General features: G+C 59.7%; 51 protein-coding genes (1 of these 51 running past the window's edge). 24 read left to right on the top strand and 27 right to left on the bottom strand.

Annotation, left to right across the window (positions count from 1 at the left end):
- Positions 1–102 precede the first annotated feature (102 nt).
- The 4 genes from LC354_RS03950 to LC354_RS03965 are packed head-to-tail and all read left to right on the top strand — an operon-like array spanning position 103 to position 3803.
- Positions 103–1071, top strand: a complete 969-nt coding sequence (locus LC354_RS03950) for an ABC transporter substrate-binding protein (protein WP_223421632.1) — start codon at positions 103–105, stop codon at positions 1069–1071.
- Entirely contained in the window at positions 1068–1877 is an 810-nt protein-coding gene (locus LC354_RS03955; protein WP_223421545.1) for an ABC transporter ATP-binding protein, read from the top strand. Before LC354_RS03950 ends, LC354_RS03955 begins: the two co-directional genes overlap by 4 nt.
- Positions 1874–2737, top strand: coding sequence for an ABC transporter permease (locus LC354_RS03960; RefSeq protein ID WP_223421546.1), 864 nt, complete (start codon positions 1874–1876; stop codon positions 2735–2737). The genes LC354_RS03955 and LC354_RS03960 overlap by 4 nt, the downstream gene beginning before the upstream one ends.
- Complete coding sequence (locus LC354_RS03965) at positions 2730–3803, top strand: Ldh family oxidoreductase (protein ID WP_223421547.1); 1074 nt, start codon at positions 2730–2732, stop codon at positions 3801–3803. Before LC354_RS03960 ends, LC354_RS03965 begins: the two co-directional genes overlap by 8 nt.
- 80 nt (positions 3804–3883) lie before the next feature.
- On the opposite strand, the gene LC354_RS03970 is transcribed toward LC354_RS03965, so the two are convergent.
- From LC354_RS03970 to LC354_RS03980, 3 genes are all read right to left on the bottom strand, one after another.
- Entirely contained in the window at positions 3884–4165 is a 282-nt protein-coding gene (locus LC354_RS03970) for a GlsB/YeaQ/YmgE family stress response membrane protein (RefSeq protein WP_223421548.1), read from the bottom strand.
- A gap of 146 nt (positions 4166–4311) precedes the next feature.
- Positions 4312–5064, bottom strand: a complete 753-nt coding sequence (locus LC354_RS03975; protein WP_223421549.1) for an SDR family NAD(P)-dependent oxidoreductase — start codon at positions 5062–5064, stop codon at positions 4312–4314.
- A gap of 121 nt (positions 5065–5185) precedes the next feature.
- On the bottom strand, positions 5186–5824 hold the full coding sequence (locus tag LC354_RS03980; protein ID WP_223421550.1) for a MarC family protein: 639 nt from the start codon (positions 5822–5824) through the stop codon (positions 5186–5188).
- 413 nt (positions 5825–6237) lie between these two features.
- Here LC354_RS03980 and LC354_RS03985 point away from each other — a divergent pair, with 413 nt between their 5' ends.
- Positions 6238–6684 (top strand): hypothetical protein, encoded by a 447-nt coding sequence (locus LC354_RS03985; protein ID WP_223421551.1) that lies wholly within the window; start codon positions 6238–6240, stop codon positions 6682–6684.
- 259 nt (positions 6685–6943) lie between these two features.
- Here LC354_RS03985 and LC354_RS03990 read toward each other — a convergent pair whose 3' ends face one another.
- From LC354_RS03990 to LC354_RS04020, 7 genes are all read right to left on the bottom strand, one after another.
- A complete protein-coding gene (locus LC354_RS03990) occupies positions 6944–8326 on the bottom strand; it encodes an FGGY-family carbohydrate kinase (protein WP_223421552.1) in 1383 nt (460 codons plus the stop codon).
- On the bottom strand, positions 8323–8640 hold the full coding sequence (gene rhaM / locus LC354_RS03995; RefSeq protein WP_223421553.1) for an L-rhamnose mutarotase: 318 nt from the start codon (positions 8638–8640) through the stop codon (positions 8323–8325). The genes LC354_RS03990 and rhaM overlap by 4 nt, the downstream gene beginning before the upstream one ends.
- The gene (locus tag LC354_RS04000) at positions 8637–9644 is read right to left on the bottom strand and encodes an ABC transporter permease (protein ID WP_223421554.1); all 1008 of its coding nucleotides are present in this window, start codon (positions 9642–9644) and stop codon (positions 8637–8639) included. The genes rhaM and LC354_RS04000 overlap by 4 nt, the downstream gene beginning before the upstream one ends.
- Positions 9641–10624 carry an ABC transporter permease gene (locus LC354_RS04005; protein ID WP_223421555.1) on the bottom strand — a complete coding sequence of 328 codons (984 nt, stop codon included), beginning with the start codon at positions 10622–10624 and terminating at the stop codon, positions 9641–9643. Before LC354_RS04005 ends, LC354_RS04000 begins: the two co-directional genes overlap by 4 nt.
- 3 nt (positions 10625–10627) lie before the next feature.
- The gene (locus LC354_RS04010; RefSeq protein ID WP_223421556.1) at positions 10628–12151 is read right to left on the bottom strand and encodes a sugar ABC transporter ATP-binding protein; all 1524 of its coding nucleotides are present in this window, start codon (positions 12149–12151) and stop codon (positions 10628–10630) included.
- 78 nt (positions 12152–12229) lie between these two features.
- Complete coding sequence (rhaS, locus tag LC354_RS04015) at positions 12230–13222, bottom strand: rhamnose ABC transporter substrate-binding protein (protein ID WP_223421557.1); 993 nt, start codon at positions 13220–13222, stop codon at positions 12230–12232.
- Positions 13223–13260: 38 nt separating this feature from the next.
- Positions 13261–14064: a DeoR/GlpR family DNA-binding transcription regulator gene (locus tag LC354_RS04020; RefSeq protein ID WP_223421558.1), complete on the bottom strand. Its 804-nt coding sequence runs from the start codon at positions 14062–14064 to the stop codon at positions 13261–13263.
- Positions 14065–14255: 191 nt separating this feature from the next.
- Between LC354_RS04020 and LC354_RS04025 the strand changes: the two genes are divergently transcribed.
- Both LC354_RS04025 and rhaI read left to right on the top strand, forming a co-directional pair.
- Positions 14256–16358 carry a bifunctional rhamnulose-1-phosphate aldolase/short-chain dehydrogenase gene (locus LC354_RS04025; RefSeq protein ID WP_223421559.1) on the top strand — a complete coding sequence of 701 codons (2103 nt, stop codon included), beginning with the start codon at positions 14256–14258 and terminating at the stop codon, positions 16356–16358.
- Positions 16359–16371: 13 nt separating this feature from the next.
- Positions 16372–17646 (top strand): L-rhamnose catabolism isomerase, encoded by a 1275-nt coding sequence (gene rhaI, locus LC354_RS04030; RefSeq protein ID WP_223421560.1) that lies wholly within the window; start codon positions 16372–16374, stop codon positions 17644–17646.
- Between the two features lie 68 nt (positions 17647–17714).
- Here the strand turns inward: rhaI and LC354_RS04035 are convergent, their stop codons facing one another.
- Positions 17715–18797 (bottom strand): PLP-dependent cysteine synthase family protein, encoded by a 1083-nt coding sequence (locus tag LC354_RS04035; RefSeq protein ID WP_223421561.1) that lies wholly within the window; start codon positions 18795–18797, stop codon positions 17715–17717.
- 371 nt (positions 18798–19168) lie between these two features.
- The gene (locus tag LC354_RS04040) at positions 19169–19582 is read right to left on the bottom strand and encodes a BLUF domain-containing protein (RefSeq protein ID WP_223421562.1); all 414 of its coding nucleotides are present in this window, start codon (positions 19580–19582) and stop codon (positions 19169–19171) included.
- Positions 19583–19881: 299 nt separating this feature from the next.
- Here LC354_RS04040 and cls point away from each other — a divergent pair, with 299 nt between their 5' ends.
- Complete coding sequence (cls, locus tag LC354_RS04045; RefSeq protein WP_223421563.1) at positions 19882–21312, top strand: cardiolipin synthase; 1431 nt, start codon at positions 19882–19884, stop codon at positions 21310–21312.
- 386 nt (positions 21313–21698) lie between these two features.
- Positions 21699–24002 (top strand): mechanosensitive ion channel family protein, encoded by a 2304-nt coding sequence (locus LC354_RS04050; protein WP_223421564.1) that lies wholly within the window; start codon positions 21699–21701, stop codon positions 24000–24002.
- A gap of 52 nt (positions 24003–24054) precedes the next feature.
- On the opposite strand, the gene nagA is transcribed toward LC354_RS04050, so the two are convergent.
- From nagA to LC354_RS04070, 4 genes are read right to left on the bottom strand one after another with little or no spacing between them, the layout of a single operon-like run.
- The gene (gene nagA / locus LC354_RS04055) at positions 24055–25182 is read right to left on the bottom strand and encodes an N-acetylglucosamine-6-phosphate deacetylase (RefSeq protein ID WP_223421565.1); all 1128 of its coding nucleotides are present in this window, start codon (positions 25180–25182) and stop codon (positions 24055–24057) included.
- On the bottom strand, positions 25179–26207 hold the full coding sequence (locus tag LC354_RS04060) for an SIS domain-containing protein (protein WP_223421566.1): 1029 nt from the start codon (positions 26205–26207) through the stop codon (positions 25179–25181). The genes nagA and LC354_RS04060 overlap by 4 nt, the downstream gene beginning before the upstream one ends.
- Before the next feature lie 2 nt (positions 26208–26209).
- A complete protein-coding gene (locus tag LC354_RS04065; RefSeq protein ID WP_223421567.1) occupies positions 26210–26968 on the bottom strand; it encodes a GntR family transcriptional regulator in 759 nt (252 codons plus the stop codon).
- Positions 26965–27855, bottom strand: a complete 891-nt coding sequence (locus LC354_RS04070) for a BadF/BadG/BcrA/BcrD ATPase family protein (RefSeq protein ID WP_223421568.1) — start codon at positions 27853–27855, stop codon at positions 26965–26967. The genes LC354_RS04065 and LC354_RS04070 overlap by 4 nt, the downstream gene beginning before the upstream one ends.
- 154 nt (positions 27856–28009) lie before the next feature.
- On the opposite strand from LC354_RS04070, the gene LC354_RS04075 reads away from it, so the two are divergent.
- The 7 genes from LC354_RS04075 to LC354_RS04105 all read left to right on the top strand — a co-directional run bounded on the left by LC354_RS04075 (position 28010) and on the right by LC354_RS04105 (position 36578).
- Positions 28010–28900 carry an N-acetylmuramic acid 6-phosphate etherase gene (locus tag LC354_RS04075; RefSeq protein WP_223421569.1) on the top strand — a complete coding sequence of 297 codons (891 nt, stop codon included), beginning with the start codon at positions 28010–28012 and terminating at the stop codon, positions 28898–28900.
- A 26-nt stretch (positions 28901–28926) separates the two neighbouring features.
- Positions 28927–30180: an ABC transporter substrate-binding protein gene (locus tag LC354_RS04080; RefSeq protein ID WP_399202940.1), complete on the top strand. Its 1254-nt coding sequence runs from the start codon at positions 28927–28929 to the stop codon at positions 30178–30180.
- A gap of 72 nt (positions 30181–30252) precedes the next feature.
- Positions 30253–31176, top strand: coding sequence for a carbohydrate ABC transporter permease (locus LC354_RS04085; protein WP_223421571.1), 924 nt, complete (start codon positions 30253–30255; stop codon positions 31174–31176).
- A gap of 11 nt (positions 31177–31187) precedes the next feature.
- Entirely contained in the window at positions 31188–32027 is an 840-nt protein-coding gene (locus tag LC354_RS04090) for a carbohydrate ABC transporter permease (RefSeq protein WP_223421572.1), read from the top strand.
- Positions 32024–33052 carry a Gfo/Idh/MocA family protein gene (locus tag LC354_RS04095; RefSeq protein WP_223421573.1) on the top strand — a complete coding sequence of 343 codons (1029 nt, stop codon included), beginning with the start codon at positions 32024–32026 and terminating at the stop codon, positions 33050–33052. Before LC354_RS04090 ends, LC354_RS04095 begins: the two co-directional genes overlap by 4 nt.
- On the top strand, positions 33049–34059 hold the full coding sequence (locus LC354_RS04100; protein ID WP_223421574.1) for an ABC transporter ATP-binding protein: 1011 nt from the start codon (positions 33049–33051) through the stop codon (positions 34057–34059). The genes LC354_RS04095 and LC354_RS04100 overlap by 4 nt, the downstream gene beginning before the upstream one ends.
- 290 nt (positions 34060–34349) lie before the next feature.
- Complete coding sequence (locus tag LC354_RS04105; protein WP_223421575.1) at positions 34350–36578, top strand: NADP-dependent isocitrate dehydrogenase; 2229 nt, start codon at positions 34350–34352, stop codon at positions 36576–36578.
- Positions 36579–36694: 116 nt separating this feature from the next.
- Here LC354_RS04105 and LC354_RS04110 read toward each other — a convergent pair whose 3' ends face one another.
- The 8 genes from LC354_RS04110 to iolD form a co-directional block, all read right to left on the bottom strand.
- Positions 36695–37237, bottom strand: coding sequence for a lipocalin family protein (locus tag LC354_RS04110; RefSeq protein ID WP_223421576.1), 543 nt, complete (start codon positions 37235–37237; stop codon positions 36695–36697).
- Positions 37238–37384: 147 nt separating this feature from the next.
- Positions 37385–37804, bottom strand: coding sequence for an META domain-containing protein (locus LC354_RS04115; RefSeq protein ID WP_223421577.1), 420 nt, complete (start codon positions 37802–37804; stop codon positions 37385–37387).
- 51 nt (positions 37805–37855) lie between these two features.
- The gene (locus LC354_RS04120) at positions 37856–39490 is read right to left on the bottom strand and encodes a L,D-transpeptidase family protein (RefSeq protein WP_223421578.1); all 1635 of its coding nucleotides are present in this window, start codon (positions 39488–39490) and stop codon (positions 37856–37858) included.
- 173 nt (positions 39491–39663) lie between these two features.
- Entirely contained in the window at positions 39664–40653 is a 990-nt protein-coding gene (gene iolG / locus LC354_RS04125; protein WP_223421579.1) for an inositol 2-dehydrogenase, read from the bottom strand.
- Between the two features lies 1 nt (position 40654).
- Positions 40655–41485, bottom strand: coding sequence for a class II fructose-bisphosphate aldolase (locus LC354_RS04130; protein ID WP_223421580.1), 831 nt, complete (start codon positions 41483–41485; stop codon positions 40655–40657).
- Positions 41482–42324 (bottom strand): 5-deoxy-glucuronate isomerase, encoded by an 843-nt coding sequence (locus tag LC354_RS04135; RefSeq protein WP_223421581.1) that lies wholly within the window; start codon positions 42322–42324, stop codon positions 41482–41484. The genes LC354_RS04130 and LC354_RS04135 overlap by 4 nt, the downstream gene beginning before the upstream one ends.
- 12 nt (positions 42325–42336) lie before the next feature.
- Complete coding sequence (iolC, locus tag LC354_RS04140) at positions 42337–43320, bottom strand: 5-dehydro-2-deoxygluconokinase (RefSeq protein WP_223421582.1); 984 nt, start codon at positions 43318–43320, stop codon at positions 42337–42339.
- On the bottom strand, positions 43320–45191 hold the full coding sequence (gene iolD / locus LC354_RS04145; RefSeq protein WP_223421583.1) for a 3D-(3,5/4)-trihydroxycyclohexane-1,2-dione acylhydrolase (decyclizing): 1872 nt from the start codon (positions 45189–45191) through the stop codon (positions 43320–43322). Before iolD ends, iolC begins: the two co-directional genes overlap by 1 nt.
- Before the next feature lie 122 nt (positions 45192–45313).
- On the opposite strand from iolD, the gene LC354_RS04150 reads away from it, so the two are divergent.
- Genes LC354_RS04150 through LC354_RS04160 form a run of 3 tightly spaced genes read left to right on the top strand, consistent with a single transcriptional unit; the run spans position 45314 to position 48480 of the window.
- Positions 45314–46417, top strand: coding sequence for a Gfo/Idh/MocA family protein (locus LC354_RS04150; protein ID WP_223421584.1), 1104 nt, complete (start codon positions 45314–45316; stop codon positions 46415–46417).
- Between the two features lie 21 nt (positions 46418–46438).
- Positions 46439–47329, top strand: coding sequence for a sugar phosphate isomerase/epimerase family protein (locus LC354_RS04155; protein WP_223421585.1), 891 nt, complete (start codon positions 46439–46441; stop codon positions 47327–47329).
- 11 nt (positions 47330–47340) lie between these two features.
- Positions 47341–48480 (top strand): Gfo/Idh/MocA family protein, encoded by a 1140-nt coding sequence (locus tag LC354_RS04160; RefSeq protein ID WP_223421586.1) that lies wholly within the window; start codon positions 47341–47343, stop codon positions 48478–48480.
- A gap of 142 nt (positions 48481–48622) precedes the next feature.
- On the opposite strand, the gene LC354_RS04165 is transcribed toward LC354_RS04160, so the two are convergent.
- Positions 48623–49648, bottom strand: a complete 1026-nt coding sequence (locus LC354_RS04165) for a LacI family DNA-binding transcriptional regulator (RefSeq protein ID WP_223421587.1) — start codon at positions 49646–49648, stop codon at positions 48623–48625.
- Between the two features lie 198 nt (positions 49649–49846).
- Here LC354_RS04165 and LC354_RS04170 point away from each other — a divergent pair, with 198 nt between their 5' ends.
- The 3 genes from LC354_RS04170 to LC354_RS04180 all read left to right on the top strand — a co-directional run bounded on the left by LC354_RS04170 (position 49847) and on the right by LC354_RS04180 (position 52809).
- Positions 49847–50797: a sugar ABC transporter substrate-binding protein gene (locus tag LC354_RS04170; protein WP_223421588.1), complete on the top strand. Its 951-nt coding sequence runs from the start codon at positions 49847–49849 to the stop codon at positions 50795–50797.
- Positions 50798–50915: 118 nt separating this feature from the next.
- A complete protein-coding gene (locus tag LC354_RS04175; RefSeq protein ID WP_223421589.1) occupies positions 50916–52028 on the top strand; it encodes an ABC transporter permease in 1113 nt (370 codons plus the stop codon).
- Position 52029: 1 nt separating this feature from the next.
- Positions 52030–52809 (top strand): ATP-binding cassette domain-containing protein, encoded by a 780-nt coding sequence (locus tag LC354_RS04180; RefSeq protein ID WP_223421590.1) that lies wholly within the window; start codon positions 52030–52032, stop codon positions 52807–52809.
- 27 nt (positions 52810–52836) lie between these two features.
- Here LC354_RS04180 and LC354_RS04185 read toward each other — a convergent pair whose 3' ends face one another.
- Positions 52837–54006 (bottom strand): phytanoyl-CoA dioxygenase family protein, encoded by a 1170-nt coding sequence (locus LC354_RS04185; protein ID WP_223421591.1) that lies wholly within the window; start codon positions 54004–54006, stop codon positions 52837–52839.
- Between the two features lie 191 nt (positions 54007–54197).
- On the bottom strand, positions 54198–55535 hold the full coding sequence (locus LC354_RS04190) for an MmgE/PrpD family protein (protein ID WP_223421592.1): 1338 nt from the start codon (positions 55533–55535) through the stop codon (positions 54198–54200).
- A gap of 496 nt (positions 55536–56031) precedes the next feature.
- On the opposite strand from LC354_RS04190, the gene LC354_RS04195 reads away from it, so the two are divergent.
- Positions 56032–57156, top strand: coding sequence for an MHYT domain-containing protein (locus LC354_RS04195; RefSeq protein ID WP_223421593.1), 1125 nt, complete (start codon positions 56032–56034; stop codon positions 57154–57156).
- A 164-nt stretch (positions 57157–57320) separates the two neighbouring features.
- A protein-coding gene (locus LC354_RS04200; protein WP_223421594.1) for an FAD binding domain-containing protein crosses the window boundary here: on the top strand, positions 57321–57416 show its 5' end (the start). It continues 759 nt past the right edge of the window; the window shows 96 of its 855 coding nt (coding positions 1–96); the start codon lies at positions 57321–57323; its stop codon lies off the right edge, out of view.

The following is a 57416-nucleotide window of genomic DNA, read 5'->3' on the forward strand; positions in this document are numbered from 1 at the left end:
AGACGATGTCATCAAGCAGTACCTGGAATTACATTCCGACAAATGATGCCTCCGGCGTCAGCCGGTGGTCCTTCACTTTCGGCGGTTCCAGCCGCGAGCTTGATGGGGACTTCGGCTCTCGCGCAAGGTTTGCGGGACATTACGTTCGTGCAGCCCAGCCCGTCGGCGATCAACTCGTTTCCGGTTTTTGTTGCCATTGGCGAAGGCTATTTCGAAGAAGATGGTCTGAACGTCACCGTCGAGGCCATCAACGGCTCCGGTGCGGTCTTGCAGGCACTTTCCGCGGGACAGGCGCATTTCGGGCGTCCGGGCCCCGGTCCGCTGATCGCGGCGCGGTCGCGCGGTGTCGACGCGGTGCATATCTACAATGTCGCGGCGCGCAGCAACTTTGGCATCGCGGTCCAACAAGACTCTGATATCCAGGACATCGAAGGTTTGCGCGGCAAAGTGATCGGCACCGGAACGGCAGACGGCGCGGAAGTGGGCTTTGCCCGCAATGTGATGAGCAGTGCCGGCATGGTCGAAGGAACGGACTACGAGTTCCTGACGGTCGGCGATGGCGGCCCCGCAACGGCGGCTTTCCTGAACGGCGAGATTTCCGCCTATTCAGCATCAACGGCAGATACGGCCATTCTGAACCAGCGTGGCATGCCGGTGCGTGATATCACACCCGCTGAATTCGGACGTTTCTTTGGCAATGGCATTGCGACAATGGCGGAGACGATCGAGAACGATCGCGCATTGGTCGAAGCCTGGAGCCGCGCATTTGCCCGTGGACACGCCTTTGCGCTGGATGATGCCAACCGTGAAGCGGTTCTCAAGCATCTGGCCGATGGCAACCCGCAGGAAGGCGAAGACAAGGAATTCCAGTCAGCCCTGTTTGACGCGGTCCGCTCCAAGACGATCCCGACCGAAATGAGCAATGGCCTCGGCTGGTATCCGGCAGAGGTCTGGGCGGAATGGCAGGACGCCCTTGTGGCCGGGGGCGAAATTCCCGCACCGCTCGACGATCTTGACGCTGTTTGGACGAACGAGTTCGCCGCCATCGGCAATGAGGCTGCCGGAGGATGAACTCAGCGGTCCTCCAAGACTATTCAGGCGCGCCCTTGGGCGCGCCGGTTTACGAGCTGAACCATGTCAGCAAGACCTATGCGCGCAACCGCGTTGTCGCGCTGGAGGACGTGAGTCTGACCCTGCGCAAGGGCAGCTTTACCTCTGTGATCGGGTCCAGCGGATGCGGAAAATCGACGCTGCTCAAGATCATGGCGGGTCTGATCCCACCGTCAAAGGGCCGCGTGGTCCTGCAAGGACAGCCCGTCACGGGCGCGCGCCGGGACATCGGCATGATGTTTCAGCAAGCCACACTGTTTCCATGGAAGACGGCCGTGCAGAATATCGTGCTGCCGATCGAAATCCGGGACGGTCCTGCGGCGGCCAAGAAAGCCATGGACAAGGCCTATGAGTTGCTGGATGTGGTCGGCCTCAAGGGGTTTGAAAACGTCTATCCCAACGAGCTTTCGGGCGGCATGGCGCAACGCGCCTCGATCTGCCGGATGTTGATTACCGAACCCGCCGTCTTGCTGCTGGATGAACCGTTCAGCGCGCTTGATGAGTTGTCACGCGACATGATGAACATGGAGTTGCAGCGGATTTGCCGGGAGCAGGAGGCAACCGCCTTTCTTGTGACCCACTCGATTCAAGAGGCGGTGATCCTCTCGGACGAGATCGTCGTGATGAAACCACGCCCCGGTCGCCTCGCTGAGATCGTCGAGGTTGATCTGCCCCGCCCACGGACCCTTGATATGATGACCACCCCGAAGTTTGGCGAAATCGTCGACTATATTCGCGGGCTTCTGGATAAGGGAGAGGACATGTGACCGACGTGAAAAACAATCCAATATCCTCGGAGCAGTTCGAAGATACCGTCTGGACGCAGGAAGTCGCATTCATCGATTCCGTTCCACGCTGGATCGCGATGACATTTGTGTTTGTCGTCTTCATCGGGGTCTGGCAGTTCGTGACGAGCTTTGGGCTCGTGTCACCGATTATCCTGCCGACCCCGTGGGAAACACTGATGGACATGATCTTCGTCGGCAAGAACCTTGCGACGGGCGGTTACATGCTGACGGCGCTGTGGATCACAATATTGGAGGTGATCTATGGCTTTGCGCTGGCCATCACGATCGGGTTCACGCTGGGCGTTATCGTGGGGGAAACAGCCTTTGGCGAGAAAGCCCTGATGCCTTACCTCGTTGCCATTGACACGATGCCCAAGGTCGCCTTTGCGCCGCTGTTTGTGGCGTGGCTCGGCTTTGGTATCGAATCCAAGGTGGCCCTTGCCGCCTTTATCGCAACCTTTCCCATCGTGGTGGGGACGGCAGCGGGTCTGCATGCAGCGGATGAGAACGCACGGATGCTGTTCAAGACGATGGGTGCGAGCCGGATGCAAACGCTGATCAAGATGAAGCTGCCGACAGGGTTGCCGCAAATCTTTACCGGTCTCAAGATCGGAGCGGTCGGCGTGATGGCGGGTGCGATCACCGGCGAATTCCTCGGCGGCGGCAAAGGCTTTGGCGAATTGATCCGCGTCGCGGCATCCCAGTTGAACACGCCACGCGTCTTCTCGCTGATCCTCTATCTCAGCCTTGTGGGCCTGGCATTGTACATGCTGGTGACATGGACCCAGCGCAAGGTTGTGTTCTGGCACAAGGAACGCGTGGGGGACTACGATGGCTGAAGTGGCGCCGATCGCTGTCGATACGCTTCGCGATTTTGTTGCCAGTGCGCTTGACTCGCGAGGTGTACCGGAAGCGGATGCCATCAAAGTGGCATCCTTGATGGTCGAAGCGGATATTTATGGCTACGGCACCCACGGGGTCTTCCGGTTGCGGCAGTATCTGGCGCGCCTTGCAGGGGGCGGTTGTAACCCGACCCCAACCATCAGGATCGCGCAGGAAACCGTCGCGACGGCCGTTATCGATGGCGATAACGGGTTGGGCCACCTCGCCATGTCTGCTGCGCGCGACCTTGCCATTGAAAAGGCCCGCACCGCCGGGATCGGATGGGTCGGCGTACGACGGGGCAATCACGCGGGCCCACTGGCCCTTTACGTGCGCCCGCAAGCCGAGGCAGGCTTGCTTGGCATGGCCGCAGCCGTCGGCAGCGCAAATCACGTCCCGCCATATGGTGGCTCGGATCTGCTGCTTGGCACCAACCCGATTGCGTTTTCCGCCCCGGCGGACGGGCCGGACCCGTTTGTATTTGACATGGCGACGACGGTCGCCGCCATGGGCAAGATCAAGACGCTCCTGCAGCAAGGGGAACCAATGCCCGAAGGCTGGATGGTCGGGCGCGACGGCAACCCGCTGACCGATCCGGCCCGCAAATCCGAAGGGTTTCTCTTGCCGATTGGCGGACCGAAAGGCTTTGGCCTGTCCGTTGCCATTGGGCTTCTGGCGGGCGTGCTGAACGGTGCGGCTTTCGGTTCGGATGTTGTTGATTTTACCTCTGATACGGCGTCGTCCACGAATACAGGCCAATTCGTCGTGGCGCTTGATCCGACGGCCTTTGGAATGGGAGACGACTTTGCCAGATCCGCGGCCCGGGTCTTTGCCGAAATGCGGGCATCGCCCCCGCTGCCGGGCCACGATCCGGTGCGCCTGCCGGGAGACGGAAAAACCGCTTTCGCGCAAGATCGCCGCCAGAATGGAATCATTCTCAAGCCCGCACTTCGTAGCGATCTGAACACGCTCGCGGCCGATTGCGGTCTGCCTGCGCCGTTTCCGCAAGAGGCGGCAGGCTAGGACCGAAAACGTAGTAAATATGCCGCTGCCGATTTCGTGGTCGGCAACGGCATGCTCTGCCCAGACACTACAGGTGCTCTTCAGACCTTCTTTATCATCCTGATAATCACCAGAACGAGTGCGGCACCGATCATTGCCGAGATAACGGAGCCGAAAAAGCCGCTGCCAAAGCTCAAGCCAATGAGGGGCAAAACCCAGCTGGCCACGATTGCACCGCCAATCCCAAGGATCACGTTGCCAATAAATCCAAAACCGCCGCCACGCACGATTTTGCCGGCAAGCCAGCCCGCAAGACCACCAATAATGATCGCAGCGATCAGGCCGGAAAACAGTGCGGGTCCCGCGTCAACAGATCCTTCCATCAGTCAATTCTCCTCAGAATGATGTTTCAACCATGGTATCCGATGACTGTGTGGAACTGAATGCTTTTTCCATGGCAAATTCCGAACCGATCACGTCAGGCGGATGCTGAGCATGGCAAAGAAATTTCGGTTACGACCGATGCGGCTTACGTCCGTAGGGCAGGGAGGCCGACGCCGGTGCTTTCAAACCCGCCATCTGACGCGATGATCTGGCCTGTGACATAACTTGCCTTCTCCGAGCATAAGAAGGTGATCACCTCGGCAATCTCGCGTTCGGATCCGTACCGGTTCAGCGGGATGGCGTCGTGGTAGCTGGCAATGATGTCGGGCGTATGCACGGCCATGGCCAGTTTGGTGCGCACAGGACCGGGGCAGACGCAATTCGCGCGAATGCCGTATTCACCCAGTTCGGCGGCCTGTTGTTTGGTGAGATGGATGCACGCGGCCTTCGATGTGCCATAGGCGACCCGGAGCGTGGAGGCGCGCAGCCCCGATATGGAGGCGATGTTCACGATGGCCCCTTTCGTCGCCCGAAGCGCCGAAATGCAGGCTTGAGAGACCAAAAACACACCGTCCAGATTGGTTGCCATGACCGCGCGCCAACGGGCAAAACCTGTCTCTTCGATCGGGCCGAAATCGGCGACGCCGGCATTGTTGACCACCGCGTCGATCCGGCCAAAGGCGTTTGTCACGCTGCCGACCATCTCGTCCACCTCGTCTGGGATCGAGACATCATAGACAAATGGACTGGCCTCATTCAGACCACTGGCCGCCGCTTGCAAGGCATCGCCATCCCGATCCACCATCGCCACGCGCCAACCCTGTTCAATAAACAGATGCGTCGTTGCGAGGCCGATGCCACGGGCAGCCCCCGTGACCAAAGCTACTTTTTCAGACATCGCGAACCTTCATGTGATTTCAGGTTTTCGGAATGGCCCGGATTGGCGCGCGCGTCAATTGGCCAAACAGTTCGCTGAATCCGAGGTGCAATATCTGTGGGTGTACGGCGCCACCTGCGCCCTAGAGCGTTCCCGTTTGAACAATTTCGATGATGGACGACAACACCGCATCCGCCGCAACGGACGCAAGGATCATGCCCATGACCCGGCTCACGATCGCCGCGCCCGAATCTCCGATAATGCGGATGATCGGCTCCGAGAGCAGCATGCAGATATAGGCGATGAGCAGGACAAAAACCATCACGACCCCGGTAATCGCCTGATCTGCGATGGAAAAGCGGTTGTTGTCCGTCAGCAGAACGATCGCCAGCATTGCGCCCGGAGAGGCGAGAGACGGAACGGCAAGCGGAAAGACCGCAGGGGAAGGCCGCTCCAGTTCCGGGACGTCTTCGCCGTCCGGCAACAGTTTCTTGTCGGTTTCCTGCTTGGGTTCTCCGAAAATCATCGTCAGGGCAAAGAGGAAGAGAACGATTCCGCCCGCCACCTGAAAAGACAGCAGGCTGATGCCGAGCGCGTCGATCAACAATTGGCCAAAGACAAGGAAGAACAGCAGAACACACATGCTGACCAACGCTGCCGTGCGGGCCGTCGCGCGCCGCGCCTGCGTCGTCATGCCTGCTGTGACCGCGATAAAAACCGGAATTGTGCCTATCGGATCGATGACAACCCAAAGGGTTACGAAGTTTTCCAGCAGATGCATACGATATTTCTACATGTCTTGTGCGCTCTGTCACGCACTTCTTGTTGTAGCGCGTGTTCTTTCGATGTGTTCCGAAGTCTTGCGGGTTATGTATGGATGATCCAGCTTGACCCCCTTTCATTCATAGGTGCGCACATAGTAGTTTCGGCGGCGGCGCGCATGAATCCTGACGCGTGACCGTCAGTAAGCCTGCGGCGCATTCTCTCGGGCTATGGCCTGCGGTGCCTGTGCTGCCAATCGGGGTCATCGCTGAAAGTGATCTCAATCTTGCGGGATATCTGCGAAGGCGGTACTATGGACGCCAACAGATTTGAAACCTTCGCAATCTGTTTGTATGACCGCGTTTCGGGGCATGTCGGTCATAAGCGAACCCTCAAACATGGTGCAAGCATATGCCGATGGATAGGACGAAAATGACAAAGTCTCTGGCGTGCGCCATCGCGGTGCTGTTGCTGACATCGACGGCTGCCCTCGCACGCTGTCCGACGCTGACCGGTTTTGCCGCCTTCCAGCGGTGCTATCTTGAGGCTGATAGCGCAATGGAACTCAACACCCTGCGTACGTTGTACGAGACCATGCTTGCAGAAGACCGCGCGAATGCCCGCGCATGGCAGTATCAGCATTCGCTGGAAGCTTTGGGGGCTGCGGGGCCGCTGGAGCGACGGTCCAGATCGGAGTTGGAGCGCCAACAACACAGCCTGACCCCGCCCGAGCATCGCGACATCGAAGTGGAGATGCAGCGCCAACAAATCCTGCGCCAACAGAGAAGTTTCGATGCGGGGCGTGCGCGCAATCAGTTCCGCGTAGATCAGGGGCGGGTCCGCAGCCAGGACTTTTTTAGCGGCCAAGGCAACTTCTGAGTGCCAGAAGCTTTCCTTCCGGGGCAAGGTGTCTAGGTCCTTGATATGCAAGATGAATATAGCACAGTTTTGTCTGTCCGATCGTGATTTGCGGCAACGCATTGCGGTTGTCGGAGCAGCTGAGGGTTTCGCCACGGTCCAATCATAGGTCGTTCATGGTCAGTGGTCCGGCGGGGTCGGGTGACCGTCCGGAGCGCTGGATCGATACCAAAGGTTGGCGACCTGTGGCTGTCTTTGATGAACATTTCTGTTCAGCCCTTCAGTTCTCCGGCTGGTCAACCAATGCGCGCCACCGCGCCGCATAGGCCCTGAGGCGCGCCACGTGTTGCGGGTTCGGGACAGTCTCAGGCGCCGCGAGACGATGTGCGGAGCCAAACAGAAGTGCCGCACCGATGCTGGTCCCGGTGGCGGATGAGCTTTGTAAAACCGGTCGGTCGGTCGCTGCGGCCAGCATCGCAAGGTATTGGTCGTTTGCCGCAAAGGGACCTTCGACGATGATAGGGCCGGCGGCACCTGTCAGTCGCAGGCACGTGCCTGTCATCAGCGCCAGATAGAAGGACAGGGCGACAGCACGCGCGCCCGACGCGACGGGTGGTTCAGGCCCGCGCCATGTCATATTGCGCCCCTGATAGGGTCCGGTTGACGGGATCACGGCGGGCAGCAACATCACCTCGGAGTTCAGAACCGCTGCGATGTCATCGGGTGTCGTCTGCACGGGACACCCTTGTTGGATGACTTCAAACTCGCGCCCCCCCATGAAGCGGGCGGACGGAACGGCATCGCCCAGGGCATTGACGTTCACCAAGGTGTCGCGCGAGGGGTCCAGTTGCATCCGGGTGTCCCCAACGGACATCACGATCACCCAGGTTCCCGTGGAGACGACCGAAAACGGTGCGTCCTGCATCAGAATATGCGGATAGAGCGACGCATTGGAATCGTGAATGCCGCACAGAACGGGTGTGTCCACGGGCAAACCGGTCTCTGCGGCAATCTGTGGCAGAATGGGTCCCAGAACCTCCGTGGATTTGCGCACAGGTGCCATCTTGTCCGCGATATCCAGCGTTTCGACCAGATCGGAGAACTGCCCGTCTGCAGGCACCCACAAATCAGTATGGCACCCGATCGACGTCACATCGCTGGCGATCACGCCGGTCAACCGGTGACCCCAATATTGCGGATAGGTCAGGATATGGGTGGTACGGACGTGCAGATCGGGATCTGCCTGAAACTGCCAATGCAGTTGCGCGCCGACGTTCAACCCGTTGGACAGGCGCGGCGATCCGGTTTGTGCAAAAGGTGGGCGCAACGCGTCGTATTGCGCGGCCGTTTTCATCGGTCCGTCATGTTCATAGTCAAGGATTGGGGCCGCCAGATCGCCCTTGGCGTCCAGCAGGACGATGCTGGCCCCGTGGGTCGTGGTGGAAATCGCATCTATCCCGTGGCTTTGGTGAAACTGCCGAAGGCCGTCCAACAGGAAAGCCCAGTGCCCTTCGGTATCGAAATGCGGCCAGGGTGGGCCGGGGCATACCGTGTTTGGCCGTGTCAGAACTGCGATCTCGGACAGTGTCTCCAGATCCACCAGCGCCAGCTTGGCGTTGGTTTTGCCGATGTCGATGACGGCGATGTGGCGGGCCTGGGTCATGGCATGTGAAACAGGCGCGGCAATTCGACGGCAACAGGCGCATTGTCGGGATGAGTTTCCATGATGTCACCCATATGCGCCCACCATTTCTGCATGACGGGATGATCGGGCAGGGCATCCATCCCGTGATCCTCCGTGCGGATAAGGATGCCGATCAGCAGCCCCGTTTCTTCATCCAGATGAATGCTGTAGTCGCTGACGCCGGCCGCTTTCAAAAGCTCCACCAATTCAGGCCAGATCGCATCATGGCGCCGCTTGTATTCGTCAGCGGCCCCGTCGTTCAGACGCATGCGAAAGACAAAACGCTCACTCATGGCTTGGCCCGTCTGGCGGCGATCATGGTCCATAGCCGGGGCAGCGCGATGACCCCGATCAGCAGAAGGCCGATGAATATCGACATGACAATGCCCGGCACATTGAGCAGACCGAGGCCAAAGGTGACCAGCCCCATCACGAAGGCCGCAATGACCACACCGGGGATCGACCCGGACCCACCGAGGATGTTGACACCGCCCAGCACAACCATGGTGACGACCTCCAACTCCATCCCCGTCGCGATGCTGGGGCGGGTCGAGCCAAGCCGTGAGGTCAAACAGATGGCGGCCACGCCGGACATCAAACCGGTCAGCAGGAACAGGATAAACTTGACCCGCTGCACCCGGATGCCGCTGAACAGCGCCCCGGTCGGGTTGTTGCCGATGGCATAGACGGCGCGGCCAAAATTGGTTTTGTGCAAGAGCACGCCATAGATCACGGCGATGATCACAAACAGAACCATCTCTACCGTGATGACCCAGAAGACATAGCCCTGACCGAACCACGCGAAATCAGCCGGATAGCCGCGATAGGCGCCATCCCCGAGGATGATAAAGCTGATCCCGCGAAAGAGGCTCATCGTGCCGATGGTCACCACGATCGACGGCAGGCCAAGCACAGTGACGAAGAACGCGTTGAACGCCCCACAGAGCAGGCCCACGGTCAGGCCGATGATCACCAACTCGGGCGTGCCTGCGCCGTATTGCGCGGCGAACCCCATCGCCGTGCTCGCCAGCGCGATGATGGACGCCACCGACAAGTCAATCTCTCCTGCGATGATCAGCAGGGCCATGGCAAAGGCGATCATCGCTTTTTCGGTGAAGTTGAAGGTCGCGTCGCTCAGGTTCCAGGCGTTCAGGAAATAGGGGGAGGTGAAGCTGTTGACGATAAAAATGGCGACCGCCACGGCCAGCAACAGGGCCTCCCAACTGCGCAGGGTGGCATAGAGCCTGCTATGCAGGCGGTCGGGAATGTGGCGGGTCTGGCTTGTGGCGTCGGTCATGTCGAAGCCTCCGCTGATTTGAGGATGATGCGCCCTTTGGCCTTGCCTGCGCGCGCGTTGAACGCCACGGCGATCAGGATGGCACTGCCCGAAATGGCCAGTTGCCAGAACGGCGAGATGTTGACCACCGGCAGCGCGTTCTTGACGACGCCCAAAAACAGCGCGCCCAGCACCGCTCCGCCCACGGACCCGATCCCGCCAGCGATTGAGATGCCCCCGATGACGCAAGCCGCGACGACCTCAAGCTCGAACCCGCCCGCGATGTCCACATAGGCCACCGCGTAGCGCGCTACCCACAAATAGCCGGTGAGCCCCGCAAGTGCCCCCGAGAGTACGAAGGCCAGGAACTGCGTCTTGCCCACGTCGATGCCGGTGTAGACCGCCGCATGCGGGTTGCCGCCCACGGCAAAAATCGACCGGCCCAGCGATGTGCGCGCCATCATGATACCGAATATGATCACGGTCAGAACAGCCACCCAGGACAAGACGGGCAGGCCCAGAACGGCGGCGCGCGGAAACCCGGTGAAGGCGCTGCTCATTTCATGCGCATTGACCCATTTGCCGTCGGAAATCAGAAAAATGATGCCGCGAAAGATCGTCATCGTGCCGAGCGTGACAACAATGGGCGGGATGGCCAGTTTCCAGACCAGCAACCCGTTCACCGCCCCCATGAGCGCGCCGAGCAGGATCGCAATCGCGATGATCACCGGAATGGGAAGGCCCGGCAAAGCAACGTTGATCATCGCAACCACCATGCCTGTCAGGGCGAGGTTGGCCGCAACCGACAGATCAATGCAGCGTGTCAGGATCACGACCATTTGCCCGAGGGCCAGAATGATCAACGGGGCCGTGTCATTGAACACATTGGCGAGGTTCGCAGGCGCGATAAAACCTGAAAACCGGGTGGAGATCAAAAGCAACAGCGCCAGAATGGCAACGCTCAGGATCGTTTCGCGGACCGGGAGAAATCGGGGCAGCATCGTTCAAGCCTCTTCCATCTGCGCAGGTGTGGTTATGCCTGCCGCGTGTCTGACCAATGTTTCAGGCGTCAATGCATCGTCCGCCAGTTCGGCCTCGATCCGCCCGTCGCGCATGACGATCACCCGGTCGGACATGCCGATCACCTCGGGGATTTCCGAGCTGACCATGATGACGGACAGCCCCTGCGCGGCCAGTTCGGCCATGAAGTCATGCACGGCGGCCTTGGAGCCGATGTCGATCCCCTTGGTAGGTTCATCCAGAATGATGACCTGCGGCTGGGTTGCGAGCCATTTGGCGATGACGACCTTTTGCTGATTGCCACCGGACAGGTTGCCGACGTCCTGATCCAAGGACGCCGCCCTGAGATCAAGGCGTTCGGCATAGTCGCGCGCCAGTTTGAATTCCTCTGCCAGTTGCAGAAAACCCGATCTGGACGTCCGCCCCAACGAGGGGAGGGTGATATTCTGGAATATGGGCAAGCCGATGACAGCGCCCTGTTTGCCACGATCTTCGGGCACATAGACGATCCCGTTGGCCACGGCATCGGCGGGCGAGCGGATGACCTTGATCTGTCCGTTGATCTTGCACACACCTTTGGAGGGTTTGGTGATGCCAAAAAGCGATTGCATGAATTCCGAACGGCCCGCACCGACAAGCCCGTAAAACCCAAGAATTTCACCACGCTTGAGGGTAAAGTTGATGTCGGCGAACTCGGTCGGATGTGCGTAGCCCACGACTTGCAACACATCCTCGGCGACATTGGGCTGGCGCTCAGGAAATATGTGATCGACGGTGCGACCGACCATCATCTTGACCAGCGCGTCCTCGTCGATATCGGCAATCATCCCCGCGCCGACAAAGGCCCCGTCACGAAAGACGGCATAGCGGTCGGCAATGTGGAAAATTTCGTCGAATTTGTGGCTGATGAACAGGATCGCCTTGCCTTGCGCCTTGAGCGTCTCGACCAACTCGTAAAGCTCGGCAATCTCCTTGTGGGACAGGGCGGCGGTCGGCTCGTCCATGATGACCACGCGGGCATCGACAGAGAGGGCGCGCGCAATGGCAACAAGGTGTTTGTTGGCAATTCCAAGGTCACGCAGGCGGGTGCGTGGATCGAAGGGCGCGCCGATACTGTCCAGCAATCTGACAGCGGCGCGGTGCATTTCGGCGGTGTCGATCAGCCCTAGCCGGGTGCGCGGCGCGTGGCCGATAAAGATGTTTTCAGCGACGGATAATTCATCGAACAACACGGTTTCCTGATGGATGGCCGTAATGCCTGCAGCGCCAGCGGCGTTCGCGTTGGCAAATTTGATCGGCGCGCCGTCGATCCGGATGGTGCCGCCATCGGGCTGATAGATCCCCGTCAGGATCTTGACGGTCGTGGATTTTCCCGCCCCGTTTTCGCCGACAAGGGCCGTGACCTGACCTGCATAAAGGTCCAGCCGGACCTGATCGAGGGCCTTGACGCCGGGAAACGTCTTGGTGATCGCGTCCATCGACACGACGGGCGGTGCGCGCTCGGTCATATCCGCTCTCTCTTCGGGCTCAGGGGAGGGTAGTGTTAGGCCCGACGCGTTCGGATGCGCCGGGCCAAGTGGGGGAGATCAGAAGATCGACTTGAACGCGTCGATGTTGCTGGCGTCATAGATGAACGGATCGGCCATTGCGCCTTCGGAGTTTTCGTCCAGCGTCAGCGATCCCATGCGCCCCATCGGGATCGTCGCGCCCGCTTCGGTAGAGGCACCGTTCTTGGCGATCTCGTAGGCCAGCATCGTCGCGGAATAGCCCAGATCGATCGGGTTCCAGATCGCAAAGGACTGCGACGCACCGGATTCGATGGCACCTGCCATTTCTGATGGCAGACCCAGACCGGTCACATTGACCTGGCCCACTTTGCCCGCATCCACCACGGCCTGAGCCGCTGCCACGATCCCAACGGAAGTAGGCGCGATGATTGCATCCAGATCGGGGAAGGACTGCATCAGGCCCGTTGCCTCGCGATAGGATTTGTCGGCCAGATCATCTCCATAGACGGTGCTGACGACGTTGATGCCGGGGTAGTTGCCCATCACCTTGTTCATCTCTTCGATCCAGACGTTCTGGTTCGTCGAGGTCGTCGTAGCCGACAGCACAGCAACATCGCCGCCATCGGGCAGATGATCGGCGGCCAGCTTGATGATCATGTTGCCGATCAACGGGTTCGACGACGGGTTCAGGTGCATCTGGCGGCCTTCGGGGGCCACGCCGCTGTCCCAGCTGATCACGGTGATCCCACGCTGCATCGCCTTCTTCAAAGCGGGCACAAGTGCGTCCGTGTCGTTGGCCGAAATGGCGATGGCATCCACATTCTGTGCGATCAGCGCGTTGATGACCTCAATCTGGCCTTCTGCAGTCGTGTCCGTCGGGCCGGTATAGATGATCTCGACATCGCCCAGTTCTGCGGCGGCTTCCTCGGCACCTTTTGCGGCGGCCTCGAAAAAGCCGATGCCAAGGGCTTTGACGACCAGCGCGATGCGCATGTCCTCGGCCAGCGCAGGCGACGCGGCCATCATGGCCACAGCGGCTGCCGATGCCATTATCTTCTTGATTACACTCATGGTTTCCTCCCTTGGAGTGGTTGCAGTTTCGAGGCGGGTTATGACACCGCTCCCGTTTTTTGCGTCGCGCCCGTGGGCACGACGATCAGGTTCACATCCGCCGCATCCAGCATCGCGGCCGAACGGTCATCGATGCCGTCATCGGTGATGATGGTGTCGATGCGGTTGAGTGGACACAGGATCAGGCTGGAGCGATTGGCGAATTTGGTGCTGTCGACCAGCACCACCAGTTCCTCGGCCTGTCCGATCAATTTTTGCTCTGCCTGGATCAGCAGCGGGTCTTGCTCCATCAGGCCCAGCGGACCGATGCCCTGTGCCCCCATGAACATCCGTTTGGCATAAAAATTGCGCGTCACATCATTGTCGAAGGGCGACAGGATGATGTTCTGTTCGCGGTAGATCACACCGCCGGACAACAGCACCGTGTTACGCGTGTTCTTGAGCAGATGTTCGGCGATCGGGAAAGAGTTGGTGAACACCTGCATCTGACGCGAGGCCAGCGGGTGCACCATCTGAAAGGTCGTCGTCCCACCATTGATGATAATCGGCTCGCCGTCGCTGCACAGATCAACAGCGGCGGCCGCGATGGCCTGCTTTTCGACGATGTTGATGGTTTCGTTGTACGAAAAAGGCCGCCCCGCCAAGCCGACAAAAGGTGTCGTCGTCAGTGCTTCGGCCCCGCCACGCACCCGGCGCAATTTGCGGGTCTCATCCAGCGTATTGATGTCGCGCCGCACCGTCGCCTCCGATGCGCCGGTCAGTGCGCACAGATCCGCAACAGTCACGACAGACCGGTCCTGAACCGAGGATAGGATCACCCTGTGTCTGTCATTCTCGTGCATTGCGGTCTCCTGATTTCGTTCGTTCAAACTGAGGCGAGTCGCTGCGACAAGTCAATCATTAAATGTCATAAACAATCATTCTGCATTGCAGCATGACGGTTTATGATTGAATGTGATTGACTTGGGGGTGCGACAGGGGCAGCGTGACCGCATCCGATAAACACCAGATCCCGCCGTTGATGGAGACGACCATGCCCGATGCGAACACAAGACAACGCCTTGAAAATAAATGGGATACAGCCCGCGCAGAGGGGATGAGCGAGCCGGAGAAACTGCTCTATCGCTCCAATCTTCTGGGGTCGGACAAGCGAATCACGAATTATGGCGGGGGCAACACGTCTGCAAAGGTCATGGAGGAAGACCCCCTGACAGGTGACACGGTCGAAGTGCTGTGGGTAAAAGGATCGGGGGGCGATGTCGGATCGATCAAGATGGACGGATTTTCGACGCTGTACATGGACAAGCTGAACGCGCTGCGCGGCATCTATCGCGGGGTCGACTACGAAGACGAGATGGTCGGGTTGTTGCCGCATTGCACGTTCAACCTCAATCCACGGGCGGCGTCGATCGATACGCCCTTGCACGCCTATGTGCCGCGCAAACACGTCGATCACATGCACCCCGACGCCATTATCGCGATTGCGGCGGCCAAGGACAGTAAAGCGCTGACGGCGCAGATATTCGGCGACAGCATCGGCTGGCTGCCGTGGAAAAAACCGGGCTATGAACTGGGTCTTTGGCTGTCGGATTTCTGTGAGAAAAACCCTGGCGCCAAAGGCGTGGTTTTGGAAAGCCACGGCCTGTTCACATGGGCCGACGATGCGCGCGAGTGTTATGATTTGACGCTGGAGATCATCCAGACGGCAACGGACTGGTTTGCCGAGCAGACGACGGGGCATGAGGCCTTTGGCGGCGCTGTACACGCAAGCCTGACACCAGTGGATCGTCGCGACGTCGCTGCGCGGTTGATGCCTGCCATTCGCGGCATGGTGTCGGGTCGGCAGCACATGGTTGGACATTTCACCGACAGCGATACGGTGCTGGACTTTGTGAACGCCAAGGACATGACGCGTCTGGCGGCGCTGGGCACATCGTGCCCTGACCACTTCCTGCGCACCAAGATCTGCCCGCTGGTCGTGGATTTCGACCCGGCCAACCCGGATATCGATGCGACCCTGAGCGGACTTTCTGCCGCCGTTGACGCCTACCGCGAAGGCTACATCGCCTATTACGATCGCTGCAAACGGGATGACAGCCCCGCGATCCGCGACCCGAATGCGGTGGTCTACCTGATCCCCGGCGTCGGTATGATCACCTTCGCCAAGGACAAGGCCACCGCGCGCATCTCGGGCGAATTCTATGTCAATGCGATCAACGTGATGCGCGGCGCCGACGCCGTATCGGAATACCAGGGCCTGCCCGAGCAGGAGGCGTTCGACATTGAATACTGGTTGCTGGAAGAGGCCAAGCTGCAACGCATGCCGAAGCCCAAGGCGCTGGCCGGGCGCGTGGCGCTCGTCACAGGCGGGGCAGGCGGCATCGGCTCGGCCACCGCCGCGCGATATCTGCGCGAAGGGGCCTGTGTGATGCTGGCGGATATTGACGAGGCCGCCTTGGCCGAAACGGTCGCTTCCCTCGCCGAACAGTTCTCCCCGGACGTCGTGCGTGCGGTTGCCATGAACGTCACTGATGAGACCGCGGTGGCCGCAGCCTATGCGGAGATTGCGGCGGAATTTGGCGGCGTCGATATTCTGGTGTCAAATGCGGGCATCGCCAGTTCCGCGCCGGTGACGGAAACCAGCCTCGAGCTTTGGAATACCAACATGTCGATCTTGTCGACGGGCTATTTTCTCGTCAGCCGCGAGGCGTTTCGCGTGATGCAGGTCCAGAAAATGGGTGGTGCGGTTGTGTTTGTCGCCTCGAAGAACGGTCTTGCGGCCTCGCCCAACGCGTCGGCCTATTGCACGGCCAAAGCGTCCGAAATTCATCTGGCCCGTTGTCTGGCGCTGGAAGGCGCGCCCGAAGGCATCCGCGTCAATGTAGTGAACCCCGATGCGGTTCTGAAGGGGTCAAAAATCTGGTCCGGCGACTGGCTGAAGGAACGCGCCTCGACTTACGGCAAGGACAAGGCGGGGCTGGAAGAACATTATCGCGAACGCTCCTTGCTCAAGCGATCCGTTTTGCCCGAAGACATCGCCGAGGCGGCCTATTTCCTCGCCTCCGACCTGTCGGCCAAATCGACCGGAAACATCATCAATGTGGACGCGGGCAACGTTCAGGCGTTCACGCGCTAAGGGAGGCAGATCCATGATCGATACGGACATCATCGCACAAGACAACGACCGGGCCGCAGCCCGGTTGAAGGCGGATTACGACGCGCTGGGCGCCCATTTGGACCGGCGCGGGATCGACATCGCGCGGATCAAGTCCAAAGTGGCCAGTTACGGTGTTGCGATCCCCAGTTGGGGTGTGGGGACGGGTGGTACACGTTTCGCCGGCTTTCCGGGCCCCGGCGAGCCGCAGGGCATTTTCGACAAGCTGGATGATTGCGGAGTGATCCAGCAATTGACGCGGGCGACGCCCTCGGTGTCGCTGCATATCCCTTGGGACAAGGCACCCGCCAGCGATCTGAATGCCAAGGCAGAGGCGGTTGGATTGAGCTTTGATGCGATGAACTCCAACACCTTTCAGGATCAGCCGGATCAACCTCACAGCTATAAATTCGGGTCACTGTCCAATACTGATGCCGCCACCCGTCAGCAGGCCGTGGACCACAATATCGAATGTATCGAGTTGGGGCGGCAAATCGGATCGAAAGCGCTGACGATCTGGGTGGGCGATGGGTCAAACTTTCCGGGTCAGGCGAATTTCACCAAGCAATTCGAGCGCTATCTGGATGCCGCCGCAAAGGTCTATGCGGCCTTGCCCGATGACTGGACGCTTTTGACCGAACACAAGATGTACGAGCCTGCGTTCTATTCCACTGTCGTGCAGGATTGGGGCACCAACCTGTTGATCGCCCAGCAAATGGGAGAGAAGGCCAAATGCCTCGTGGATCTGGGCCACCACGCCCCCAACGTGAATATCGAAATGATCGTCGCGCGGCTGAGGCAGTTCGGCAAACTTGGGGGCTTTCATTTCAACGACAGCAAATATGGCGACGATGATCTGGATACGGGCAGCATCGATCCTTACCGCCTGTTTCTCGTTTTCAACGAGCTGGTCGAGGCCGAGGCCGACCCGTCCTTCAACCCGATGCACATGCTGGATCAAAGCCACAATGTGACTGATCCGATCGAAAGCCTGATGGCCTCCGCGATGGAGGTGCAGCGCGCCTATGCCCAGGCGCTGTTGGTGGATCGGGATGCGCTGTCGGGATATCAGGACGACAATGACGCGCTGATGGCGACAACGACCCTGAAACACGGATTTCGCACCGATGTGGAGCCGATCCTGGCCGCTGCCCGGGTGGACTCCGGTGGTGCCATTGACCCGATCGCCGCCTACCGCGCATCCGGCTATCGCAAAAGCGTTGCCCAGGCGCGCCCGGAAGTGTCGGGGGCCGGCGGCGGGATCGTTTGACCCGTCAAGGTGGGAGCGGCTGTATACGCCGCCGTACGGCACAAGGCTGTTACGCCGCGCGTATCGGTTCAGTCCATTTGAGCATCGGGCGTGGATTTGGATATCTCAACTTCCGACGCATCCATGTCTTCGGCAATCCCGTCAAAAAGGGGCGTGCTCAAATATCGCTCTCCGGTGTCAGGCAACATGCACAGGATAACGGACCCCTCAGGGGCCGTTTCGGCCACTTTCAGGGCAACGGCAAAGGTTGATCCGCCCGAGATACCGGTAAAGATGCCTTCCTTCTGCGCAAGATCCTTTGCGCCCTGAATGCCGTCCGCGCCTGCAATCGGGATCAGATCATCATAATAGGCGTTGTCGATGGCCTCTTGCAGAACTGCAGGGATGAAATCTGGCGTCCAGCCCTGGATCGGATGGGGTTCGAAAGCCGGGTGGCTGGCAGTAGGCGCGTTCGTCGTGTCGCGTTCCTGCGCGTGCCCACTGCCGATCAGCTGTGCGTTCGCAGGTTCGGTCAGGATGATCTTTGTTTCGGGCCGTTCCTTGCGCAGCACACGTCCCAGACCGGAAACCGTTCCGCCCGTGCCATATCCCGTGACGACATAGTCCAGTCGGGAGCCGTCAAAATCCGCCATGATCTCGCGGGCGGTCGTAGCCTCGTGAATGTCGGCATTGGCCTCGGTCTCGAACTGGGACGCAAGGAACCAGCCATGCGCCTTGGACAGCGCAACGGCCTTTTGGTACATGCCGAAGCCCTTGAGGGCGCGGGGTGTCAGGATGACCTTGGCCCCAAGCATCCGCATCAACCGCCGGCGCTCGACGGAAAAGCTGTCCGCCATCGTGACCACCAACGGATAGCCCTTTTGGGCGCACACCATGGCCAGCCCGATCCCGGTGTTCCCGCTGGTGGCCTCAACAACCGTTTGGCCGGGTTTCAACGCGCCTGACCGTTCCGCGGCTTCGATGATGTTGACGGCCAGCCTGTCCTTGATCGAGCCTGCGGGATTGAACGCTTCGGCCTTGACGTAGATTGTGGCCCCGTGGGTCGGGATGGTGTTGATCCGGATTATCGGTGTATCACCGATGGTGTCCAGAACGTTGGAATACAGTCGGCCACGACCGGCTGTTGTCCGAATTGAAGTGTTTTCTGACATGGAAAATCTCCTTTTTATGTTCGTCTGGACGTGTTTTGAAAAAAATGCGGTACGGCCTGATCCTACACCTTGCTGACAAAAATGCTTGGGTAAACTTGAGATCGTCACGGTATCGACCCAAACGCAGCCCCGCTTCCGGCCGGAAAACCCTGACCCGCAGACCTTGTCGGGGGATAACAGACAAAGCGTTTCTGCCGAAACATCTCCGGGAATTCCAAGCGCCTGGCGCGACGCGCACGTCACTGAAACGTCGGTTTCACACTGCGGACATTGACACGACCTTGCATCGGATCGCTGACGATCTGTCGCCTGTCTTTGCAGATGAACGCTTGGCAAAGATGCCCGACGGTGCCGATGAGATCAGAGGGGTTTCAGGACTTTTGATCGGCTGCGACATTGCGCGACAGATCTGCGAACACCTTCTCGAAATCCTCAGGGCTGGCCCGGTCCAGCGCGCCATCTGCAATTTCTTCCGAGGTCCAGATCCACGACTTTTCCGGGTCATGCAGCATGGCCCAGTCCGAAAACATCCGCGTCTGCACGGACTTGGCGACCAATTTCCTGATCTCGACATGACGATCATCCCTGCGGATCCGATCATAGGTGGCCGTGACCTGCAGTTCCGGCCCTTCGAGCATTTGCAGGAAAATGTCATGCCTGCACACAAGCGCTCCGGTGATGTCGTTGCGCGCGTTGAGGCGCCGCGCATCCAGTAAAATGCCGCTGAGCATCGCCGCATCATAGCCAAAGGGCCGCGAGACATAGACAAGTTGGATCAAGTTCATAGAAATCCCCATATGATCGTGCGCGGTGCGCCCCGAGACATCATCTGTTTCGACCATAGACTGTTTTGAGGCTGCAAGTCTTTGCCGATCTGGGGTGCCGGGGAAATTAGAAAGTGTTTGACTTGCGAACGATCCAGCGGTCGTGTCCGTCATCGGTGAAGAGGGTGCAAAAGCAGCACGGGGCGTGCAGTCACAAAAGCGGCGGCGGCACAGGTTGAGAGACGCCATTTGCACAAGGGTCTGGAGCGTGGCATCGCTTGCCCATAAGATGCCACGTGATCGCACCAAGGGTTTTTGCCGTGTTCCTGCTCCTTATACATGTCGTTCTCGTTATCTCCTGTATGTTTCGGATTCTGTTGCGGCGACACCGCCAGCCCGAGTCGCGCCTGGCCTGGGTGACCGTTGTGCTTGCCGTTCCGTTTGTCGGCGTGCTTGCCTATCTCTTGCTGGGCGAAACCAATATCGGACGCAAACGTACGGTGCGGTTGAACGAGACGCTTGAAAAACTGCCCCGCCCGGAGGTCGCCCCCGGTTGGGATCTGGCGGACCCGTCTCTCAATACATCGGACCGATACCAGTCGTTGTTCACTGTGGGTGAGGCAATCAGCGGCTACAAGGCGGTGGGCGGTAACCGCGCGCAGCTTATGGGCGATTCTGAGGCGACCATTGATGCCATGGTTGCTGATATCGACGCAGCCCGGGACCATGTTCATTTGATTTTCTACATCTGGCTCACGGACGACAGTGGCATGAAGGTGGTCGAAGCCCTCAAGCGGGCGGCAGGGCGCGGCGTCCAATGCCGGGCCATGGTCGATGATCTTGGATCGCGGGGCATGGTGCGCAGCCAGGCCTGGAAAGACATGGCGGCCGCAGGGGTGCAGGTGGCCTGTGCGCTTGAGATCGGCAACCCTTTGGTGCGGGCCTTCGAAGGCCGTATCGACTTGCGCAACCACCGCAAGATATTGGTGATCGACAACGACCTGACCTATTGCGGCAGCCAGAACTGCGCGGATGCGGCCTTCCTGCCCAAGGCAAAATTCGCCCCTTGGGTCGACACCGTCATGCGGTTCGAAGGCCCCGTCGCCCGCCAGAACCAGCATTTGTTCGCAAGTGACTGGATGACCCATGTCGACGAAGACCTCAGCGACCTGTTGCGCCGACCGCTGCCACCAAAGCAGCCGGGATTTGTCGCACAGGTGGTAGGAACAGGTCCGACGACCTGGGCGGCGGCGATGTCGGAGCTCTTTGAAACCCTGATGTACTGTGCGCGCAATGACCTGTTCATCACGACGCCCTATTATGTGCCCAATGCCCCTTTGCAGGCAGCCCTGTGCGCCGCGGCCAAGCGCGGTGTGGACACGACGATCATATTTCCCAAACGCAACGATGATTTTGCCGTCGGTGCGACCGCGCGCAGTTACTACGAAGAGTTGCTGACCGCAGGTGTGAAGATTTATGAATACCGGCCCGGCATTTTGCATGCAAAGACCATGACGATCGACACTGACATCAGCTTTATCGGCTCCGCGAACATGGACCGGCGCAGTTTTGATCTCAACTACGAGAACAACATCCTGCTCAGGGATACGTCACAAACCGCGCAATTGCGCGCGCGACAGATCACGTTCCTGAGTGAAAGCAATCAGATCACACTCGAAGAAGTTCAGGCATGGCCTTGGCAGGAACGGCTTTGGAACAATGCGCTGGCAATCTTTGGCCCGGTCCTCTGACCGCTTCGTTCAACCATGCATTTATGTGGCTTGGCTTTTGACGCGGGCAGGCACAGGCGATCCGGCGCAGACATTTTTCGAGGCTCGAGGCGGTGCTTTTGACGGCAAGCTCCTTTTCACTGCGTAAGCCGACCTCCAATTGCAGCTTTTGAATACTGTAAATCACGCAGATCGTTTTATCTTGTAGTGCTCTGTTTTTGCTTGATAAACTGTGAAACTGACACATCAAGACGACGATGGTTTATATGTCGGCCTTAAACGCAGGCTTGGAATATTAAGGAAGCTATCGTAATCAAAAGCAAGATCCGCCTGTCAGACCGCAATTGCGGACACCGGGGACAGGTTTTTTTGAAATTGAAAGACACTTTCTAAGGAATGGGCTGCCAATGAAATTTATCAAGTTCCTGCTTCTTGTGTGCGTGGTGTCTCTTTTCCTTCCGGTACAAACTGGTTTTGCGCAGTCATTGCCGGGCATAGGCTCACAAAGCAGCGCAGCGCCTGCAACGGCACAGGAACTTCCGACTCCCCTGACACCTGAAACCGTGCGCGACCTCGTTTCGCGGTTGTCGGACGATCAGGTCAGGGCCATGTTGCTGGACCGGCTCGATGCCGTTGCGCAGGAGCAAGCAATTGACGCAGAACCGAGTGATGGTCTGATCACCGAGCTTTCGCAAATCGGCACCGGACTGCTGGCGCGTTGGGGCAAGGTCATCCGTGACCTGCCAACGATATTTTCGTCACAAGGCAAGGCCTTTGCCAACTTTTACGACCAGTTCCCCGGCAGCGGGATCATGTGGCTGGTGGGGTTGACGGCGCTGGCCTTGGCCATTGGCTTTGCGGCGGAAAGGGCGGCGCTCTTGGGGCTCAACCGCTGGTTCCCACCTCGAAGCAGCGCCGACGGAACAGATTTGCGGTCGGCGGTGGTTTATCTCTTTGGCCGTTTCGGCCGCGAGTTTTTGGGCCTTCTCGTGTTTTTTATTTTTGTCAGGTTCGTCGGCGCGCGTTTGCTCGACAGCCAGCAGTTGATGTTTGCGGCGCCATTCCTGTTCTATCTGATCTGGATCCCCCGTGTTGGGGCTGCCGTGTCGCGGATGCTTCTGGCACCGCAACAGCCGGATATGCGGATCGTGAATATCGATGATCACTGGGCCAAATACCTGCATCGGCACCTGATCGGGCTGTTCCTGTTGATCGGTGTGTTGCTATTCATCATTGATTTCGATCTTAAGACCGGTCTGACGACGGGTGAAATCGTGATCACGTTCTGGCTCAACCTCGGGATTCACATCTATCTGGCCTATGTCGTCTGGCAAGCGCGCGCGGGGCTGACCGACATGATGCGCGGGACGGATCCGGATCGGACGGCATTCGATGAAAAAGTCGCTGTCGGTTTTCCTTATTTCGCAATCTTCGTGTCAATCGCGACGTGGTTTGCTGTAGAGGTCATGGTTGTTGTTCAGGATTCGCCGACCCTTGAGCGTCTGCGGGGCGGTGCACATTATGTCACCATGTTCTGGCTCTTGGCAGCACCGGTGATCGATACTGCGATCCGCGGAATTGTCCGCCATCTGCAACCTCCCATGAGTGGAGAGGGCGATATCGCCAGGGCGGCCTATGTCTCGACCAAGCGCAGTTACATCCGCATCGGACGTATGGTCGCCGTCGTCTTTGTCGTCTTGATGATCGCCAATGCGTGGGACATCGATTTGCGTGATCTTGTATCGTCGCGGGTTGGCGACACCTTTGGGGCCAACCTGATCCAGTTCGTGCTGACGCTGGGTATCGGCTATGTTCTCTATGAGCTGATGTCGGTCTGGGTGAACCGCCGTTTGGCCCGCGAACAGACACAAGGCGGGGACCATGTGGCGGAGTCCGGTGGCGAGGGCGGTGCCCCGGGTCAATCGCGTCTGGCCACGGTGCTGCCCTTGATGCTCATCTCGGGCCAGGTGGCCATCGCCGTGATCTTCGGCCTGCTGGCCGTCGGCGCACTGGGCATCGACATTGCACCGCTTCTGGCCGGTGCCGGTATACTTGGTCTGGCTATTGGTTTCGGCGCTCAGAAACTGGTGACGGATATCGTATCCGGCGTCTTTTTCCTGATCGACGATGCGTTCCGTGTGGGTGAATATGTGGATGTGGGTGGCACCATGGGGGCGGTCGAAAAGATTTCGATCCGGTCCATGCAGTTGCGCCACCATCGCGGCCTTGTGCACACCATTCCCTATGGCGGCATCGAGAAGGTGACCAATTTCAGCCGTGACTGGGTCATCATGAAACTGATGTTCACCGTGCCGTTCGATACCGATCCCAACCAGGTCAAGAAGATCTTCAAGAAGATCGGCGCAGAGATGATGGAAGATCCGCTGTTCAAGGATGATTTCCTCGAGCCCTTCAAAAGTCAGGGCGTGTTCCAGTTTGACGACGTCGGCATCGTGATGCGCGGCAAGTTCATGGCCAAGCCGGGCAAGCAGTTCACCATCCGCAAAGAGATCTATAACCGGGTGCGCAACGAGTTTGCCGCCAACGGGATCGAGTTTGCGCGTCGTGAAGTGCGGGTGGCCATTCCTGGACTGGAAGATCATGACGATCTGACTGACGAGCAGAAGACGGCCGTCGCGGGGGCCGTCAGCGGTGCCGTTCAGGCGCAAGTCGAAGAAGAGAACGCTGCCGCCGAAGCAAACAAGAAATAGATGGGAATGCCTTCTCGGTCCTTGACCGAGAAGGCGCGCTCGGACCCCCGGGTCAAGCGGAGATGTATCGCTCGAACCGGTGTGATGCGTTCAGGTAAATCACAGGGCCGGGTTGGCCTGTGTCGAACCTGCCAAACCCGAGCGCGTCGCGCAGCAGCGCAGCGGGCCGGGTTGTCGTCATGGCGAAGGCGCGCGCCGGTTCAAGCCCGACCGTTTCGATCAACACCGACAGCGCTTTTGAAAACTCCAGATCCGCGCCCGCCAGGGTGCCGTCTTGCAGAGTCAGGCGACCATTCTGGCGCAGGACTTTCCGACCGTTCAGCAAGAACTCCGCAATGTCTGACCCGACGGTAGACATGGCATCGGTGACCAGAAAAATGTCGCTGTTTGCGGCCAGTGCGGCCCGCATGCTGCCCGCGTGCACGTGAATGTTGTCCGCGATCAGCCCGGCTGCGATCCCCGGCGTGCTGAGCGCTGCACCCACTAGGCCCGGCGCGCGGTTGCCCATCTGGCTCATGGCGTTGAAAAGGTGCGTGACGCAGCGCGCGCCGGACGCAAATGCCTCCACCGCATCGCCATAACTGCAATCCGTGTGCCCGAGCGAGACGATCACGCCGGCATCGGACAGTCGGGCGATTTGCGCGTAAGTGGTGCTCTCCAGCGCGACCGTGACCATCACATTCGGCAAACGGCGGGCCGCCTCGCAGAGAAATGCTTCGTCCACATCCTCCATCGCCCGGATCAGTGCGGGATCATGGGCGCCTTTGCGCGCGACGGACAAATGCGGGCCTTCCAGATGGACGCCCAGGATACCCGGAACGCCTTGCGCGATTGCCTCTTCGACCGCGTCCACAGCAGCGCGGGTCTTGTCCCGCGTGTCGGTGATAAGGGTGGGCAACAGTGCGGCCGTGCCTGTTGTGGCATGGGCGCGGGCAATTTGCGCCACGCCTTGCGCGTTGGTTTCATCATTGAACATGACGCCGCCGCCGCCGTTGACCTGAAGATCGACAAATCCGGGCATCAATGTGCCGCCGTCCAACGGCTCAATTTCGACGTCAGGCGGCACAGAATCCGGTGCGACAATGCCGTCGATGCGCGTGCCGTCCAAAACCAGCGCTTTGCCGGAGAGTAGAGACGTGCCGTCAAAGATGTCGGCCCCCAGATATGCGCGTCTGCTCATACGGTTTCCGTCACTTTCTGGAGGTGGCGCGGTTCGTCGGGGTTGATGCCCCGCGCAACGGCCACCTGTTCGACCATCGCATAAAACGACACGATCAGGGAGATGGGATCCGTCAGCGGATGCGCGGTGCGCGCGGTCGGAAGGTGCGTCGCTTTTGACACCTTGTCGGACGTCACAAAAACTTCGGCCCCCTTTTCGGCAATCTGTTCGGCAACACCGACAAGCGAGGCTTCGGCCTGATCTGCGGCGGTCAGGGCAATGACCGGAAAGCCGGGGCTCACGATCGAAACGGGCCCGTGCAGCACCTCTGCCGACGAATAGGATTCGGCGTGCAACTGGCAGGTTTCCTTGAACTTCAACGCCGCCTCATTCGAGATGGCATAGGCCGGGCCACGGCCCAGACAGAACACCGATTGCGCGTTCGCCATTTTCGCGCCCAAAGGTGACCAGTCGGCCTCGACCGCGCGTGCCAGAACTTCGGGCAATGCCCTGATGGCGGTCAGCAATTCCGCATCCTGTCGCCACTCGGCCAAAAGCCACAGCGCGGACACGAGGGACGTCACGAATGTCTTTGTCGCCGCAACGCTGCGTTCTGATCCGGCGTGCAGGTTAAGCGTATGATGGCCAACCTGTGCCAGATCGCTGTCCGCATGGTTGGTCAGCGCAAAGGTCAGCGCGCCTTCTTCGGCGGCCATTCTGGCCATGCTCACGATGTCAGGGCTTTTGCCCGATTGCGAAACCGCAAGACATGCGCTGCCCGCAAGCTTCAGACGGCGGCCATAGATCGACGCAACCGATGGGCCGACAGAGGCAACGGGGACGCCACACATCAACTCGCTGGCATATTTGAAATAGGTCGCGGCGTGATCCGAAGACCCGCGAGCGACCGAGATCATGAAGGCCGGATCGTGATCGGCAAGGGCCCGGGCCGCAACGGTCATGTTGGCTTGACCGGCCAGCAGCAGGCGTTCGACGGTCTCCGGAATCTCGCGGATTTCGCGCCGCATATGGCTTGTCGATGACATGGTCACTCCTTCGACAGTGTGAGTTCGGCAACGAAGTTGTAAGCGTCGCCGCGATACAGGGATTGGGTGAATTCGGCGATACGGCCGTCTTTGAGGTGTGAAATCCGCACGATGCGCAGGCCCGCATCGCCCGGAGGCACCTCCAAAAGCTCCGCCTCGCGAGAGGCGAGGTTGATGGCAGATATCTTTTGCAACGCGCGGATCGGGCGGTGCCCGTCACGCTCCAGCACTTCGTACAGCGAAGTTTCGACAATCAGTGGATTGGGCAGGATATCGGCCGGCAGGGATGCACTTTCGATGGCCATGGGCTGGCCGTCAGCCAGCCGCAGTCTGGAAATCCGCGCGACATTGGCATCGCGTGACAGATCCAGCATGTTTCGCTCTTCGGCAGAGGGCATGAAAAGCCCACGCTCCAGCCAGCGCGACGACACGGATTTGCCGCGGCGCTCCATATCCTCGGAAAATGAGGTGAGGCGTGTGAGCCTTTGTTCGATCTGCGCCACCTTGGAGGAAATGAACGAGCCCGAGCCTTGTTTCTGGATGATCGTGCCTTTGTCGGCGAGCGACTTGATCGCCTTGCGCACGGTGACCCGGGAAAAGTCGGTGATCGCGGCAATCTCTCGTTCGGCGGGCAGGGGGCTGCCCGGGGCCAGAATGCCCTGTTCGACCCCGTCCGTCAGGCGCTGCCGAAGTTGAATGTAGCGCGGACCACCATCCGCCCGGAACCACGTTGACGGGGCGAGAAAGTCAGAGATATTCATGCCTGCGACTCCCTCTCTTTGAGCTGTTGCCGAGCCAGGTGCAGAGCGCCATCCAGTGCCACGCCTGCGGGCGGCTCAATTCGAGCGCGGTAAGCCGGTTGCAAGTAGGGCTCATAGTGGGGGCCTACGCCACCCGTCAGGCAGACGGTTTCTGTTTCGGTGATCCCGGCCAAATCCAGCACCTTGTTCAGATACTCTGCGCCGCGCGACATCAACAGGCGTCCTGCGGCGTCATCGTCCGTCGCGGCGGACACCACCATGGGCGCGAATGTCGCAAATTCGGATGGTGTGGCCTGCACGGCGAAGGTGGCGATTTCGGTGGGCGTATCATTGAAGCGGGACAGCACTGCGCGGGTGAGGGCGCTTTGCGGCACCAGCCCGTCGGCGGCATACAGACTGTGTTCCAGAACCGCGCGCCCGAGCCACGCCCCCGAAGCCTGATCGCCCACGGCCAAGCCCCAGCCACCCCAGAATGTGACATCTGCCCCCCGGCGCGCCGCCACGAAAGACCCGGTGCCAACAGCAAGCACCGCACCGTCACGGGGTCCAAGTACCCCAAGGGCGGAGGTCATCCGATCATCAGAGACCGTGCAAACCGCGAAGGGCAGGCGCGCCACCATGTCAGCGACGTCATGTGGTGTCAGGATGCCTGCGAGGCCCACATGGGTCGTGAGTGTTGCCATGTCGAGCGGCGTGTTGATCAGCCGAGCGGCTGCGCGCACAGCATCCAACACGCTTTGCGCAGCTTGCGCCGGGTTCGTGGTGTAATTGGCCGGACCGCCGGAGGCCCGCGCCAGCACGTTGCCACCCGCGTCCGCAATGAGAGCACGACAGCCGGTGCCACCGCCGTCCACTGCACAGATAAGGTGTGTGATTCCGCTCAACATATAATACCTATTCCATACCTTTTTCTTAATATGAAGCATAATCTGCATGCCACGCCATGGTAATTCAATTTTATCGGGAATTAATTACAATATGACAAAAAAGTTAGACAAAAGGTATTGTATAGGTATTACTTGTGAAGATAGGGGAATCATCATGGATTATAGCAAGATGCAGGACCAACAGACTGTGCCAATAGATACACTTGCGCGCAGTGATGCCTTGGCGACCATGCTTGCCTCCCATATGGCCGCCCTTGTTGCGATGGCACCTGCGCAAGCAGCCATCGATCGCGCGGCGGAGCAGGTGGCCACCACGCTCGCTGCCGGGGCAACATTGGTCTATGCCGCTGCCGGCAGTTCGGGGCTTATGGCGCTTGCCGATGCCAGCGAGTTGGCCGGGACATTCGGCATTCCATCCGATCAGGTCCGTGTCTGTATGGCGGGGGGCGTGCCAATTGATGGCGTCATGCCAGGCGACACTGAAGACGACGCCCAAGACGCCACGCGTGCGGCGCAGGCGATGAAGTCCGGCGATCTGGCTATCGTTCTCAGCGCCAGCGGCACCACGCCTTATGCGATTGCTTTTGCCAAGGTGGCCAAGGAACAGGGCAACACAGTTGTGGCCATCGCAAATAGGGAAAACACCCCGCTTCTGGCGATGGCGGATGTCGCGATCGGTCTGTCCACCGGGCCGGAGGTCCTCGCAGGTTCGACGCGGCTTGCTGCGGGCACAGCGCAGAAAGTCGCGCTGAACATGATCTCGACGCAGGCGGGCATTTTGTTGGGCCATGTCCATGACGGGCTGATGGTCAATCTGGTGCCGGACAATATCAAACTGCGCCAACGGGCACTGCGGATCGTGATGCAAATCACCGAGGCGACAGAAGAAACCGCACGAGCTGCGCTGGATATTGCAGAATATGACACGAAACTTGCCGTTCTGATCGCCGCGGGCCTTAATATCGAGGTGGCCAGAAAACGGCTGAGCGAGTCGGGTGGGCGGTTGCGGGCCTGCATGCCCGATCCAGGAACAACGACAAATTGAACAACAAACCAAGGGAGTTACCAATGATGAGACTTTCAACCAAGGGCGCGTTTCTTGCAACGACGCTGCTGGCGGCCACGGCGGCCAGCGCTCAAGAAGCGACGCTGATCATCGAAAGCTGGCGCAATGACGATCTGGCGATCTGGCAAAACGAAATCATCCCGGCCTTCGAGGCCGCGCACCCCGGCATCTCGGTCAAGTTCACGCCGTCCGCGCCGGCCGAATACAACGCGGTGCTGAACTCCAAGCTGGATGCGGGCTCTGCGGGCGATATCGTCACATGCCGTCCCTTCGACGCGTCACTGGCGCTGTTCGAGGCCGGCCATCTGGCGGACCTGAGCGATCTGGACGGCATGTCCAGCTTCTCTGACGTGGCAAAGTCGGGCTGGTCCACCGATGACGGCAGCGCCACATATTGCGTGCCCATGGCCTCGGTCATCCACGGCTTCATCTATAACAAGGACGCCTTCGAAGAGCTTGGCCTGAGCGTGCCCACCACCGAAGCGGAGTTCTTTGCTGCCCTCGACACGATCAAGGAAGACGGCAGCTATATCCCGATGGCGATGGGCACCAACGACCAGTGGGAAGCGGCCACGATGGGGTACAACAACATCGGTCCGAACTACTGGAAGGGTGAAGAGGGCCGCAATGCCCTGATCGCGGGCGAACAGAAGCTGACGGATGAGGCATGGGTCGCCCCGTACCGCCAGCTTGCCAAATGGGGTCCCTATCTGGGCGACGGGTTCGAGGCACAGACCTATCCTGACAGCCAGAACATCTTTACCCTGGGACGCGCTGCGATCTATCCGGCCGGATCTTGGGAAGTCTCGGGGTTCAACAACCTGGTCGACTTTGAGATGGGCGCTTTCTATCCGCCCGTGCAGAATGCGGGCGACACCTGCTATATCTCGGATCACACCGACATCGGCATCGGCATGAACGCGGCGACGGAACACCCCGAAGCGGCCATGACGTTCCTCAACTGGGTGGCATCGTCCGAATTCTCGACGATCTTCGCCAACGCGCTGCCGGGCTTCTTCCCGTTGTCGAACGCCGAGGTGACTTTGGAAGATCCGCTGGCGCAGGAATTCATCTCGTGGCGCGGTGAATGCGAAAGCTCGATCCGGTCGACCTACCAGATCCTGTCGCGCGGCACGCCCAACCTTGAGAACGACACCTGGAACGCCAGCGCCGCCGTGATCAAGGGCACCGAGACGCCCGAAGAAGCCGGCCAGCGTCTGCAAGACGGCCTGGCAAGCTGGTACGCCCCGCAGCAATAAGCGGTCATGACCACGGCCTCTGGCGGCTCGCACCGCCAGAGGCCTCAAGTCTTCAGACGTGCAGGGGGCAGGATGGCACATACGACCAAGCAAAAACCCAGATATCATATCGCTGTTTTTCTGGCCCCGGCCGTCATCGTTTACACGGCGGTGATGATCTATCCGCTGTTCAACACGCTGCGTCTGGCCCTGTTCACCGAGATCGATCAACAGCGCGTCTGGGTCGGATTGCAGAACTTCCGCACGCTTTTTGGCGATGCGATCTGGTCCGATCAGTTCTGGAATGCACTTGGCAACAACGCGTGGTTCTTCCTCATTCACATGTTGGTGCAGAACCCCATTGGTGTGGCTCTCGCGGCGATCCTGTCCTCGCCGCGCCTGCGCTTTTCCGCCTTTTATCGCACGGCGATCTTTATCCCGACCATTCTGTCCTTCGTGATCGTGGGCTTTGCCTGGAAGCTGATCCTGTCCCCGATCTGGGGGATCGCGCCGGATATGCTGGATGCCATCGGTCTCAAATTTCTCTATGCGCCGTGGCTCGGCAAGGAAGAATACGCGCTGACCACCCTCAGCCTTGTGTCGGTCTGGCAATATGTGGGCATACCCATGATGCTGATCTATGCCGCGCTGCTATCTATCCCGGATGAGATCCTGGAGGCCGGTGAATGCGACGGGATCACCGGTATGTCTGCGTTCTTCAAGATCAAGCTGCCGCTGATCCTGCCCTCGATCGGGATCATTTCGATCCTGACCTTCGTGGCGAACTTCAACGCTTTTGACTTGATCTATGCCGCCCAGGGCGCGCTGGCGGGGCCGGATTTCTCCACCGATATTCTGGGCACCTTCATGTACCGCACCTTCTTTGGGTTCCAGCTGCAGCTTGGTGATCCGCATATGGGCTCGGCCATTGCATCGGCCATGTTCGGGGTCATCCTGATCGGAGTCTGTATCTACCTTTTCGGCATTCAGCGCCGCTTGCGCAGCTATCAGTTTTGAGGGGCCGGACAATGAGCACCCTTCGCAAACCCGCAGGCACCACGATCGCCGCCCATGCCATCCTGATCACCTATACGCTGATCGCGCTGTTCCCGGTGTTCGTGATCCTGATCAACAGCTTCAAGACCCGCAGGGCAATCTTTCGCGAACCGCTGGCCTTGCCCAATGCAGACAGTTTTTCGCTGATCGGCTACCAGACGGTGTTCAATCAGGGCGATTTCTTTCTCTACTTCCAGAATTCGATGATCGTCACGGTCGTGTCGCTGACGCTGATCTTGTTGTTCGGCGCGATGGCGGCTTTTGCGCTGGCAGAGTACGGGTTTCGGGGCAACACGTTGATGGGCCTTTACCTTGCGCTGGGCATCATGATCCCGATCCGGATCGGGACTGTGGCCATTCTTGAAATGATGGTGTCGACCGGCTTGGTCAACACGCTGACGGCGCTGATCCTCGTCTATACGGCCCAAGGCTTGCCGCTGGCTGTCTTTATCCTGTCGGAGTTCATGAGAGGTGTCAGCGATGATCTGAAGAACGCGGGCCGCATCGACGGGCTGAGCGAATACCAGATTTTCTTCCGGCTGGTTCTGCCGTTGGTGCGCCCGGCGATGGCGACGGTGGCGGTGTTCAACATGATCCCGATCTGGAACGATCTGTGGTTCCCGCTGATCCTCGCACCCGCCGAAGAGGTCAAGACGCTGACGCTGGGCAGCCAGGTCTTCATCGGCCAGTTCGTGACGGATTGGAACGCGGTTTTGTCGGCGCTGTCGATGGCGATCCTGCCGGTGATGATCCTCTATGTCATCTTTTCACGCCAACTGATCCGGGGCATCACATCGGGAGCTGTCAAATGAAGGTCCTTGTCGCAGGTCTGGGCAATATGGGGCGCAGTCACGCACTGGCCCATCACGCCGATGCGAGGTCCGAGATTGTGGGGCTGGTGAACCGGTCCCATGTCGATCTGCCGGAAGCCTTGCAGGGCTATCCACGCTTCGATGAATTCACCACCGCGCTTGAGGTGACAGAGCCTGATCTGGTCGTCGTCGCCACCTATACGGACACGCATGCCAACTATGCGATTGCAGCGATGGAGGCTGGCGCGCATGTGTTTGTCGAAAAGCCGCTGGCGGGCACTGTGGCTGATGCTGTTGATGTGGTCGCAACTGCAGAACGTCTGAACCGGAAGTTAGGCGTCGGATACATTCTGCGGCATCACCCAAGCTGGCAACGCCTGATCGCCGAGGCGCGGGGCTTGGGGGGGCCCTATGTGTTTCGCCTGAACCTCAACCAGCAGTCCGACGGACCCACATGGGAAACCCACAAGGCGCTGATGGAAACCACGTCGCCGCTGGTCGACTGCGGCGTTCATTATGTCGACGTGATGTGCCAGATCACCGACGCGCAGCCGGTCAAGGTCAACGGCATGGGCTTGCGCCTCTCCGACGAAATCGCACCGGACATGTACAATTACGGTCAGTTTCAGGTGGTCTTCGACGATGGCTCAGTCGGTTGGTACGAAGCGGGCTGGGGCCCGATGATGTCCGAGACGGCCTTTTTCGTCAAAGACGTGATCAGCCCGAATGGCGCAGTGTCCATCACTGACGGCAACAAGGGGGCCTCGGACGATGTGGACGGCCATACCAAGGTGGGCGGCCTGTTGGTGCACCGTCCCGGCAACGACCAGTTGATCGACCTGCCGGATGAACCGGGCCACCAGGCGCTATGCGACGCAGAGCAAACCTGGATCATCGACGTGATCCAGAATGACGCCGACCTGACCCGGCACATGAACGACGCGGTGCAATCTCTGCGCATCTGCCTGGCTGCGGATGAAAGCATCCGCACCGGCCAAACCGTCCACTTGGGAGAGACCGTATGACAGCCCTCAAACTTGAAAACGTCAACAAATCCTTTGGCCCGGTGCATGTTCTGAAGGATATCAACCTGACCGTGGAAGAGGGCGAGTTCGTCGTTTTTGTCGGTCCCTCTGGTTGCGGAAAATCCACCCTGCTGCGCGTCATCGCCGGGCTGGAAGATGCCAGCAGCGGCACCGTTCAGATCGGCGATGACATCGTCAACGACGTGCCCCCGGCCAAGCGCGGCATCGCGATGGTGTTCCAGTCCTACGCGCTCTATCCGCACCTGACAGTGAAGGGGAATATGGGGCTGGGCCTGAAACAGGAAGGTCAGCCGAAATCGGTGATCGAAGAGCGCGTGGACAAGGCCAGCAAAATGCTGGACCTCGACGATTACCTGACCCGCCGCCCGGCCGAACTGTCCGGCGGGCAGCGCCAGCGTGTGGCCATCGGCCGGGCAATCGTGCGCGACCCAAAGCTCTTCTTGTTCGACGAACCGCTGTCAAACCTCGATGCCGCGCTGCGCATGAACACGCGGGTCGAGATTGCAGCCCTGCACCGGACACTCTCGGCCTCCATGATCTATGTGACACATGATCAGATCGAGGCGATGACGCTGGCTGACAAGATCGTCGTGCTGCGCGACGGACGCATCGAGCAGATCGGCAGCCCGATGGAGTTGTACAACAATCCGGCCAATCGCTTTGTCGCGGGGTTCCTTGGATCTCCGTCGATGAACTTTCTGGTACGGTCTGTGCCCGGTGTCGCTCCGGGGCAAACCATTGGGATCCGGCCCGAATACCTTGGTTTGCGGGCTGACGGACAAATTGCCGGACAGGTAACGCATGTGGAACGGTTGGGCGGGGACACCAACCTGCTGGTCAGAACGGAGCAGGGCGAGACGCTGACCGTGCGCCTGTTTGGTCAGAATGACACGCAGGTCGGGGCCGATGTGCGCCTCGGCTTTGATCCGCAGATGGCGTTCTACTTTGACGAAACGGATCACCGCGTTTTGCCGAAAGCGGCGTGATTGGCGCTGTCAGGGCGGGCCGCACCATTTGACACCCGTGTCCTTGCCTGTGTTTCGAACATCAAAATGTGGTGGGGGGTGCGCGCAGGATCATCCTGAAACGCTGTCTTGTCCATTGTATACTGTGGCATGCTGCCGCATACCGTAGCTTGTCAGGCACACTGTAGTTCAACAACGTCAATGAGTTGCGCAAGAAAGCGCCCGCTCAATCAGCGCTGATGCAGATTGAAAAGTAGACTTTCAGACGCCAAGCGTTTACGGGGCAATCAGCAACGGAAAGGTTTTGAAAAATGGCAAGTAGCTCGACACCCGATATCATTTACACCAAGGTTGACGAGGCGCCGCAACTGGCCTCCGCATCGTTGTTGCCCATCATTCGCGTCTTTGCGGATGCCGCCGGGATTTCGGTCGGCACCAAGGATATTTCGCTGGCAGGGCGCATCATCGCCGCGTTCCCGGAACGCCTGACGGATGCGCAAAAGCAGCCCGACGATCTGGCCGAGCTTGGCGAACTGGTGAAACAACCGGATGCGAATGTCATCAAGCTGCCCAACATCTCTGCCTCGGTGCCACAACTGGTTGCCGCCGTAACGGAGCTTCAGGCGCAAGGCTATGACCTGCCGGACTATCCCGAAGAGCCGACAACAGACGCCGAGAAAGAAGCCCGCGCACGTTATGATGCGATCAAGGGATCGGCGGTGAACCCGGTTCTGCGCGAAGGCAACTCGGACCGCCGCGCGGCTGTTGCTGTCAAGAAATATGCCATGGCGAACCCACATTCGATGGGCACATGGTCTGCAGACTCCAAAACACGCGTCTCGACCATGTCTGAAGGTGATTTCCGCTCAAACGAAACCTCCGTCACTTTGAGCGACGCGCAGGCGGGTGCGGCACGGATCGAACACGTGGCACCTGATGGCACCGTCACTGTGCTCAAGGACGGCGTGACCTTTCCTGCCGGGACGGTGGTGGACGCCACTTACATGTCGGCCAAGGCGCTTGATGCGTTCCTGACCGAGCAGATTGCTGCCACCAAGGCCGATGGCACGCTGTTCTCCCTGCACCTCAAAGCCACGATGATGAAGGTTTCTGACCCGATCCTGTTTGGCCATGCGGTGGTCGCCTATCTCAAGCCTGTCTTTGACAAGCATGCTGCTGCATTTGACGCCGCCGGCGTCGATCCGAATTCTGGCTTGGGGTCGGTTCTGGCTGTGATCGAAGGCATGCCCGAAGGCGCCGCCATCAAAGCCGAGATCGATGCGCTGATGGCCGAGCGGCCCCCGCTTTACATGGTGAACTCGGACAGAGGGATCACAAACCTGCATGTGCCGTCCGACGTGATCATCGACGCCTCGATGCCCGCCCTGATCCGCGCCGGCGGAAAAGGTTGGGGCCCAGATGGCAAAGAAGCAGATTCCAATTGCGTGATCCCTGACAGCTCTTATGCCGCCGTCTATGACGAAGCGGTCAAGTTCTGCAAAGCAAACGGTGCGGTAGATCCGACCCGCGTGGGCACCGTTCAAAACGTGGGTCTGATGGCGCAAAAGGCCGAGGAATACGGCTCGCACCCGACGACATTTGAAATCCCTGCCGACGGCACGGTGCGTATGATCGCGGCGAACGGTGACATCCTGCATGAGCATACAGTTGAGGCAGGCGACATCTGGCGGTCTGCCAGCACCCGTCGCGCGCCCATTGAAAACTGGGTCCAACTGGCCGTTGAACGTCAAAAAGCCGAAGGCTGCGACGCAATCTTCTGGCTGGACGACACCCGTGCCCATGACGCCGAGCTGATCAAGATGGTCAAGCCCTTGCTGGCCGAAGCAGGTGCTGCGGACAAGTTCCGCATCATGGCACCGCGTGAAGCAACGCGGGAGTCATTCGAAACGATCTATGCGGGCAAAAACAGCATCGCCGTCACCGGCAACGTGCTGCGGGACTATCTGACGGACCTGTTCCCGATCCTGGAACTTGGAACGTCGGCCAAGATGCTCTCCATCGTCAAGCTGATGAAGGGCGGTGGCCTGTTCGAAACGGGTGCGGGTGGATCTGCCCCCAAGCACGTGGAACAACTGGTCGAGCAAAACCATTTGCGTTGGGATTCACTGGGCGAATTCTGCGCCCTTGGCGAAAGCCTGAAATATTTCGGCATGGTCAACGACAATGCCAAGGCCACGATCCTTGGCGCCGCCGTGGATACAGCCACGCAGGGCATCCTGGACCATAACAAGTCTCCGGGCCGCAAGGTGGGTCAGCCGGACAACCGCGACAGCCACTATTTCTTTGCGCTCTACTGGGCCCAGTCGCTTGCGGCGCAAACCGAGGACGCTGAACTGGCGGCGCATTTTGCACCGATTGCCGAAGCACTGGCCAACAATCAGGACGCGATCACCGCAGAACTGGCGGCAAGTCGGGGCGCGGCCGTGGACCTTGGCGGATATTATCACACGGATGATGCAAAGACGGCTGCGGTCATGGCCCCCTCCGCGACTTTGAACAAGGTTCTGGGTACCGCCTGAACCTGCTGGCGGGCACGTGTCCGTCAATACACACCCAAACGCCATCGCCTTTTCAACGAGGCGGTGGCGCTTTTTCTTGAAAAGACCAAGCGATCCAACGCGCCCGTGACGCGCTGTCAGTCAGTGGCGTGCGGCACCTCGATAAGACGCGCCGGGTCATAGCCGTTGGCAACGAGTTCGGCTTCGGCTCGCGCGCGGTCGGCCGCCGAAATGCTGGGGGTTCGCGCCAAAATCCATCCCGCCCGGCCCGATGGCACGCCGACCACGGCAATCTGGTACGCCTCATCCACCCACAACACCCAGTAATCTGCGGCCACAAAGGGCACGCTGCCAAAGCGCACCTTCAATGCGCCGGGTCCGACTACCTCTGCGGTGCCTTCAATGCTGCGCCGCGGGCCGTCGGGGCTGTCCTGACGACAGGTATTGATCACGGTGATATGCGTCGCATCGATCGGGCCGTAATCGGCGGTCGTCGCCGTACATCCCTTCTGAAACGGCACCGGATAGCGCGCGATTTCGTACCAGCGCCCCAGGTACCGCTCGGCGTTGAAGTCCATTTGCGGGGCAATCGGCATGCTGGTGTCGCGGTAGATGCCGCCCGTGCAGGCGGCGACAAAAAAGGCCAGGGCCAAAGCAGCGAGAAAGCGGATTTGGGTCATCGGGTATCCTCATATATGGCACAGGGGCGTCTTCGGGATCAGTACAGTCGACGCACCCGAGTGGTTTCGCAAAATGCCCTTAGGACCCGATCTTTCTTTGAGAAGACGGCACGAGACTGTCAAACCCGTGCCATCGACCGTGCTCCGTTACTCGGCCGCGCGCTTGATCAAAGTCATGACGGACGCACCCGTGCCATCGGAAAGCTCAAGTTCCGGACCCTCGATCGCATAGGCACGGGCAATTTCAAGTCCGCGAAAAATCTGCATTTCCATCGCGGAATACGGATCTTCGCACAGCATCATCGTTGCTGCGATCGGTCCAACCAGGATCGCGTCGCCGTTGGTCACGAAACTGCCGCTGAAATTGTTGCATCCACCGTTTCCTGACACGGATCCATCCGGCGCGAAACGAATGAGCACATCTTCACCCGCTTCCACGGCTTCGCCCGCAATTTCGACGGGCACCCACGCGCTGTCGGCGAGCGATTGGGCCGACAAAGGGGCGGACAGGGCACAGATCAACCCGGCAATCAGAGTTGGACGCAAGGACTTGGACAAGGACGCCATGTATAGATTCTCCTGAGGGATGATGCGTATTTCCCGTCTAGCATCCGAAGCCTACTTGTTCAAAGCTCCAAGAATGGCGTCGTCACGCTCGTAGATATCTTCTCGGAATTGGACGGCGCCGTCTTCGACCCACGCGGTCCAATAGGTCAGCAGGACAGGCATGGGCTCGGCCAGATCAATACGGGTGGTTTTCTTGCTGTCCAGAATGGATTGCATTCGCTCAAAGCTCCAATCGGGATCGTTTTCCATCAACAGCATGACAAGCTCGAACGGGTATTCGAGCCGGACACAGCCAGAGCTGAGGTTGCGTTCATTTCGACTGAACAGGGATTTGTTGTTCGTGTCGTGCAAATAGACCGCATATTCGTTTGGAAACATGAACTTGACCAAGCCCAGTGCATTGTCAGGGCCGGGTTGCTGGACAAGGGTAACGTTGGGGTTCGAGGCCGTCCAGTCCACCGAGTGAGCCGGGATCGTACGGCCTTCGGAATCCCGAACGATGTAATCGTTGCGCCCAAGATATCCTGCATCGCGTCGGATCGTCTCAAGCTTGTCCTTGAGAAAAATCGATCTGGGCACTGTCCAGGTTGGATTGAATTCCATGTATTTGATTTCGTCGCGAAAGATTGGCGTTTTGCGATATTGCGACCCGGTGATCGAACGGGTCATCCATAACGTGCCATCCTCGCGGACGAGATAGGTCCGCGCACCGGCAATATTCACAAGAATGAAGTCGCCCTCGAGGTCGCGCATCAGCCACCGGCCGCGTTCAAGGCTCAGCCGCAATTGATCGACACGGTGCGCCGCGGTGCGGTTCAAGGCCTGGAAACTGCGCCCGCCAATAACGCCGTCCGCGTCCAGGCCGTGACGGGTCTGGAACGCGCGCACGTCTTCTTGCAACGCGGCGTCATAGACCTCGCGGGGGTCGGTGTTGATGGCGGTGACCGGTGCAAGTGTCTTGCCTGCGCGCAGGACCCCTTCGGCCTCAAGCCGGTCCCGGAGCAGTGCCACAACCGGAGAAGTCATGCCGGGTTTGATCACCTCATCACTGGGCAATTCCGGCCAGCCTCCGTTTGAGACGATCATCTGGTACTGGGCCAGAGCGTCGATCAGTTGCGTGTATTGCGGCGTCTTGATCGAGATTCGCGCGATCAACGCGGAAAAACCTTCTCCGTTCAGGTATGTTTCCATGACTGCGACCGGATCGGCTTCGATGATTGGGCGGTCAAAGTTCCAGGCCTGGTCGAACTCCGCCGGGTTCACTTTTCCGAAGACATTGTAATAGATCAGACGCACCGCTGCATCTGTGGCCAGAACGTCGTATCGGGCGATATCAGCCGGATCGCCCTGTTCCGCTACAAAACGGGCCTCGGGCAACGCGGTCAGGTGAAAATCCTGCGGCAGAAATCCGTGTGAAACGCCCGCGCGCAACTCGGTGATCAGCTCTACTTCGGCAGCTGTCCCGAACCACACCGGTGCGAATTGCCGCTGTGCGTAGAAATCGATGATGAATTGCTCAGCCAACAGAGTTTCAGCCCCGATTGCGGCGAGCCCCGGCTCTGAAATCTGCTTGGTCAACGCCTCGATCCGGTCTTTGACCGGACCCGCCGAAGCCTGCACGGGCGACAGGCCTGCCCATATACAAACGGCAATAATCCCAAAAATTCGATGAAAGCTGGCGATCATGCGGCGTCCCCTGTTTTTTTGTCTGCCTGCCATTCGTAACATCTGAGGCTTGACAGACAAGGTTGGCGGTCGCCTGAGGTCGAGAGTGCCGCAGCGGGCAGCCGCTCACCTTGCACCGACAACCGGAACGACAGCGACTTTGGACCGCGTCGCCTTTTGCCAGACGCACGGGGCTAGCCGATAGAAACGGCTTTACCTGTTTCCAAAGATGTCGCAGCGGCATCAGCAAGAATTTGCGCCTTCAGGCCGTCGGTGATGTTCGGACTGATCGGCGTGCCCGCCGCGACTGCATCTGCAAAATGCACCAACTCAATCCGGTACGCTTCGGAATAGCGTTCCAGAAAGAAATTCAGGGTCGGCGCGGTGCGAAAGCCGCTGCTGTTGGCGACTTCAACGGTGTGTTCCATGACGTTCCCGGCGCGCAGCATCCCCAGCGATCCATGCACCTCAACGCGCTGGTCATAGCCATATGTTGCGCGGCGCGAGTTCGTGATCTGACAGATGGCGCCGCGGGCTGTTGTGAGCGTGACGGCAGCGGTGTCGACGTCGCCTGCCGCACCAATGGCGGGGTCTACCAAAGCGGAACCAACGGCAAAGACCTGCACGGGCTCTTCGCCCAGCAAGAAACGTGCCATGTCGAAATCATGGATCATCATGTCGCGGAAAATGCCGCCCGACCGCTCGATATAGCTGATCGGGGGCGGGGCGGGGTCGCGCGACAGGATCGTGACCAGTTCCACCGCCCCGATCTCGCCGTCGCGCAGACGCGCCTGAAGGCTGGCAAAGTTTGGATCGAAGCGGCGGTTGAAGGCGGTGAGGAAAGGCACGCCCGCCTTTTCGACGACCTTGATGCAGTCGCGGATCCGGGCCGAGGACAAATCAACCGGCTTTTCGCAAAAGATTGCCTTTCCCGCACGGGCAGCGGCGTGGATCAGATCATAATGCGTGTCGGTCGGCGTGGCGATAATGATAGCGTCCACATCCGGGCTTGCGATGACGTCGGCGGCGTCCATGACCGCAGCACCTGTGCGCTTGGCGAGGTCTTGTGCCGCTTGCGGGAAGGCGTCAGCCACCGCACTCAGCCGCACATTACCCATTCGTTCAATCGTTTTGGCATGCACTTGCCCGATGCGCCCGCAGCCCAAAAGTCCGATATTCAGCATCTCATACCCCTTTGAATGCAGCCAGAACCCGGCGCGTGGCGTCAACGACCGGGTCGTGGGTTTGTTTGAGGATCGTCACCCGGTCAAATTCCGCCGGATCGGCACTGACTGCCGCGCGCAGCGCCTGTCCAAAGGCCATGCGCAACTCGGTCCCGATGTTGAATTTGCAGATTTTGGAGCCGCGTGCGAGCGAACTGCGCTGTGCCATTGGCACGCCGGAACCGCCGTGAATGACCAGTGGCACGTCGGTCAGGGCCTCGATGGCGCGAATGCGCGGTTCGTCCAACCCACCGGCCTTGTCCTGTTGCAGATGCACATTGCCGACAGAGATCGCCATGGCGTCCACGCCCGTGTCGCGTGCAAATTGCGCGGCCTCGGCCGGATCGGTCCCTGCGGAGGTTTCGCCACCGGCATAGCCGACAAATCCGATCTCTCCCTCGCAGGAAATTCCGGCCGCATGGGCCATTTCAGCGATGGCGGCCGTTTCGTCGATGTTTTGCTGTAAGGGCTTGCGCGATCCGTCGAACATGAGCGAAGTAAAGCCCGCCTCCAGCGCCTCTTTGCACTCTTCGAACGTGTATCCGTGGTCAAGGTGAGCCACAACGGGCACGCTTGCACCTTCGGCCAGATGCCGAAACATCTTGCCCAGAACGGGCAGGGGGGTGTGCGCCCGGCACGACGGCCCGGCCTGCAGGATCACGGGCACGCCTTCGGCTTCGGCAGCGGCCACATAGGCGCGCATATCCTCCCAGCCCAGCGTGACCAGACCCGCCACGGCATAGCCGTCTTTCAGCGCGGGTTGAAGCACATCGCGCAGGGTCGCAAGTGTCATTTGAACTTCGCAATCATGTCCTTGATGCCGGGGATGGTTTCAAGCTGTGCGGCGTGGGTCGGCTGGAAGTATTGCACCAGCGACCGTTGGCTGAGCCCGCCCAGAATGGTGAAATAATACATCTCGTAGCCGGGCAGCACGGCGCAGGGGTGGTAGCCCTTGTCGAGGCAAATCGTCGAGCCATCCATGATGTGATAGGCGTCGCCCGGTTCATTGTCTTCGCGTTGCAGCATCTGCACGCCCGAGCCGTAGTTGGGCTTGAAGCGGAAATTATAGGTCTCGTCATGGCGGGTTTCATCGGGAAGGCGGTCCGTGTCGTGCTTGTGGCTTGGAAAGCCGGACCAGCCACCCTGACCAACGGTATAAAGCTCGCTCACCAGCAAACGGCCGACCTTGTCGTGGTGGGTGCCACCAAGGATGTGTTTGATTTTGCGGTGTGTTTTCGTGTCGTCCGATCCGTATTGCACCAGATCGATCCCATCGCCGCGCACGTCGAACGGATCGAGCACCTTGTCATATTTGGCCCCGGCGATGAAGGTTTCGGTCTCGTCCGATGTGCATACGATGGTGACCTTGGCCCCGACGGGCACATAGACGCCTTCGGGCTCGCCGTCCCACACATCGACGGTGCGATTGCCCAGACTGGCGAAGGACACGCCTTCCACATCGACGTCTACGGTGCCTGTCGCAGGCACAATGCAGGTCTCGTAGCCCGGCACTTGATATTCGAACGCTTCGCCTTTTTTGAGTTTGACGATGTTGAAGTAGTTCAGCGGCACCAGCGCGTCTTCGACGTCGACGATCGGTTTGTTCTTGTTGTCGTGGGGGGCGATATGCATTGGGTCGTCCTTTCAGGAATGGGTGGGGCCGGGATGCGAGGACAGGAACGCCTCAAGCTGGGCCGGGGTGGGCATGGCAGGTGCGCAGCCGGGTTGAGACACGACGATGGACGCGCAGGCAGATCCGCGCAGGACCGCATCGCGCAGATCGCGTCCTTCCGCAATACCCGCAAGCAGACCCGCCATGAAACTGTCACCCGCGCCGTTGGGTTTCAGAGCCGTGACGGGGTAAATGCCGGTCCGGATTTCCTGCCCGTCGGCAAAGGTCACAGCCCCTTGCTCGCCCATCTTGTAGATCACGATCCGGCCCGGTTTGGCGGCCAGTTCGCGGGCCTTGTCCATGCCCTTTTCGATGCCCCCCGCCATAAAGCCGAACTCCTCGTCATTTCCGACGATCAGGTCGCTCTGCGCGCCTGCGCGCGACAGCACATCCGCTGCAACCTCGGGCGAGGGCCAGGAATAGGGGCGATAGTCGATATCGAAAATGACGGGGAGGCCCGCAGCGCGCGCGTTCTCGAAGGCGCGGAAGGTTGATCCACGCGAGGGTTCAGCGGCAAAGACGGTGCCTGCGGTGATCATTGCGCCGTATGCACCGTAATCCACGCGGTCCACGTCTTCGTTGGTGACCTGAAAATCGACCGCGTTGTTGCGATAGATCACCAGTTGGAAATCTTCGATGACGCTTTCATAGACGGCCAGCGAGATGCGGTATTCTCCGCCAAGCACCTTCAGATACTGGGTGTCGACCCCGTAATGGTTCAGTCTGTTGGTACAGAACCGCCCAACCGCATCGTCAGACACAGATGTGACAAGTGCCGATTGCGCGCCGAGCTTGCACAGCCCCGCGCAGATATTGGCCGAAGAACCGCCAAGGTCAGAGCGGAAGGTTTCAGCGGTTTCCGCCTTGGCTCCGACCGGGTCGGCGAACATGTCCATGCCCGCCCGGCCAAAAACGACAAAGCTGTTCTTGCGGATCCCGTCGATCAGGTTGCTCATTACACGCCCTGCCGTTGCTTGGGCCGCGATGATTCCCAGTCGGCATGCGCCTCACGCACCTTTTGATGGTCCGAGACTTCGGGGGTGCCGCATTCCCACCAGGCGTGGCCTTCGCCGGTCCAGCCTTCGTAGGCGTCAACCTTCATGCAGATCACGGTGGTCCTGTCGGCGGCCTTGGCGCGCTGGAAAGCCTCGCCCAGTTCCTCAGGGTTCGATACGGTCTCGGCAATGGCACCCTGCGCGCGCGCATGGGCCTCAAAATCCACGGCAAAGGGTTCCGGGATGGTCGGACAATCGGCAATCAGGTTGTTGAAACTTTCGTTGCCGGTATTGTTTTGCAGCTTGTTTATGACGGCGAAACCGCCATTGTCGAGCACCAGGATGATCAGCTTTTTCTGACTCAGCACCGAGGAATAGATGTCTGAATTCAGCATCATGTAAGACCCATCGCCGATAAAGACGATGGTATCCTGGTCCGGCTCACGCTCTGCCTGCGCAATGCGCGCACCCCAGGCGCCCGAAATCTCGTAGCCCATGCAGGAGAACCCGAATTCGACGTCGACAGTCCCGTGTTCCAGCGTGCGCCAGTTGGCGGTGACTTCGGCGGGCAATCCACCTGCCGCCGCAACCACACGGTCGCGTTTGTCGCACAGCGCGTTCACAGCTCCGATCGCCATGGCATAGGAGTTTGGGCGGTTTCCGGGAGCTACGTTCTCGGCGACATAGCGGATCCATGCGGCGCGGTGGTCCTGCGCCTCGATTACCCAATCCTTGGGGGCGACATAGTCGGTCATCTCGGCGTCCAGCGCGGTCAGCGCCAGTTTGGCGTCGCCGACGACGGGCAAAGACATGTGCTTGCCCGCGTCATGGCGCCCGGCGTTGACCGAGATAAACTTGGCCTCTTTCGAAAACGCCGTCCACGACCCCGTGGTGAAGTCCTGCAAACGGGTGCCAACGGCGAGGATCACATCCGCCTGTTCCGCAATGGCGTTGGCGGAGTTCGATCCCGTGACCCCAATCGGTCCGATGTTCAGCGGGTGCGTGTCGAGCATATTGGCGCGTCCGGCGATGGTTTCGACGACCGGGATCTGATGCGCTTCGGCGAATGCGGTCAGTTCGGCCACGGCGCGGGAATACTGCACGCCGCCGCCGACGATGATCATAGGCCTTTCTGCGGCGGTCAGCAGACCCACGGCATCCGCGATTTCACCGGCGTCCGGTGTCTGACGGCGGATGCGGTGCACCTTTTTCTCGAACATCACTGCCGGGTAGTCATAGGCCCAGCCCTGCACGTCCTGCGGCAAACCGATAAAGGCCGGTCCGCAATCGGCGGGGTCCAGCAGGGTGGCAATCGCGTTGGGCAGTGATTGGATGATCTGCGCGGGATGGGTGATCCGATCCCAGTAGCGCACAACCGGTTTGAAGGCATCGTTGACGCCAAAAGTCGGATCGCCGAAATTCTCCATCTGTTGCAGAACAGGGTCGGGCAGGCGGGTCACATAGGTGTCTCCGCACAGCATCAGCATCGGCAGGCGGTTGGCATGGGCAAGGGCCGCGCTGGTCAACAGGTTCGACGTGCCGGGTCCCGCGCTTGCCGTGCAGAACATGAACCGCTGGCGCAGCCATTGCTTGGCATAGCCCGCTGCGGCAAATCCCATGCTTTGTTCGTTCTGACCGCGATAGAGCGGCAGTTCCGCGCGCACATCATAAAGTGCCTCACCCAGGCAGGTCACATTGCCATGGCCAAAGATCCCAAAGCCGCCACCACACAGGCGCAGCTCTTCTCCGTCAATCTCGATGAACTGGTTGGACAACCAGCGGATGATGGCCTGCGCCGTTGTCATGCGGATGGTATCATTTGCCGTGGTCATGGTGGCGGGTCCTTTTGGAAAAGTCGCAGGCCGGACGTGTTGAAGCTTGCGAGCGTTCGGTTTCCTAGATACAAGTTTCGCAACCGGTTGCAAAGAGTATTTCACCTGGAATTGGATAGCGTATGACTGAGGTCGGGATTGGCATTCTCGGAGGCGGCTACATGGGCAAGGCGCATGCCGTCGCGATGTCGGCCGTGGGCGCTGTGTTCAATACACCCTTGCGCCCACGGCTTGAGATGGTGTGTGCGAGTTCCGAACTGAGCGCAGAGCGGTATCGTGCGCAATACGGGTTTTCGCGCGCGACGTCAGATTGGGAAGCGCTGGTGGCCGATCCCAAAGTCGAAGCGCTGGTGATCGCGACCCCGCAAGGCACCCACCGCGCAGCCGCCGAGGCGGCCTTTGCCCTTGGCAAGCCGGTGTTTTGCGAAAAGCCATTGGGCGCGTCATTGGAGGACAGTCGCGCCATGGTCGCCGCCGCCGAGGCCAGCGGATGTGTCAACATGGTCGGGTTCAACTATATCCGGACGCCCGCCAGCCAGTTCGCTCGCCAGTTGATCGCTTCCGGCGAGATTGGCGAGATCACGTGGTTTCGCGGTGAGCATACCGAAGATTTTCTGGCCGATCCGCAGTCCCCTGCGACGTGGCGTACAACGGGCATGGCCAATGGCACGATGGGTGATCTGGCCCCGCATATGATCAACGGTGCGTTGGCTCTGATCGGGCCGATTGCGCGCTTGATTGCCGAAGTCGAGACGGTGCATGCAACGCGCCCCGGCGGCACTGTCACCAATGATGACCACGCCCAGATGATGTGCCGTTTTGAGAACGGCGCCATGGGGCAGATGTATTTCAGCCGCGTCGCGACAGGCCGCAAGATGGGCTATGCCTATGAAATTACGGGAACAAAGGGCGCGATCCGCTTTGATCAGGAAGATCAGAACGCGCTCTGGCTTTACCGGATGGAGGGGCCCGAGGCGACGCGTGGCTTTACGAGGATCCTGACGGGCCCTGCGCATCCCGATTATGAACCGTTTTGCCAAGGGCCGGGGCACGGCACCGGCTATCAGGATCAGATCATCATCGAGGCCAAGGACTTCCTGACGGCGATTGCCACCGGTCAATCGATCTGGCCCACCTTCCGCGACGGGATGGAGGTCAACCGCATCGTTGCCTGTGCCCTCGCGTCATCGACATCGAAAACCTGGCAGGACGTGGCAACGTTCTAAGAACCTGAAAGTTAGTGCTAAATGACGATCAAGATTGGCAATGCACCCTGTTCCTGGGGCATCGAATTTCCCAGCGACCCGTCCTATCCCACCTGGCAATCCGTTTTGGATCAATGCGCGGGGGCCGGATATAAGGGCATCGAACTGGGTCCCATCGGCTATATGCCCGAAGACCCGGCGATCCTCGCCCCGGCCCTGGCAGAGCGGGATCTGGAAATCATTGGCGGTGTCGTCTTTCGCGCCTTTCACGACCCCGAGATGTGGGACGACGTGATGGATGCGAGCGTGCGCACCTGCAAAGCCCTGACGGCGCATGGCGCACAGCACCTCGTGTTGATCGACAGTATTTCGCCGCGCCGCGCACCCACCGCTGGACGCGCCGCCGAGGCCGAGCAGATGGGCGCGGCAGAATGGACGGCCTACCGCGACCGCATCGCCACAATCGCCAGAATGGGGGCCGAAGACTACGGGTTGACCGTTGGCATTCACGCCCACGCCGGCGGTTTCATGGATTTCGAGCCGGAGTTGGAGCGGTTGCTGGACGAGGTCGACGAAAGCATCCTCAAGATCTGTTTTGACACCGGCCATCACAGCTATGCGGGCTTTGATCCCGTCGCCTTTATGGATCGGCACATGGCGCGGATTTCCTACATGCATTTCAAGGACATCGATCCGGTCGTAAAGGCGGATGTGGTCGAGAAACGCACCGATTTCTACAAAGCTTGCGGGCAGGGTATTTTCTGTAATCTGGGTCAAGGGGATGTGGATTTCCCCGCCGTACGCCAGCGTTTGCTGGATGCGGGTTTTGATGGCTGGTGTACGGTAGAGCAAGACTGTGATCCGTCCATGCCGGGCACCCCGCTGGAAGACGCGCGGGCCAACCGTGAATACCTGCAATCCATTGGATTTTAAGGACGAAACCTATGGCAAAACTGAAATGGGGCATGATTGGCGGCGGCGAAGGCAGCCAGATCGGACCCGCGCACCGTCTGGGGGCGCAAGCGGACGGCTTGTTTGAATTCACCGCAGGTGCGCTGGATCACCGTGCCGAAGTGGGGCGGGAATATGCAATGCGCCTCGGTCTGGCCGAGGATCGCGCCTATGGCAGTTGGCAAGAGATGCTCGCCGCCGAGAAGCACCGCGATGACCGGGTTGATCTGGTGACGGTCGCCACGCCGAACGCGACGCATTTCGAAATCACCAAAGCCTTCCTTGAGGCCGGGATCAACGTGCTGTGCGAAAAGCCCATGACCATGAGCGTCGAAGAGGGCGAGGAGATTGTTCGCGTGGCCGCAGCCACCGGCAAGATCTGTGCGGTGAACTACTGCTATTCCGCCTATCCTATGGTCCGCCAGGCCCGCGCTATGGTGCGCGCAGGCGAGGTCGGCAAGGTGCGCCTTGTGGTCACCAACTTCAGCCATGGCCACCACGGCGACGCCACCGATGCAGACAATCCAAGGGTACGCTGGCGCTATGATCCGGCGATGGCCGGGGTATCGGGTCAGTTCGCCGATTGCGGCATTCACGCGTTGCATATGGCCAGTTTCATCTGTGACGATGAGGTCGAGAAACTCTCGGCAGACTTTGCCTCGACCATCCCCAGCCGGGTGCTGGAAGACGACGCCATGGTGAATTTCCGCATGTCGGGCGGCACGGTCGGCAGACTCTGGACCTCATCCGTGGCCATTGGGCGCCAGCACGGTTTCGACATCCAGATATTCGGCGAAACCGGAGGGCTGCGGTGGGCGTCGGAACAGCCCAACCAGCTGATCTATACCCCCGTGGGCGGTCGCACCCAGATCATCGAAAAGGGTGAAGGCGGCCTGCATGAAGATGCGGCGCGCTTGTCGCGGGTGGCGATTGCGCATCCCGAAGGGTTCCCGCTCGCCGTGGCTAATATCTACTGCGATCTGGCCGACGCGATCCGTGGCGAAGCGCGCGATGGTCTGCCCAACGCATCGGATGGTGTCAGGTCCATCGCGGCGGTGCATACGGCCGTGGCGTCAGCCAGGGAAAATGGCGCGTGGATGGATGCAAGACCCCCAATGTTTGCGGGGGCGTAAGGGCCATCCAGTCATTCCGGTCTGAGGCTGATCATTTAATGTCTCCGACTGCGGGCGCGCAAAGCATGGACTTTGCGCGCCCGCAGTAAATAATTTGGCAGTCTCGCGCATCGACAGAAGCCTCTTTAAATATAGACTATTTTCAGATGATTGTTGTGTCTGATACCGGGCTTTTTATTGGGCGCAACGTGCCGCGCTCAATGATCTTGCAGGCAAAAATGCGATGCTCCGGATAGCGATCGGGATCGTCCAGCGTGCCGGACACCAGTTCGATCGAGGACGCGACAATCTGCTGGATCGGCTGGCGGATCGTGGTCAGGTTGATGTTTGCCCAGCCAGCCATACTCATGTCGTTCAGCCCGATAATGCCGATGTCATCGGGAACGGACAGGCCGTGATCCTGGATCGCCGAGAGTGCGCCGATCGAAAGCACATCATCGCCACAAAAATACGCTTCGGCGGTAGGCTCTTTTAGCAGGCGCAGCATTTCCTGCCGCCCTGCGTCAAAGCTGTACGCGTCCGCCAGGGACGTGGTGGCCGTCACGCCGGGGTGCTTGGCGATCTCGGCCAAAAAGCCTTCCATACGGTCCTGGGTCGAGGTGGCATCCGCGGGGCCACCCATAAAGCCGACCCTTTCGTAGCCGCGTTCAACAAGCGTATGCGCGGCCATACGCCCCGCCTCGACGTTGTCGATGCCGACCACATGGGCCATCGGCGCGCGGGTCGGGCGGCCAAAAACCCGGACGACAGGGATGCCCGCGTCCCGGAACGCCTTGGCGAAGCCGGGGGGCAGGGTGGACGACGCGACGATCACACCATCCGCCGAGTACTGACGCATCATCTTGACCGAGTTTGCGGGATCGGTTTCATCGGTCAGGTTCACCAGCAGGGGGCGCAAACCCCTGTCCTGCAATCCGCGTGTGAACAGATCGAATACCTCGAGAAAAATCGGGTTGTGGAAGTTGTTGGATACAAGGCCGATCAGCTTGGTGCGGCCGGTCGTCAGGCTGGACGCAAGTGCATTGGGGCTGTAACCTAGCTCTTTCGCCGCTTTTTCCACCCTTTGGCGCATCTTGGCGGACACCGACGCACCGTCTGTGAACGTCCGCGATACCGCAGAGCGGGACACGCCCGCGCGTTCTGCAACATCTTTCAGCGTTGTGACCATGACAGGTAAAATCCTATTCCGAACGCTCGAATTCGATACCCAATCGATAGACTGGCCTTGTGGCAGAAGGGAAGCCTGCAATTATGTGAAACATTTTGCAACCGATTGCAAATTTTTACACGATGTGCTTAGCTTGAGTCGAAAGCGCAGGCCCCGTCTGCGCTTTAACCAATCATTTGGGAACTCAGGGAGAGAGACATGAAATCACTATTCAAGAGCGTCGCGCTTGCGACGGCCATGGTGGCCGCGCCGCTGCTGGTCGCGACAACCGCGTCCGCAGAAGGCGAGAAGTACATTCTGGTCAGCCACGCACCGGACAGCGACAGCTGGTGGAACACGATCAAGAACGGTATCGCGCTGGCAGGCGAACAGATGGGCGTCGAGGTGGAATACCGCAATCCGCCCACCGGTGACCTTGCCGATATGGCGCGGATCATCGACCAGGCGGCCGCGTCCGGCCCCAACGGCATCATCACGACACTGGCCGATTTCGACGTGCTGAGCGGCCCGATCATGGATGCGGTCGCCTCTGGCGTCGACGTCATCATCATGAATTCGGGCACCCCCGATCAGGCGCGCGAAGTGGGTGCGTTGATGTATGTGGGTCAGCCTGAATATGACGCGGGCTATGCCGCCGGTCTGCGGGCCAAGGGGGACGGCGTCGCCAGCTTCTTGTGCGTGAACCACTATATCTCTTCGCCCTCGTCGACCGAGCGCTGTCAGGGCTTTGCCGACGGTCTGGGTGTAGATCTGGGCAACCAGATGATCGATTCCGGTCAGGACCCGGCAGAGGTCAAGAACCGCGTTCTGGCCTATCTGTCCGCAAATCCTGATACCGATGCGGTTCTGACACTTGGGCCGACATCTGCTGATCCGACCCTGTTGGCACTGGCCGAAAACGGCCTCGCCGGTGACATCTATTTCGGCACCTTCGATCTGGGCACCGATATCGTACAGGGCATCAAGGATGGCGTGATCAATTGGGGCATCGACCAACAGCCCTTCCTGCAGGCCTATCTGCCGGTTGTGGTGATGACCAATTATCACCGTTACGGCGTTCTGCCGGGCAACAACATCAACTCCGGCCCCGGCTTTGTCACGGCGGATGGTTTGACCAAAGTCGAAGAGTTCGCCGGTCAGTACCGGTAACTCCGAACGAAACGAGGGGCGGGTCTGCGCAATCGCGGTACCCGCCCTTTTTCGTATACACACGGCGACCGTTTTGGCCACGCCGTGAGCCAGCCACATTTTCAGCAGGATGAATCTCATGTCAGACGCCTCACCCGCAGATGAACGCGTAAAGGACATTTCGCGTTTCCGAAAAGCGCTGATCCGCCCGGAATTGGGAGGCATGGTGGGAACCGTGGCTGTCTTTACCTTCTTTTTGCTGTTCGCCTTCGACAGCGGCATGTTCAACGCCCAAGGCATCATGAACTGGTCCGTGGTATCCGCGCAATTCGTGATCATTGCCGTGGGGGCGTGTCTGCTCATGATTGCGGGCGAATTCGATCTGTCGGTGGGGTCGATGATCGGCTTTGCGGGCATGATGATCGCCATTTTCGGCGTCACACTGGAATGGCCGATGTGGAGCGCGATCATGATCACTTTCGTGATCTGCATCACTTTCGGCGCGCTCAATGGCTATATTGTTGTGCGCACCGGACTGCCCAGTTTTATCGTCACGCTGGCCACGCTGTTCATTCTGCGCGGCTTTACCATTTTCATCCCGCAAACGCTTGAGCGCAAGACCATCATCGGCGGCATCCGCGATGTCGCAGAGGGCGACTGGCTGGCGCCCGTCTTCGGTGGCAAGATCCTGGGTGGTTTGTTCACCTGGATGGGCGATGCGGGCATCATCGGCGTGTTCGAGCGCGGCACACGCGAAGGGCAGCCTGTTGTCGACGGTATCCCGATGCTGATCGTCTGGGCCTTTGCGCTGATCATCTTTGGGCACATCCTGTTGACGCGTACCCGGTTTGGCAACTGGATCTTTGCTTCGGGCGGTGACGCGGATGCGGCGCGCAATTCGGGCGTCCCTGTCAACAAGGTCAAGATCCTGATGTTCATGTTCACCGCCTGCTGTGCGACGATTTTCGCCACCTGTCAGGTGATGGAGTTCGGCTCCGCCGGGGCGGACCGGGGACTGCTGAAAGAATTCGAAGCGATCATCGCGGTGGTCATCGGCGGCGCGTTGCTGACAGGTGGATATGGCTCCGTCATCGGGGCAGCCCTGGGGGCGCTCATCTTTGGCGTGGTTCAGCAGGGCCTGTTCTTTGCGGGCGTCGAAAGCTCGCTGTTCCGGGTGTTCCTGGGGGTTATCCTGCTCTTTGCGGTGATCCTGAACACTTATATCCGTCGCATCATCACGGGGGAGCGTTGATATGTCTGATCCTATCATCCAGATGAAGAATATCGAGAAACACTTCGGCAGCGTGATCGCACTGGCCGGGGTATCGGTCGACGTGTTTGCGGGGGAATGCCACTGCTTGCTGGGCGACAACGGCGCGGGCAAGTCCACCTTTATCAAGACCATGTCGGGCGTGCACAAACCCACCGCTGGCGAGATCATATTCGAGGGGCAGCCGATGGATTTCGCGGACCCGCGCGATGCGATTGCCGCGGGCATTGCGACCGTGCACCAGCATCTGGCGATGATCCCGCTGATGTCGGTCAGCCGGAACTTTTTCATGGGCAATGAGCCGACAAAGAAAGTCGCGGGCTTCAACTTCTTTGATCATGAGCACGCCAATACCGTCACCATGCAGGAAATGCGGGCCATGGGCATCAACCTGCGCGGCCCGGATCAGGCGGTGGGCACCTTGTCGGGGGGGGAGCGCCAGACCGTTGCCATTGCCCGTGCGGTGCATTTCGGAGCCAAGGTGTTGATCCTTGATGAACCGACCTCGGCCTTGGGTGTGCGCCAGACGGCGAACGTCCTGGCCACCATCGACAGGGTGCGCAAACAAGGGATCGCCGTCGTCTTTATCACCCACAATGTGCGGCATGCCATGGCCGTGGGCGACCGGTTCACCGTGTTGAACCGGGGCCAGACACTGGGCACCGCCGCGCGCGGCGAGATCACACCCGAAGAGTTGCAGGACATGATGGCCGGCGGGCAGGAGATGGCGACGCTGGAAGGAAGCCTTGGCGGGACCGTCTGACCTTTATCGCACAGTGCAGCGGTTTTTTTACGGTCGTTGCCGGTCGGCGATCTGGTCGAGGGCGGTGCCGAAGTCCAAAGCCGACATCCCGTTGCGTAATCCACGATGAAACAGGGCCTTTTGCGTCTCCGGCGCAAGGCCGCCAATGGGCGGATCGCTATCCAGATTGGTGGGAAAGGAGTAACCCTCGGCGCAGGATGCAATGGCTGCCGCCACATCGGCCCGGGACAGGGCGGATGCCTGCGCGGAAGGATAAAGTGCTATGCACATCGCGCGCCGATCAAGCGTTTCCATGGCTCGCCCAAAGGCGGACGACACCTGAAGCAGGTTTGCCATACGGTGGATATCCGCGCTGGTATTGGCTCCGGCCGCATGAAAGAGCGCGGGGTTGAAGAACAGAGCATCGCCCTTGGACAGGGGTAATTGCACGTAATTCTCTTCGAAACACGCCCGGAACTCGGGAAAGCGCCACGCAGCATATCCGGCCCGGAACATTTGTGAAAACGGCAAGAGCTTGGTCGGACCGCTTTCGATCGGCATATCGCAATGGGCCACCGCCCCCTGCAACGTGAGCGCCGGGGTCAGGTCGTGCACATGGGCTGGATATTGCGCGCTGACCTCGGCGGACTGGAACCCCAGATGATAATCGCGATGCGCCTGCTGTGCCGCTCCGCCGGGATGCACCACATTCACCTGCGCCGTCATCTGGTAGTTCGGACCCAGCCAGGCTTCGGACACCGCCTCGATGGCCGTGTTCCCGAAGTAGCGCAGAAAGACATCCGGGGCGCGCAGGCACAGCTTCTGGCTTGAATTCCAGATCCGGTCATTGGCGCCGGAGGCTGCAAAGTGATCGCCTCCACCTCCGCTGGCCTGTTTTTCTTCGGCGATAACAGCCTCGTAAATCGCGGTGGCCTCATCCAGCACGCGGGTATTGGCGTAAGCGCCTTTCAAGACCAGAACACCGGGGCCGGACATCAGCACACCGGCCCACTCGGCCATCAGGGCGGCACGTGCGTCCCGTTCCTCTAGCGACGGCCGCAATCGGGCCATGTCATAGATCGGAATGGCGTTCTGAACGTCGTCGGCATGGGCCAGCGTGCTGGTGTCCGCATTCTGACCGATCAGGGCCTTGAACGCGGCGATGTCGCAATCAGCCTCCGAGAAGTATCCGGTGCTATGGTGCTTCTGATCCTTCATGGCGCTTTCCTTCACCTTTGCGCAACATGTCTTGCTTGCGCGTCAGCGTGACAGATTCCACAGGAACAGTCCAAGGAAAGCACCTTCCTATCCGTCGCGGATGGACGCGCCGTATCCGTCGACATGCACCTGCGCCGCCAGTCCCGTCGGTGGGGGTGTTCAGGGGTCATATGCGCAGCGCGCCGACCAGATCATGCGTCCGCACCGGGGTGTATCAGCGCCAGAAGTTCGCTGAACTTCGCATCGGGCTCCAGCAGACGGCTTTGCATGTCCCAAAGCGCCGCGCGTCGGGAGGCTGACAGAGGGGCCGCCATGACGTGAAACTTTGCCTCGATTTCGGCCATCGTCATGGGGGCTTCGGGGCCACCGCGCGCATGCACATCGCCGGACGGCAGAACACGGCTATCATGTGTGCGTACCGTGACGTCCGACCAGCGGCCCAATGGAAACCGTTCGGAATGGCGGGGATCTTCGGTGATGTCGATTTTGCTCAGCGCCTGGGCAACGTTGGTGTCCGTCAACCCGGCTTCGGTGATGTGATTTGGCCCGATCCGGCCATGAACCAGACGAACGGCCAGAGCGAAGAGCAAGGAATATTGTGCCTGCGAGGTCGTGTCGGGGAGACCGGGATAAAGGGCTGCGGCTTGGGCAAACGTGCGCACGTCCACCTTCGCGATGTCCTGATCCGACAGCCCTGCCTCTTGCATGATCTGCCCCAGCGCGTCGATGGCTGCATGGGCCCAGCGACAGATCGGGTAGGGCTTGATGTAGTTGTCCATGATTGTCCAATGGGTGCCAAGGTCGGCCCAGTGATGTGCCACATCTGCGGCTTCGACGGTGATCGCGGGTGCCCCTTCAAACCCGTCCTCCGCCAGCAAGACTGCCATCGCACCGGCCAGCGCCCCCATCCCGGACCCATCGTGCAACATCGTCGGCGTCGCGATCTCGCGCATCATCTGGCTGCGGGGGCCATGATATTCAGCGATCCCAAGCGCATGGCGCAGCATGGTCGGCGACAGATGCCGCAATCGCGCGCCTAACGCTGCCACGCCCAGCGCGTTCCACGCCCCGGACGTGTGATAGTCGCTGACCGTGTCGTGCAGCGTGATACCGGCCCGCGCGGAGACTTCGTAGGACATGACCAGTGCGGCCAGTGCGTCACGCCCGCTCAGATCCGGCTGACGTTCTGCAAAGGCGCACAGGGCAGGCACGACGGCGCAGCCAATATGCCCTTTGGTCGGATTGTACCCGTCATGGGCATCCAGATTGTCGATCTGTGTCGCCGCGGCAAAGGAAGCCCCGACAATCGAGGCTTGCCGCCCGTCAAAGAGCATCGTCGCCGCGTCCTTGGGCGCGCCTGCGGCCATGAACCGATGCGCATGGGTACGGGCCATGCGCGCAGAAGCCATATCGGTGGCCCCGGCCGCGACGCCAAGCGTGTCAACAAGCAGGGTCGCCGCCATCTCCAGCGCGCTTTGCGGAATATCCGGCGTGCCGAGGGTAAACGCCGCGATCTGGTCAAATGTCATCCGACTTCCCTTTCCAACGGGCGGCCAGGTTCGGAAATCCGATCGGTGCACCCAAATGCGCCATAAGCCTCGATCCGCATGCCCGGTTTGGGCATGCCACAGGTTAAACCGGTTTTTGCTCGAAACGGTCAAGTTTTTCGACGGCGCGCAATGCCTTGCATGGCAGCTTTATGGCGTCCGCATCACGGCTTTCGGATCGCAGGCAACCGCTTCAAACTTCATAATGCCCAAAGTTCGCAGCGCCATAGTGTTGGCGGTTGGCACCTCAGGTTGTGCAACCCCGATCCGTCTTGCGAAGAGGCGTTTGAAAGATGGATGCGGGGATCAACGCATGTTGCGTGATAAATAACAATATCAGTCTATTATGATGGTCTCTTGAAGTTTTTTTGCATTCTGCAACGCCAATCCCGATGACGGGCCGTGTGGTTGGCGCAGAAGCGCACTTTGCCCCAAGGAGTATTTTGCAAACCCGGCTTGCCGATATAATAAGAAAGAGATGTTGGAACACGGGCACAATCATTATCTGGTCATTGCGTCGCTGGCGGTCGCGCTGATGTCGGCCTTTACCGGCTTGTCGCTGACCAAGGGTGCGTCGAGGATGCCCGTCGCGCGGCGCAAGGTCATCGTGTCGATGTCCGCTTTTGCCCTCGGGGGCGGCATCTGGTCGATGCATTTTGTGGCCATGCTCGGGATGACCTTGCCCGTCTCGTTCCACTACGACGCATTGGTGACGCTGCTGTCTGCGCTGGTCGCTATTTTGCTAACGGGCCTCGCCCTGCTCTTTGTGCATTTCGGTGAACGCACGCCTTGGCGCATTTCACTGGCCGGGCTGTGCGCAGGGGTGGGAATTCTGGCGATGCACTATATCGGGATGTCAGGCATTCAGGATGTGGAGCCGGTTTACGCCACACTTGGCCTTGCGCAGGCCATTGTCGCCGCCCTTGTTCTGTGCGTCGTGTCCTTCTGGATCTGTTACAGCAAACGGGGCAGCCGCAATATCGTGATCGGGACGATCGTCTTTGGCGGGACAGTGTTTGCGGTCCATTTCATCGCGATGGCCGGGACGCATTTCATCGAGATCGAAGGTGCTGCCTCATCGGGCCTTTGGCTCAGCAATGAGATGCTGGCCTTTGGGGTGACCTTTTCGGCCTTCGTGATATCGGGTGCATTCCTGCTGGTCGGTGTGACCTTTGCAGGCGACGTCGAGGCCCCGGCCAAACCCGCTGACGCCCCCGCGCCGGTGTCGACGGAAAGACCCCCGGTGGCACCGGAACCCGATGCGCCTGCACTGGTCAGGCTACCGTATGAAAAGAACGGACAAACGCATTTCGTCTCCCATGAAGAGGTTGCGGCCGTGCGTGCGGAGGGGCGGTATACGTTTCTGTATCACCCGACGGGACGCTTGTTCTGTCCTTGGTCCATCACGCTGGTGGAAGAACGCTTGGCGCAGGTGAATTTTCTGCGCTGTCACCGCAGTTATCTGGTCAACGTTGATCATGTCGCGAGTTTTGAGCGCAGGAAAGACAACGGCGTCTGTTTCTTTGACGGGTCTGCACATCTGGATAAGGCACCGGTCAGCCGGTCCTACCTAAAGCAGGTGCGCGCACGTTTCGGCATCTGAAACGGCGGCTGACACTCGGAACAGATTGCTGCACCTGCATACGCACTTCGTTCAGGCTATGCGCATTTCGTGCGCAAACCCATGCATTTCAGGTCTTTGCGCTCGTCTCTGATACGAAGATTTTGCTGAATGCGTCGGAATACCGCAGTCAGGGAGGACAGCGCATGATACCAGCCGCATTCGAATATCACCGACCATCCGACATCGCAGGCGCGCTGTCCGTGCTTGCCGAACACGGCGATGACGCCCGTGTGCTGGCG

The sequence above is a fragment of the Tateyamaria pelophila genome, assembly GCF_019966495.1.
Lineage (GTDB): Bacteria > Pseudomonadota > Alphaproteobacteria > Rhodobacterales > Rhodobacteraceae > Tateyamaria > Tateyamaria pelophila.

Excerpts from the sequence above, each read along its gene's own strand:
- LC354_RS03950 (WP_223421632.1), top strand. The coding sequence starts at position 103 with ATGGGGACTTCGGCTCTCGCGCAAGGTTTGCGGGACATTACGTTCGTG.
- LC354_RS03955 (WP_223421545.1), top strand. The coding sequence starts at position 1,068 with ATGAACTCAGCGGTCCTCCAAGACTATTCAGGCGCGCCCTTGGGCGCG.
- LC354_RS03965 (WP_223421547.1), top strand. The coding sequence starts at position 2,730 with ATGGCTGAAGTGGCGCCGATCGCTGTCGATACGCTTCGCGATTTTGTT.
- LC354_RS03970 (WP_223421548.1), bottom strand. The coding sequence starts at position 4,165 with ATGGAAGGATCTGTTGACGCGGGACCCGCACTGTTTTCCGGCCTGATC.
- LC354_RS03975 (WP_223421549.1), bottom strand. The coding sequence starts at position 5,064 with ATGTCTGAAAAAGTAGCTTTGGTCACGGGGGCTGCCCGTGGCATCGGC.
- LC354_RS03980 (WP_223421550.1), bottom strand. The coding sequence starts at position 5,824 with ATGCATCTGCTGGAAAACTTCGTAACCCTTTGGGTTGTCATCGATCCG.
- LC354_RS03985 (WP_223421551.1), top strand. The coding sequence starts at position 6,238 with ATGACAAAGTCTCTGGCGTGCGCCATCGCGGTGCTGTTGCTGACATCG.
- LC354_RS03990 (WP_223421552.1), bottom strand. The coding sequence starts at position 8,326 with ATGACCCAGGCCCGCCACATCGCCGTCATCGACATCGGCAAAACCAAC.
- rhaM (WP_223421553.1), bottom strand. The coding sequence starts at position 8,640 with ATGAGTGAGCGTTTTGTCTTTCGCATGCGTCTGAACGACGGGGCCGCT.
- LC354_RS04000 (WP_223421554.1), bottom strand. The coding sequence starts at position 9,644 with ATGACCGACGCCACAAGCCAGACCCGCCACATTCCCGACCGCCTGCAT.
- LC354_RS04005 (WP_223421555.1), bottom strand. The coding sequence starts at position 10,624 with ATGCTGCCCCGATTTCTCCCGGTCCGCGAAACGATCCTGAGCGTTGCC.
- LC354_RS04010 (WP_223421556.1), bottom strand. The coding sequence starts at position 12,151 with ATGACCGAGCGCGCACCGCCCGTCGTGTCGATGGACGCGATCACCAAG.
- rhaS (WP_223421557.1), bottom strand. The coding sequence starts at position 13,222 with ATGAGTGTAATCAAGAAGATAATGGCATCGGCAGCCGCTGTGGCCATG.
- LC354_RS04020 (WP_223421558.1), bottom strand. The coding sequence starts at position 14,064 with ATGCACGAGAATGACAGACACAGGGTGATCCTATCCTCGGTTCAGGAC.
- LC354_RS04025 (WP_223421559.1), top strand. The coding sequence starts at position 14,256 with ATGCCCGATGCGAACACAAGACAACGCCTTGAAAATAAATGGGATACA.
- rhaI (WP_223421560.1), top strand. The coding sequence starts at position 16,372 with ATGATCGATACGGACATCATCGCACAAGACAACGACCGGGCCGCAGCC.
- LC354_RS04035 (WP_223421561.1), bottom strand. The coding sequence starts at position 18,797 with ATGTCAGAAAACACTTCAATTCGGACAACAGCCGGTCGTGGCCGACTG.
- LC354_RS04040 (WP_223421562.1), bottom strand. The coding sequence starts at position 19,582 with ATGAACTTGATCCAACTTGTCTATGTCTCGCGGCCCTTTGGCTATGAT.
- LC354_RS04050 (WP_223421564.1), top strand. The coding sequence starts at position 21,699 with ATGAAATTTATCAAGTTCCTGCTTCTTGTGTGCGTGGTGTCTCTTTTC.
- nagA (WP_223421565.1), bottom strand. The coding sequence starts at position 25,182 with ATGAGCAGACGCGCATATCTGGGGGCCGACATCTTTGACGGCACGTCT.
- LC354_RS04060 (WP_223421566.1), bottom strand. The coding sequence starts at position 26,207 with ATGTCATCGACAAGCCATATGCGGCGCGAAATCCGCGAGATTCCGGAG.
- LC354_RS04065 (WP_223421567.1), bottom strand. The coding sequence starts at position 26,968 with ATGAATATCTCTGACTTTCTCGCCCCGTCAACGTGGTTCCGGGCGGAT.
- LC354_RS04070 (WP_223421568.1), bottom strand. The coding sequence starts at position 27,855 with ATGTTGAGCGGAATCACACACCTTATCTGTGCAGTGGACGGCGGTGGC.
- LC354_RS04075 (WP_223421569.1), top strand. The coding sequence starts at position 28,010 with ATGGATTATAGCAAGATGCAGGACCAACAGACTGTGCCAATAGATACA.
- LC354_RS04080 (WP_399202940.1), top strand. The coding sequence starts at position 28,927 with ATGAGACTTTCAACCAAGGGCGCGTTTCTTGCAACGACGCTGCTGGCG.
- LC354_RS04085 (WP_223421571.1), top strand. The coding sequence starts at position 30,253 with ATGGCACATACGACCAAGCAAAAACCCAGATATCATATCGCTGTTTTT.
- LC354_RS04090 (WP_223421572.1), top strand. The coding sequence starts at position 31,188 with ATGAGCACCCTTCGCAAACCCGCAGGCACCACGATCGCCGCCCATGCC.
- LC354_RS04095 (WP_223421573.1), top strand. The coding sequence starts at position 32,024 with ATGAAGGTCCTTGTCGCAGGTCTGGGCAATATGGGGCGCAGTCACGCA.
- LC354_RS04100 (WP_223421574.1), top strand. The coding sequence starts at position 33,049 with ATGACAGCCCTCAAACTTGAAAACGTCAACAAATCCTTTGGCCCGGTG.
- LC354_RS04105 (WP_223421575.1), top strand. The coding sequence starts at position 34,350 with ATGGCAAGTAGCTCGACACCCGATATCATTTACACCAAGGTTGACGAG.
- LC354_RS04110 (WP_223421576.1), bottom strand. The coding sequence starts at position 37,237 with ATGACCCAAATCCGCTTTCTCGCTGCTTTGGCCCTGGCCTTTTTTGTC.
- LC354_RS04115 (WP_223421577.1), bottom strand. The coding sequence starts at position 37,804 with ATGGCGTCCTTGTCCAAGTCCTTGCGTCCAACTCTGATTGCCGGGTTG.
- LC354_RS04120 (WP_223421578.1), bottom strand. The coding sequence starts at position 39,490 with ATGATCGCCAGCTTTCATCGAATTTTTGGGATTATTGCCGTTTGTATA.
- iolG (WP_223421579.1), bottom strand. The coding sequence starts at position 40,653 with ATGCTGAATATCGGACTTTTGGGCTGCGGGCGCATCGGGCAAGTGCAT.
- LC354_RS04130 (WP_223421580.1), bottom strand. The coding sequence starts at position 41,485 with ATGACACTTGCGACCCTGCGCGATGTGCTTCAACCCGCGCTGAAAGAC.
- LC354_RS04135 (WP_223421581.1), bottom strand. The coding sequence starts at position 42,324 with ATGCATATCGCCCCCCACGACAACAAGAACAAACCGATCGTCGACGTC.
- iolC (WP_223421582.1), bottom strand. The coding sequence starts at position 43,320 with ATGAGCAACCTGATCGACGGGATCCGCAAGAACAGCTTTGTCGTTTTT.
- iolD (WP_223421583.1), bottom strand. The coding sequence starts at position 45,191 with ATGACCACGGCAAATGATACCATCCGCATGACAACGGCGCAGGCCATC.
- LC354_RS04150 (WP_223421584.1), top strand. The coding sequence starts at position 45,314 with ATGACTGAGGTCGGGATTGGCATTCTCGGAGGCGGCTACATGGGCAAG.
- LC354_RS04155 (WP_223421585.1), top strand. The coding sequence starts at position 46,439 with ATGACGATCAAGATTGGCAATGCACCCTGTTCCTGGGGCATCGAATTT.
- LC354_RS04160 (WP_223421586.1), top strand. The coding sequence starts at position 47,341 with ATGGCAAAACTGAAATGGGGCATGATTGGCGGCGGCGAAGGCAGCCAG.
- LC354_RS04165 (WP_223421587.1), bottom strand. The coding sequence starts at position 49,648 with ATGGTCACAACGCTGAAAGATGTTGCAGAACGCGCGGGCGTGTCCCGC.
- LC354_RS04170 (WP_223421588.1), top strand. The coding sequence starts at position 49,847 with ATGAAATCACTATTCAAGAGCGTCGCGCTTGCGACGGCCATGGTGGCC.
- LC354_RS04175 (WP_223421589.1), top strand. The coding sequence starts at position 50,916 with ATGTCAGACGCCTCACCCGCAGATGAACGCGTAAAGGACATTTCGCGT.
- LC354_RS04180 (WP_223421590.1), top strand. The coding sequence starts at position 52,030 with ATGTCTGATCCTATCATCCAGATGAAGAATATCGAGAAACACTTCGGC.
- LC354_RS04185 (WP_223421591.1), bottom strand. The coding sequence starts at position 54,006 with ATGAAGGATCAGAAGCACCATAGCACCGGATACTTCTCGGAGGCTGAT.
- LC354_RS04190 (WP_223421592.1), bottom strand. The coding sequence starts at position 55,535 with ATGACATTTGACCAGATCGCGGCGTTTACCCTCGGCACGCCGGATATT.
- LC354_RS04195 (WP_223421593.1), top strand. The coding sequence starts at position 56,032 with ATGTTGGAACACGGGCACAATCATTATCTGGTCATTGCGTCGCTGGCG.